48 protein-coding genes (1 of these 48 running past the window's edge) are annotated in these 57,671 nt (G+C 52.8%); 14 read left to right on the top strand and 34 right to left on the bottom strand.

The genetic code is table 11. The annotated features are described in order from the left end of the window. Positions 1-422: 422 nt before the first annotated feature. From B2Z72_RS06265 to B2Z72_RS06305, 9 genes are all read right to left on the bottom strand, one after another. A complete protein-coding gene (locus B2Z72_RS06265) occupies positions 423-1,334 on the bottom strand; it encodes a DUF7281 domain-containing protein (RefSeq protein ID WP_297004386.1) in 912 nt (303 codons plus the stop codon). Then, positions 1,331-4,186 (bottom strand): hypothetical protein, encoded by a 2,856-nt coding sequence (locus tag B2Z72_RS06270; protein ID WP_297004389.1) that lies wholly within the window; start codon positions 4,184-4,186, stop codon positions 1,331-1,333. Before B2Z72_RS06270 ends, B2Z72_RS06265 begins: the two co-directional genes overlap by 4 nt. After that, complete coding sequence (locus B2Z72_RS06275) at positions 4,176-4,769, bottom strand: condensin complex protein MksE (RefSeq protein ID WP_297004392.1); 594 nt, start codon at positions 4,767-4,769, stop codon at positions 4,176-4,178. The genes B2Z72_RS06270 and B2Z72_RS06275 overlap by 11 nt, the downstream gene beginning before the upstream one ends. Continuing rightward, a complete protein-coding gene (locus B2Z72_RS06280) occupies positions 4,766-6,016 on the bottom strand; it encodes a hypothetical protein (protein ID WP_297004395.1) in 1,251 nt (416 codons plus the stop codon). Before B2Z72_RS06280 ends, B2Z72_RS06275 begins: the two co-directional genes overlap by 4 nt. A 478-nt stretch (positions 6,017-6,494) precedes the next feature. Then, complete coding sequence (locus tag B2Z72_RS06285) at positions 6,495-7,433, bottom strand: phosphorothioated DNA-binding restriction endonuclease (protein WP_296983047.1); 939 nt, start codon at positions 7,431-7,433, stop codon at positions 6,495-6,497. A gap of 214 nt (positions 7,434-7,647) precedes the next feature. Then, positions 7,648-8,979: a TRAP transporter large permease gene (locus B2Z72_RS06290; protein WP_296983048.1), complete on the bottom strand. Its 1,332-nt coding sequence runs from the start codon at positions 8,977-8,979 to the stop codon at positions 7,648-7,650. Positions 8,980-8,982: 3 nt separating this feature from the next. Further along, on the bottom strand, positions 8,983-9,510 hold the full coding sequence (locus tag B2Z72_RS06295) for a TRAP transporter small permease (RefSeq protein ID WP_296983049.1): 528 nt from the start codon (positions 9,508-9,510) through the stop codon (positions 8,983-8,985). A 54-nt stretch (positions 9,511-9,564) separates the two neighbouring features. Beyond that, positions 9,565-10,611 carry a C4-dicarboxylate TRAP transporter substrate-binding protein gene (locus B2Z72_RS06300; protein WP_296983050.1) on the bottom strand — a complete coding sequence of 349 codons (1,047 nt, stop codon included), beginning with the start codon at positions 10,609-10,611 and terminating at the stop codon, positions 9,565-9,567. Between the two features lie 297 nt (positions 10,612-10,908). After that, the gene (locus B2Z72_RS06305; protein WP_296983051.1) at positions 10,909-11,673 is read right to left on the bottom strand and encodes a FadR/GntR family transcriptional regulator; all 765 of its coding nucleotides are present in this window, start codon (positions 11,671-11,673) and stop codon (positions 10,909-10,911) included. A gap of 163 nt (positions 11,674-11,836) precedes the next feature. On the opposite strand from B2Z72_RS06305, the gene B2Z72_RS06310 reads away from it, so the two are divergent. Then, positions 11,837-13,024 (top strand): acyl-CoA dehydrogenase, encoded by a 1,188-nt coding sequence (locus tag B2Z72_RS06310; protein ID WP_296983052.1) that lies wholly within the window; start codon positions 11,837-11,839, stop codon positions 13,022-13,024. Positions 13,025-13,079: 55 nt separating this feature from the next. Then, positions 13,080-14,294 (top strand): CaiB/BaiF CoA transferase family protein, encoded by a 1,215-nt coding sequence (locus B2Z72_RS06315; protein WP_296983053.1) that lies wholly within the window; start codon positions 13,080-13,082, stop codon positions 14,292-14,294. Positions 14,295-14,387: 93 nt separating this feature from the next. On the opposite strand, the gene B2Z72_RS06320 is transcribed toward B2Z72_RS06315, so the two are convergent. The 6 genes from B2Z72_RS06320 to B2Z72_RS06345 form a co-directional block, all read right to left on the bottom strand. Further along, a complete protein-coding gene (locus tag B2Z72_RS06320; protein ID WP_296983054.1) occupies positions 14,388-15,791 on the bottom strand; it encodes a hypothetical protein in 1,404 nt (467 codons plus the stop codon). 108 nt (positions 15,792-15,899) lie between these two features. Continuing rightward, positions 15,900-16,700: an IclR family transcriptional regulator gene (locus B2Z72_RS06325; RefSeq protein WP_296983055.1), complete on the bottom strand. Its 801-nt coding sequence runs from the start codon at positions 16,698-16,700 to the stop codon at positions 15,900-15,902. Positions 16,701-16,921: 221 nt separating this feature from the next. After that, complete coding sequence (locus B2Z72_RS06330) at positions 16,922-18,040, bottom strand: acyl-CoA dehydrogenase family protein (RefSeq protein ID WP_296983056.1); 1,119 nt, start codon at positions 18,038-18,040, stop codon at positions 16,922-16,924. A gap of 13 nt (positions 18,041-18,053) precedes the next feature. Continuing rightward, positions 18,054-19,250, bottom strand: coding sequence for an acyl-CoA dehydrogenase family protein (locus B2Z72_RS06335; protein ID WP_296983057.1), 1,197 nt, complete (start codon positions 19,248-19,250; stop codon positions 18,054-18,056). 252 nt (positions 19,251-19,502) lie between these two features. Next, positions 19,503-21,569: a 3-hydroxyacyl-CoA dehydrogenase NAD-binding domain-containing protein gene (locus B2Z72_RS06340; protein ID WP_296983058.1), complete on the bottom strand. Its 2,067-nt coding sequence runs from the start codon at positions 21,567-21,569 to the stop codon at positions 19,503-19,505. Between the two features lie 11 nt (positions 21,570-21,580). Continuing rightward, a complete protein-coding gene (locus tag B2Z72_RS06345; RefSeq protein WP_296983059.1) occupies positions 21,581-22,780 on the bottom strand; it encodes a 3-oxoadipyl-CoA thiolase in 1,200 nt (399 codons plus the stop codon). 285 nt (positions 22,781-23,065) lie between these two features. On the opposite strand from B2Z72_RS06345, the gene B2Z72_RS06350 reads away from it, so the two are divergent. Beyond that, positions 23,066-24,643, top strand: coding sequence for a class I adenylate-forming enzyme family protein (locus B2Z72_RS06350; protein WP_296983060.1), 1,578 nt, complete (start codon positions 23,066-23,068; stop codon positions 24,641-24,643). Positions 24,644-24,694: 51 nt separating this feature from the next. On the opposite strand, the gene B2Z72_RS06355 is transcribed toward B2Z72_RS06350, so the two are convergent. Further along, on the bottom strand, positions 24,695-24,988 hold the full coding sequence (locus tag B2Z72_RS06355; RefSeq protein WP_296983061.1) for a hypothetical protein: 294 nt from the start codon (positions 24,986-24,988) through the stop codon (positions 24,695-24,697). Here B2Z72_RS06355 and B2Z72_RS06360 point away from each other — a divergent pair. Next, positions 24,948-25,352, top strand: coding sequence for a substrate binding domain-containing protein (locus tag B2Z72_RS06360; protein ID WP_296983099.1), 405 nt, complete (start codon positions 24,948-24,950; stop codon positions 25,350-25,352). The two genes, B2Z72_RS06355 and B2Z72_RS06360, sit on opposite strands and share 41 nt — an antisense overlap. A gap of 6 nt (positions 25,353-25,358) precedes the next feature. Here B2Z72_RS06360 and B2Z72_RS06365 read toward each other — a convergent pair whose 3' ends face one another. The 3 genes from B2Z72_RS06365 to B2Z72_RS06375 all read right to left on the bottom strand — a co-directional run bounded on the left by B2Z72_RS06365 (position 25,359) and on the right by B2Z72_RS06375 (position 28,822). After that, complete coding sequence (locus B2Z72_RS06365; RefSeq protein ID WP_296983062.1) at positions 25,359-26,732, bottom strand: hypothetical protein; 1,374 nt, start codon at positions 26,730-26,732, stop codon at positions 25,359-25,361. Then, the gene (locus B2Z72_RS06370; RefSeq protein ID WP_296983063.1) at positions 26,732-28,159 is read right to left on the bottom strand and encodes a rhomboid family intramembrane serine protease; all 1,428 of its coding nucleotides are present in this window, start codon (positions 28,157-28,159) and stop codon (positions 26,732-26,734) included. Before B2Z72_RS06370 ends, B2Z72_RS06365 begins: the two co-directional genes overlap by 1 nt. A gap of 177 nt (positions 28,160-28,336) precedes the next feature. Continuing rightward, a complete protein-coding gene (locus B2Z72_RS06375; RefSeq protein ID WP_296983064.1) occupies positions 28,337-28,822 on the bottom strand; it encodes a FecR domain-containing protein in 486 nt (161 codons plus the stop codon). Positions 28,823-29,137: 315 nt separating this feature from the next. On the opposite strand from B2Z72_RS06375, the gene B2Z72_RS06380 reads away from it, so the two are divergent. Both B2Z72_RS06380 and B2Z72_RS06385 read left to right on the top strand, forming a co-directional pair. Beyond that, positions 29,138-31,216 (top strand): TonB-dependent copper receptor, encoded by a 2,079-nt coding sequence (locus B2Z72_RS06380; RefSeq protein WP_296983065.1) that lies wholly within the window; start codon positions 29,138-29,140, stop codon positions 31,214-31,216. 238 nt (positions 31,217-31,454) lie between these two features. Beyond that, positions 31,455-32,660, top strand: coding sequence for an ABC transporter substrate-binding protein (locus tag B2Z72_RS06385; protein ID WP_297004398.1), 1,206 nt, complete (start codon positions 31,455-31,457; stop codon positions 32,658-32,660). A 71-nt stretch (positions 32,661-32,731) separates the two neighbouring features. Here B2Z72_RS06385 and B2Z72_RS06390 read toward each other — a convergent pair whose 3' ends face one another. The 14 genes from B2Z72_RS06390 to B2Z72_RS06455 form a co-directional block, all read right to left on the bottom strand. Then, positions 32,732-33,271, bottom strand: coding sequence for a GNAT family N-acetyltransferase (locus B2Z72_RS06390; RefSeq protein WP_296983068.1), 540 nt, complete (start codon positions 33,269-33,271; stop codon positions 32,732-32,734). Next, complete coding sequence (locus tag B2Z72_RS06395; protein ID WP_296983069.1) at positions 33,268-33,897, bottom strand: GNAT family N-acetyltransferase; 630 nt, start codon at positions 33,895-33,897, stop codon at positions 33,268-33,270. Before B2Z72_RS06395 ends, B2Z72_RS06390 begins: the two co-directional genes overlap by 4 nt. Positions 33,898-34,107: 210 nt before the next feature. Then, positions 34,108-35,499, bottom strand: a complete 1,392-nt coding sequence (dnaB, locus tag B2Z72_RS06400) for a replicative DNA helicase (protein WP_296983070.1) — start codon at positions 35,497-35,499, stop codon at positions 34,108-34,110. A gap of 148 nt (positions 35,500-35,647) precedes the next feature. Then, positions 35,648-36,097, bottom strand: a complete 450-nt coding sequence (gene rplI, locus B2Z72_RS06405; protein ID WP_296983071.1) for a 50S ribosomal protein L9 — start codon at positions 36,095-36,097, stop codon at positions 35,648-35,650. Positions 36,098-36,124: 27 nt separating this feature from the next. Then, entirely contained in the window at positions 36,125-36,985 is an 861-nt protein-coding gene (locus B2Z72_RS06410) for a hypothetical protein (RefSeq protein ID WP_296983072.1), read from the bottom strand. A gap of 159 nt (positions 36,986-37,144) precedes the next feature. After that, a complete protein-coding gene (rpsR, locus tag B2Z72_RS06415) occupies positions 37,145-37,375 on the bottom strand; it encodes a 30S ribosomal protein S18 (protein WP_225676241.1) in 231 nt (76 codons plus the stop codon). A 14-nt stretch (positions 37,376-37,389) separates the two neighbouring features. Continuing rightward, on the bottom strand, positions 37,390-37,827 hold the full coding sequence (gene rpsF / locus B2Z72_RS06420; protein WP_296983073.1) for a 30S ribosomal protein S6: 438 nt from the start codon (positions 37,825-37,827) through the stop codon (positions 37,390-37,392). A 181-nt stretch (positions 37,828-38,008) separates the two neighbouring features. Next, positions 38,009-38,701: a Fe2+-dependent dioxygenase gene (locus tag B2Z72_RS06425; protein WP_296983074.1), complete on the bottom strand. Its 693-nt coding sequence runs from the start codon at positions 38,699-38,701 to the stop codon at positions 38,009-38,011. Positions 38,702-38,830: 129 nt separating this feature from the next. Beyond that, entirely contained in the window at positions 38,831-41,119 is a 2,289-nt protein-coding gene (locus B2Z72_RS06430; RefSeq protein ID WP_297004400.1) for a catecholate siderophore receptor Fiu, read from the bottom strand. Between the two features lie 454 nt (positions 41,120-41,573). Next, positions 41,574-41,945 carry a hypothetical protein gene (locus tag B2Z72_RS06435; RefSeq protein WP_296983077.1) on the bottom strand — a complete coding sequence of 124 codons (372 nt, stop codon included), beginning with the start codon at positions 41,943-41,945 and terminating at the stop codon, positions 41,574-41,576. Next, a complete protein-coding gene (locus tag B2Z72_RS06440; RefSeq protein WP_296983078.1) occupies positions 41,942-42,289 on the bottom strand; it encodes a Bor family protein in 348 nt (115 codons plus the stop codon). Before B2Z72_RS06440 ends, B2Z72_RS06435 begins: the two co-directional genes overlap by 4 nt. Before the next feature lie 180 nt (positions 42,290-42,469). Beyond that, a complete protein-coding gene (locus B2Z72_RS06445) occupies positions 42,470-43,846 on the bottom strand; it encodes an ATP-binding protein (protein ID WP_296983079.1) in 1,377 nt (458 codons plus the stop codon). Between the two features lie 2 nt (positions 43,847-43,848). Beyond that, positions 43,849-44,517 (bottom strand): response regulator transcription factor, encoded by a 669-nt coding sequence (locus tag B2Z72_RS06450; RefSeq protein ID WP_296983080.1) that lies wholly within the window; start codon positions 44,515-44,517, stop codon positions 43,849-43,851. Beyond that, entirely contained in the window at positions 44,514-45,113 is a 600-nt protein-coding gene (locus B2Z72_RS06455) for a hypothetical protein (protein WP_296983081.1), read from the bottom strand. The genes B2Z72_RS06450 and B2Z72_RS06455 overlap by 4 nt, the downstream gene beginning before the upstream one ends. Positions 45,114-45,324: 211 nt before the next feature. Here B2Z72_RS06455 and B2Z72_RS06460 point away from each other — a divergent pair, with 211 nt between their 5' ends. From B2Z72_RS06460 to B2Z72_RS06475, 4 genes are all read left to right on the top strand, one after another. Beyond that, the gene (locus tag B2Z72_RS06460) at positions 45,325-45,528 is read left to right on the top strand and encodes a hypothetical protein (RefSeq protein ID WP_296983082.1); all 204 of its coding nucleotides are present in this window, start codon (positions 45,325-45,327) and stop codon (positions 45,526-45,528) included. Between the two features lie 120 nt (positions 45,529-45,648). Then, positions 45,649-47,268 carry an NAD(P)/FAD-dependent oxidoreductase gene (locus B2Z72_RS06465; RefSeq protein WP_296983083.1) on the top strand — a complete coding sequence of 540 codons (1,620 nt, stop codon included), beginning with the start codon at positions 45,649-45,651 and terminating at the stop codon, positions 47,266-47,268. Next, positions 47,265-48,041, top strand: a complete 777-nt coding sequence (locus B2Z72_RS06470; protein WP_296983084.1) for a TrmH family RNA methyltransferase — start codon at positions 47,265-47,267, stop codon at positions 48,039-48,041. Before B2Z72_RS06465 ends, B2Z72_RS06470 begins: the two co-directional genes overlap by 4 nt. A 158-nt stretch (positions 48,042-48,199) precedes the next feature. Further along, complete coding sequence (locus B2Z72_RS06475; RefSeq protein ID WP_296983085.1) at positions 48,200-49,582, top strand: leucyl aminopeptidase family protein; 1,383 nt, start codon at positions 48,200-48,202, stop codon at positions 49,580-49,582. A 74-nt stretch (positions 49,583-49,656) separates the two neighbouring features. On the opposite strand, the gene B2Z72_RS06480 is transcribed toward B2Z72_RS06475, so the two are convergent. Continuing rightward, positions 49,657-50,613, bottom strand: coding sequence for a DUF1513 domain-containing protein (locus B2Z72_RS06480; protein ID WP_296983086.1), 957 nt, complete (start codon positions 50,611-50,613; stop codon positions 49,657-49,659). A 623-nt stretch (positions 50,614-51,236) separates the two neighbouring features. On the opposite strand from B2Z72_RS06480, the gene B2Z72_RS06485 reads away from it, so the two are divergent. From B2Z72_RS06485 to B2Z72_RS06500, 4 genes are all read left to right on the top strand, one after another. Continuing rightward, on the top strand, positions 51,237-52,745 hold the full coding sequence (locus B2Z72_RS06485) for an ethanolamine ammonia-lyase reactivating factor EutA (protein ID WP_296983087.1): 1,509 nt from the start codon (positions 51,237-51,239) through the stop codon (positions 52,743-52,745). Between the two features lie 58 nt (positions 52,746-52,803). Next, positions 52,804-55,035 carry an ethanolamine ammonia-lyase subunit EutB gene (gene eutB / locus B2Z72_RS06490; RefSeq protein ID WP_296983088.1) on the top strand — a complete coding sequence of 744 codons (2,232 nt, stop codon included), beginning with the start codon at positions 52,804-52,806 and terminating at the stop codon, positions 55,033-55,035. Between the two features lie 443 nt (positions 55,036-55,478). Next, entirely contained in the window at positions 55,479-56,630 is a 1,152-nt protein-coding gene (yiaY, locus tag B2Z72_RS06495) for an L-threonine dehydrogenase (RefSeq protein WP_296983089.1), read from the top strand. A gap of 183 nt (positions 56,631-56,813) precedes the next feature. Beyond that, positions 56,814-57,671, top strand: partial view of an anion permease gene (locus tag B2Z72_RS06500; RefSeq protein ID WP_296983090.1) — the 5' portion only. It continues 615 nt past the right edge of the window; the window shows 858 of its 1,473 coding nt (coding positions 1-858); the start codon lies at positions 56,814-56,816; its stop codon lies off the right edge, out of view.

Genomic DNA, 57,671 nt, shown 5'->3' on the forward strand with positions numbered 1-57,671 from the left:
AGGTTCGACAAATTGCCGGGAGCAATTTGGTCCGCCGCAGGCGCCCGAAGGGGCGAAGGCAGGACGCCTGAGAGACAATCGTAACGAGCCTGCGAGTGGAGAAAACACCGGAGCCTGCGACGACGGTCATCCTCAGGGCCATCTATAAAAGTCTGTTTCCGAAGCCTCGGATTCAAGTTCAACGCCTGTTGTTCCAAAGATCTCCGTTCCGCCCGATGAGGACGAGACAAATCTGTCTGGAACAGATTTGCGCACAGCCCAGAGGGTGAGTATCAGGACGATACGAACAACCCCTGATAGTTTCGACTCGAAGTGAGCGATACAAAATCTTGGGCAGAATGCTCAAACGAAAACGATCGCCTGAGCTACTACGTATTAGTTAACCACTATACAATACTTAGCGAACCCTTATAACAAGAAGGTCACAACCATATCGCCTCCTGTTCCAAGGCTGCGCCTTCGGTCCTCAAGGCTGTAATCAAGCGGTGAATTTCGGCACCCTGTGCAGTTTGGGAGGGAATGGCTTGGCTTAGATAGCTCACTGCGGCATCAAAGTCGCTTTTGGTATCTCGCCATATGGTATTGCTGCCAAAGGTTTTCAGCTTGGATTGCCAATCAGGCATGAGCCACAAGCTACAGCGATTCCCCAGGCGCTGATGTAAACGGGCATAATTCTGCAACCCTACGCCATCGTAGTCTGGGAAAAGAACGACCTCTGGAACCCGCTCGGACGCACCAAGCCAGTCCAGCAGGTTGTTATTAATCTGCCCGCGATACCAGTGAACTGAGGCTTGGCCGTTATGTGGCAGGCCGATTTTTTGCAGATCTGAGTTTGGCAACCAGTCGAGACGGTCAAATAGCGCCTGGTTTTCCACCAACCACAGGGGCTGAGCGCTACACCAGGTATCACTTGGCTCAACTGCCAACGCCGCTACACCATAACGTGCCGTAGCATCACTGAGATCCAGTTGGCTGTCGGCATCACGCCACATCACTCGCTCACCACAGGCACGCATTAGCAGATAGTACGCCGCATGCCGGTGCCCCCCGCCCTTACTGTTGCGGTAGGCCGCAATATTGGCCGCCCGATTGGGCACGGAATCGGATAGTTCCTCTAGCAAGCCAGGACTGATGGAACGCAGATGCGCTTCAATCACCTGAGGTTGTGAGACCTGATAGGTTATTCCTCGGCCAGATGTCCGGCAGGTAATGGCGTGAGTCTGCTGGATGAATTGATCCAAAGCCTTTCTTTGCGCCGCAGTGAACTGCGACGCAGCGACCTGCCCATCAGCGGCTTTAGCCATACGCTGTAATGCGGCCAATAGCGCTTTCACGAGCCCACTCCAGTCATAGTTCCACCGCTATGCGTTGCCAGAGGCTCCAGAATGTGCCAGCTTTCACGACTGATATGGTTTCGACCTTGATGTTGGCTGATAGGCACGCAATAACGCGCCGTAGTCAGCGGAGAAGGAGAAGCAAATATGAGCGAGAAGCCAAACTCTGCTGCCGTCTCAATGAGACTGGCCTGGTTACGGGTGTCGAGAGCCAGTGCTTCGTCCAGGTAACAGATGGCTTTCACCCGGTGGCGCTTGTCCTGCATAAGGTGCAACATGGCCAGTCCCGTTATGAGCTTGGCCATTAAAACCGTGCCATTGGATGCAGCGCTATCAAGATCGTCAAAGGATTCCGGGGCCTGATCTTTCTTACCAACGACGAAGCTGAGCCGAAAAAGGTCTGCCACTCTCAGCCCCTGCCGTGCGTTGCACTCATCGATCAAACGCTGACGCGCTCTGTCCAGATGTACGTCATCCAATACGTTAGCCTGATTGAACAAGGTAAAGGTTTCACCTGACTCCACTTTTTCAGCAGTATCAATCAGGGTATCAATGGCAGAAACCAGGCTTTCGTCATCTTGAGCTTCAATCCTAAAGACGGTGAGATCCGATAACTGCCGAGCTCCGATGAGCGAGTTAAATTCGCGCATCCTCCTCTTTAAGCTATAAAGTCCGCTACGCAAGTCGCGCAGACTGGCAGTTACATTCACCACTGCACTGCGAGCACGGCGCTCCAGCGCTTCAGCTTCACGTGATAGCTGATGACGAAAATTGATCAATGTATCTATTTCAATTTCGTCGTTCTCGGCATACTGAAATTTGGTCAGGCCTTTGTGATGCAGCTCGCTTAGCAGGCCGGTGATATCGCCTTCCAATCGTAGTAACAGTTGGCATAAGCGCTGGTAATCCGTCAGAGCCTCAGCAAGATTCTCAAGTTGTACCTGTGAGTCACCTAACCACGGCCTATGGGGTTGGTCAGCCAAATAACTAAAGCGTTGATCGGTATCCACACGGCGATTGCGGAGTTCACTGATTTGCTGATGCTTACCATTCAGCGATGACTCGTCCAAGTTTAGCTTAGTCGCCTTTTCATCCAGAGTTTTACTAGCCTGCTCCGACTGAACCAGCAAGTTTTGAATCTCATGCTGCCGTGCTTCACCAGCAATTAAATGAATCTCACGTTCTGGCTGCTGCTGACGCAAGAGAAGTAACTGATCAAACTCTTTAAGGGCTTGTTCTATAGAAGTCAGCTGGCCATACAGATGATCCTTCTTTTCTTTGGCGTTATCCAAAGATTTGGCTGTATCCAACTGCTTAAGGAGATCCCTATGCTGCTCTGTTAATTCACTCTGACGCCGCTGAATTTCCGCAGCACTTTTGACAACATACTGAGGCGTGAGAGATTCAAGACTGAAAGACAGTCCCTCCATTTTCCAGTGATTGGCATCCATTTGTACCAATGCAAAACTTAGCACTTTTGTATCAAGATCAAATTGGTTAGCACCCAGCGTCATCACTTCTCGATTGAACAGGCGGTTTAACACTCCTAATTGATCTTCTGGCAGATCCACACTTAGACGTTGCCAGAGATTATCTGACAAAGTATCTAACTCTCGGGTTAATGCTTCTTGTTCTGACAGGTTGCGCTTTATATCTCGCTCAATTTGGCTGGGTGTACGGCTGCTCACCAGACCAATTTGTGTGGTTATGGCATCATATTGTTTTTTGATTTCCGCTTGCTGTTGTTCCAGCTCCTCCCGGCCCGAGATCAACGCAAATTGCCGTTCCAGCTCGTTTTGGCTCTCCTGATGACTTGCCAGAGACTTCAGCTTTGCAGCCAACTGAGTTTGTTCTGCAATCAATTTCCGATCATTACCCAGCCTGTCTCGCCGTTCATCTTCCAGGAGCTTTTGGGCTTGCGCTATCTCACTGCATTTATCTGTATAGAATTGCTCCCACCCCTCCAGAGCAGCTTCTATGTGGGGACGCACAGCCAGAATTTGGCCCCGCAATTCAAGTCGCTGATCACGGTTTGATTCTAATACATCAATACGCGCTTGCTGATTGTCAGCAATTTGATACTGTTCCCTCTCATCATTAATCTCAGCAAATGCCTTATCCCAAGCCTGCTTAAAATCAATGGCTGAGTCTATCACATCGTGTTTGAAAATTTGTAACAGGTGCTCTTTTACATCCTGTGATTTTAGTTTATCCAATCGTAGAGTACGGGTCAGAACTCGCTGATATGCATCGGAGTCTCGGCCGTTTTCCAAGCGAAATACGGTAAAATCCGGCTCATTTGCAGCGCGTTTAACTCGCCCACCGTAAAGAATATTGGCGAAATCACCCGGGTTATAGGTAAAAACGGATTTTCCGTATTGAGCGAGATGTGCAATTAACTCAGGCTGAGCAACCAATTTTCCGTCATTGGTCCGGAACTCATCGACGTTGAGCTGCCCTTTATAGGCAAAATATTGATAATCGTGGCTGACGCCTTTGCCGACACACCCAAGAACGACCGTCCCTATATTGGGTAGTGTTGCCTCCAGCAAAATATAAGCGCTGTTATTCGGAAAATAGAACTGGCGACTTTTATCCACATCATGAGCACCAAAGTCCATGCGCCGCTTATTAATGATCAGGAGAAATTGCAGTGCATTAATCAGACTGGTTTTGCCGGTATTATTTGGGGCTATGAGGGAAACTGACTCATCCAGCGGCAATTCCGCTCGTGAATATCCGGCACTGCCCAGCAACACCAGTCGCTGAAAACCGGAAAAGTCGAATCGCTGCATGGCCGTATCTACACGCATGGTCTTTGCTTTATCGCTCAAGGCTGTATCAGGATTCATGGACTTCTTCCTTATCGTTATCCAGCACGGAGCCTTCATCGTCCAGACCAAAATCACCATCAATGCTAGTTGCCAGAGCTTCGAAGTGATCAAGGTAGCGGTAAACTGCTGGCAGTAAATAATAAGCACCAGCGTCTTTAGACATGAAGCCAAATCGCTCTGCTGTTTTCGCTATATCCGGAAAGTCATCCAATAAAATCCCTTCCGCCGATAAGACTTCCTTATGCTGGCTGTAAGCTTCATCCAATAGCTCTCGATCAATACGCCAATCCGTAAAGCGACTTAGCGGCTTTCCTGCATCTCCTTGAAACTCAAATATCACCATGAAAAAAAGTGCTAATCGCCGCGTATTCTGATTAGACGATGTACTACTCTCTGTATTATGGAACCAAGCAAAACCACGACTATCGACCCTCAAGTCATACCCCAACGACGAGAATAACGTCTCGTAGGCGTCGCGCTCCTGTTCAAGGTTCGCCCACACCAGCGGATCGGATGCGCGATTGATATGCTCACCATTTTTGCTAAGCCGAGTGAAAATCTCAGCCAAACAACTTAGCTTCTCTACGTTAACTGTTGTCATAAGGCCTCCAGCCTGTGAGGGTGGTGATAAACCCGCAGGCTATTCAGTTCGGTTGCCATTTCTTCAGGTTGCAAGTAGCTGTGCCAGTCCGAAGATCGAACCAGTTCATGGTAGAGCTGTAACACTAATGCATCGGGCAGGTGGCCATAATGTTCACTCAGCCAACTCATCAGGTGATCAACCGGCAATGATCGTTTTAAATGTTCGATCACAGCCGTTTGATCAACCCACTCGTGAAAGTCCAACTGAGCAGACTCATCAGGCTCTGGAAACGGTTCTGCCACAGGCTGATAGTTTTTCGCCTCACTAATGATCGTCAAGACCTCATCACCTACAGAGATCCTGGAAAATCGCTCCTGACGGCAAGAAGGCAATCTCTGCCCCTCAAATTCCAATGGAATAGAACGACGCAGGCCGCGTTTTCTAACCTGACCAAGTAGCTTACTGATCGATGAGGCGAGATTGCTGTGAGCCCGAAGCTCCTCCCTGAGGGGCAATAAGGTATCCGCACACTGCTGAGAAATCGTCCGGCCTATACGCCTTAATTCCTTTGCCTGATAGGACACCTGCCTAATTTGACGCCGATGACTGTAGAGCGCCCCCTGAACACTGAGTTTCTCATAGATCACTTCCAACGCTTCATCGGCACCTTCCAGGTACCGATAAAAGGTTCCATCTGGTCCGGAGTCCATCATTTCATTCATGGGCTCGATGTATTGGTCGTATGCTTCCAGTACCCGACGGTAGCGCCTTGCGAGAGGCATCGCGCTATCAGCAGAACGCGCCTGCTCGGCAATATCCAAAATGGCATCACGATCCTGGTGAAGCTGAAGACTGATTTGCCGGAATAAATCGCCTAGCTGTCGAGCGGACTGACGCAGTTGATCATTATCACCATTGGCCAGAGCTTGGTTAAGGGATTCAGTCGCTGTGCGAATGGCCGCAACCCTTGCCGCCAAAACGGAAGAAAGTCCAAGCTCATGCTCATGGGTTAAGCCGCGAACAAACTCTAGCACCGTAGGGTTAACAACGAGCCCTCCTGAACGGGGAACAAGTTGCAAGAGATCGGCATTGAGCAATGAGCGCAATACTGCACCGGGTTCGCTGTTATCCGGGTCTACTTTACCAACTAAGTGTAGTGCCTGCTCTTCATCCAGCTCTGGATGGTCACGACTGACACGCACCATCACCTCGACCAGCTCCCAGTGCTGGTGCAATTGGTAGACAAGGCTTCGAGGATTAGCCACTAATTAGTCCCCATGGCAATTTGTATTGCTAAATAGTATTCGACAAACGTTATCGAATCCGAACTCGTTTACGCATTCGCACTGAATTGATAAGTTCCAACGCCGTTGCCTGAACATACCGTTCAACCGCATCTTCATCTTTATCTTTATGAAAAGCTCCAGGCCCAATTTTTCTTACAAAGCTGAATACATCGGCTTATACAGCAGGTTTCGGTTCAGCAATTTAATTACTCTCACGAACACTCTATGAACCAACAATAAAATAGCTATCATAGCCAAATTCAGTCACATACCAACCCGATTGTAATAAACCTAACAATAGGCACCATTCGCTAGCAAGCCTTAAGTTCTAGTCAAATCGACGCTCACTCAATCCGTACCAGCTGCGGGCCGCCATTCTGGTGAAGGCCATGCACTACTTCCGCCTATTGGGCGGCCACTAAACTCTGTAATCATAGGAGTAGCCTAAGCCTATATATCAAGCCAACGCCGGCGCTCTGAACACCCCACCCAACTTAGCCTCCCGATGCCAGCGGATGTATTCCGGATTCAGCTGTGGGTAGCCTGGAGCAGGATCGCGTATCAGCTGGCCGTGCATATCCCGGATGCGTTTTAGTGCCACATCGCTGCCGGTAAATTCCTTCGACACGATAATGCGCCTGTCATCAGACAGAGACCAGATCCCACGATCAAACAGGAGGTGAAGGGTCGGCTCCAGTACCAGCCCGTTATCAACAGTATCCGGGCCATTAAAAGCGTGGGCCTGAATATGGGCGGCTTCACAGCCAATGGAGGCTCCGCCACCGATGCGTATTTCAAAACCAGTTACAGCGCAGCAGTAATCGTAAGCTTTCAGTACATCGCGGCGGAAGTCTGCAGATCGCTTACGTTTTTCCAGTATGTCGCTGACGGTATCAGTATTGAAACTACCGGCAGAATCCGGCGGTGGGATGCTCAGTCCACAATCGTCCAGTACTGCTTCATAGGTGGTTGGCAGAAAGTATTCTTCCAGCAGGTACCAGGCGATGGTGAACAGCGCAGAATTATCCTGGGTAAGCCACTGCTGTACGTCTTCACAGAGAGAACCAGAGGTCTGGCGCAGAGATGCGAGAGTCGGAAAGCCACTGGTTTTACGTTGCAGCTCGCGATCGCTCAGTACCTGCCAGAGATCATCCGATTGCAGATACCAATAGGGCAGCTCGGGCTGCGGGCTTCCCTTCGTTGGCGGTGCCCAGTTGCGCAACAGGTTGCGCAGTGGCGCTTCAATATCTGCAAAAGCTACCTGCTTGCTGCCCTTTTGCCAGGCAGCAAGGGCCAACAGAAGTAACAGAGGCTTATGCGGGGCACGCTGGCCAGTGATGGTTGCTGTCTTAAGCTTTTTTATCCGCTCAAGAACCGGGCTGGAGTGATTGTTCATCCTGAAACTCGGGCTCTGGTATCAATCTGATACGTGCTAACAGAGCCGAAGCCCTGCGCGCACGAGTTAGTTATAACCATATCAGAAAACTGTACCAGTGGTTACATCAGGCCAACCGTAACAATTCGCCCTTCCTCCGCCGCTCCCTATAATCCACAAAAAAGCCCGCCAAAGGCGGGCACAGGGAGGGAGCAAACAAGGTTTACTGAGCCAGTCAGAATGAGGTGTTGGGCAGCAGCAGAGAGATGATCGGGAAGGCGATGATTGCTGCCAGTACCAGCAGGTCTGCCAGCAGGAAGCGGGTTACACCCATAAAGATTTCACCCACGGATACCTGGCCGCGGACCACGCTGCCGATCACGAATACGTTCAGTCCGACCGGTGGTGTAATCAGGCTGATTTCCAGCAGTTTCACGATAATCACGCCAAACCAAATCAGGTTCAGGCCGTAGCCTTCCACCATAGGAATCAGAAATGGCAGGGTCAGTACCATAATGCCCAGCGGATCGAGGAACATGCCGAGCACAAAATAGATCACGGCGATCATGATCAGCAACATCCACACTGACAGATCCATGGAGGTAATGGTTTCAGCAATTTCCGGTGCTATCCCGGTCAGGGCGATAAAGCCAACAAAGATTTTGGCACCAGCGGCAATAAAGAAAATAGAGGTTGATTGCAGGCAGGTTTCTTTTACTGAATCGAGAAACTTAGCCATATTCAGCTTTTTCTGTTTAACCCCGACGATCACTGCAATCATGGTGCTGACACCAGCCGCTTCGGTTGCGGTAAAGAAGCCGCTGTAGATACCGCCAATAATAATGAAAAACAGCAGGAGTACCGGCCAGCAATCCAGCGCCACTTTCAGCTTGCTCAGCTGGCTGTCTCCTTCTATTCCCGGCGCTACACCGGGGGAGCTTTTCACCCAGATAAAAATAACCAGAAGGTAGGCAAGCATGGAGATGATGCCGGGCAGAACACCGGCCATAAACAGCTGGTTAATCGATACTTCAGTAAAGATGCCATAAAGGATAAATAACACACTGGGCGGAATCAGCGACCCCAGCGTACCGCCAACCGCAACAGACGCGCTGGCGAGCTTTTTATCGTATTTGGCTTCCAGCATTTCGGGTACGCAGATGCGTCCCATGGCCGATGCACAGGCCATGCTTGAGCCCGAAATGGCAGAGAATCCGCCACAGCCTAATACCGATGCCATGGCCACACCGCCGGGCAATTTCATCAGCCAGACACGCGCTGCTTTATAGATGTCACTGGTCATGCCGGTGTGATAGGCAATATGTCCGAGCAGAATAAACAGCGGGATCATACTCAGATCATAGGAGTGAACCAGATCGTAAGCCGTCCCTGAGATCATGGTCAGCGTTGGTTTCAGTGCGCGCTCAAAATCCATTCCCCGGTTGAGGAAAAAGAGAAAAATAAATGATGACGACACGCCCGCCAGTGTAAATGAAATAGGGACACGCAGGGCGAGCATAACCAGAGCACAGGCAAAGCCAATAAGGCCCAGGGTAATCGGTTCCATCGGTCAAGCCTCCTCTGCTACATCATGGGAGCTGGTACGTTTACTCAGGTATTTTTCATCAGCGCGGATAAAAGCGAGAGCATCATGGAAACAAATAATCAGCAGGCGCAGGTAAAAGAACGCCAGACCAACAAAGAAGAACAGGCGGCCCGGCCATTCCGGTAATTCAAGTTCACCGGAGAAATAAGATCCGCTCGCCAGTGCGTGGCTGAAGGAACCCCAGGATGCCATAACCATTAACAGCATGGGTGCCAGTACAAGCAGAGAGCCAAGCAGCAGAATAAAGAGCTTTACGCGCTTGCCGAACAGGTTAAACAGAAAATCGATCGCGATGTGCTGGTTCGCGCGGGTAACGTAGGCCAGTGGCAGAAAGATACCGCCCATCATCAGCTCACCAACGATGGTTACCACATCCGGCACGCCGGTATTAAACAGGTTGCGCAGAATCACGGTCAGGGTAATCACAGTGCCCAACCCGACGATGCAGAAACCTGCAACATAAAGCAGAAGTTCTTCTGTTTTTTTAAGCATAACGACTCCGAAAAACAGCCCGTTGCCGGGCTGTCATCTTATTATTGTTATCTCTTACTTCTGATCCCAGGGATAACCTGACTCATCGATTTCGGATTTGTATTTGCTCAGCAGAGCCTGATATTTCTTCAGCAGGCGGTCACCGTCCAGGCCGCTTTCGTCAGCCTTGCTGACCCAGTCCTGAACGTATTTTTTACTGTCTTTAATCAGGGTTGCAGTGTCTTCAGCAGCCAGGTCATTGGCTACCATGCCGTTAGCTACCAGCGATTTTTCACCTGCGACATCTGCACTGATCACGTTGCGGCCGTGATGATCGGCAAACGCAGCCGCAACCTCATCCAGCACCTTTTGTTGGGACGCTGTCAGCGACTGGTAAACGTCATTGTTGATGTAAATACCCAGACCGGAGAATACACCCCAGTTGAGTTTGGTGATGTATTTGGAGACTTCATCGTGTTTCAGTGCAGCGGAAGCACTGAGGTATGTCTGTGCGCAATCGATCAGGCCGGTATCCAGCCCCTGAAATACTTTATAAACCGACATATTCACCAGGCCTGCGCCGTGGTCACCCAGTACGTAACCATAGGCACTGATACCACGCAGCTTTATACCTTCAATATCGGCCAGAGTTTTCACTGGCTTGTCTTTACAGATCAGGTTTACGGAACCCACGCTGTAAGCGGTTAACAGACGCAGGTTCTGCTCCGCCAGCTGCTTTTCTACCTGTTCGTCTTTGGCGAAATCATTAACGGCGCGGATGCCGACCCAGGGATCATTGTTTTCGAATGGCACATCACCGATACCTGTGGTGATCAGCTCTTTCGGGAAGTACCCCTGGATAATACTGCCCATGTCGGCAACGCCGTAGCTGATGCCTTCACGCGCCGCTTTCGCTTTAAACAAAGCACCGCCCCACTGAATATCAATCTTCAGATCACCGCCAGAGCGCTCATTCACCTGATCAGCAAACCACTGCACATCCGCTGCGCGGGCGCCGCGGTTGGGAGATGCTTCACCAAAGATCAGGGTTTTTCCAGCGTGTGCAGAGCCGATCACAGAGGCCAGCAGAGCCCCCGTAAGACATTTCTTGATGACGTTCATTGTTATTCTCCGGTTTTTATTATTGTTTCGCTAAGCGAAATGACATACCGCGATAGAGTTATTCCACTCTACATATCGGTTTTGCTTTTCGCAACTTTTTAATTCAGAGGTTTTGTCAACATACTCAGCCAGCCCGGAAACCGGCTTAACAGAGAGGAAGCAACAAGGCTGGCGCCGGAATGCAGGCGTGTAGCCCTGAGTGATACGTCCAGCGGGTGCCGGATCTCTGATTAACATTCACTCAGCGAAACAGACACCCGACCAATTTCTCAGATGCCTTTTTCCACCATCGCTGTCTCAGTCGGAAGAGCCGAGGAAGTACTCTTTCAGCTTGCCCTCGAGCTCGCGGTTAAAGTGTTCCGCCGATGCCATATGGTCAGCCATCAGCCTGCGCGCCTGCTCTGCGTCTTTGGCACGGAATGCCAGCATCAGTTCTTCGTGGTAATGCAGATTGGCGCAGGAGAACTCGCGCTGTTCCGGCAGTGAGGATTTTTTGAAGATCACCAGATCACGGATCATGTCATTGAGAAAGCGCCCCATAAACGACAGCATCGGGCTGTTACAGCGCTGCGCGAGACGGATATGAAATTCCAGCTCGGCAAAGCGTTGCTCAACACGCTCATCGAAGGTTTTCGGAGCATCGTGACCAAGATCCACCAGCCCCTGCAGGTAGGTGAGATCGTCTTCAGTCAGGTTGGGAGTCGCCAGGGCAGCGATCTCAGGCTCGATCAGGGAGCGCAGTGCGTAAACATCCGGACCACTGGGGCGTTCGAAATGGAGGAAGTTGCGCAGCAGCTCACTGGCACGCTCATAAGGAACAGACTCCAGCACCGCGCCACCATTCGGGCCAGTTTTTACTGAAATGAGTCCCTGTACTTCCAGTGATTTGAGTGCTTCACGGACGGTGCCTTTAGAGCAATCGAACTGCTCCATCAGATCACGTTCATTAGGAAGACGGTCACCGGGCTGCTTCTCGTTTACCGCGACCCAGCGCTTGATGGCACTCACTATCTGATCGGAGCGCTTAACCCGCTTTGGCGATGAAAACTCGTTTAACTGCATATCCCTGACCCGTATTTGTAAGGCGAAATAATGTCACACCGCCCGTATAAATGCGAACAACCTAACTATTGTATTTATACGTATAAATACAATAGTATGGATTTTAACCGCTGCTTCAGGGCAATCCGGAGGCAGTAAAAATGGCTAAACACAGGATAATAAGATGAGCTCAACACAGCGTTTTAAATGGGACGATGCCCTGCTTCTCGATCAGCAACTGACCGAAGACGAGCGCCAGATTTCTGATTCCGCCCGCGCTTTCAGCCAACAGGTACTGCAGCCAAAAGTACTGGAAGGCTACCGTAACGAATCTTTCGACCGTGACATCATGAGTCAGATGGGTGAAATGGGTATGCTCGGTGCGACTGTTGCTGAGCAGTACGGCGGTGCCGGCCTGAGCCATGTTGCCTACGGTCTGATTGCCCGTGAAGTTGAACGCGTTGACTCCGGCTACCGCTCTGCCATGAGTGTGCAGTCCTCTCTGGTGATGTATCCGATTGAAGCTTATGGCTCAGAAGAGCAGAAGCAGAAGTATCTGCCGAAGCTGGCCAGTGGCGAAATGGTTGGTTGTTTTGGTCTGACTGAGCCTGACCATGGCTCTGATCCGGGTTCGATGATCACCCGTGCGAAAAAAGTGGATGGCGGTTATCTGCTGAGTGGCCAGAAGATGTGGATCACCAACAGCCCGATCGCGGACATCGCTGTGGTCTGGGCCAAATCCGAAGCCCACGATAACAAAATCAAAGGCTTTATCGTTGAGCGTGGCACCAAAGGCTTCTCCACACCTAAGATCGAAGGCAAGCTCAGCCTGCGCGCTTCCGTCACCGGTGAAATCGTTCTGGATGAAGCGTTTGTACCGGAAGAAAACCTGCTGCCGGAAGCCAGCGGTTTGTCCGGCCCGTTTGGTTGTCTGAACAAAGCCCGCTTCGGTATTGCCTGGGGTGTATTGGGCGCCGCGGAATTCTGCTGGCACGCTGCCCGTCAGTACACTCTGGACCGCAAACAGTTTGGCCGCCCGCTGGCCGCCACTCAGCTGGTTCAGCTGAAACTGGCCAATATGCAGACTGAAATCACTCTGGGCCTACAGGCCGCTCTGCAGGTAGGCCGTCTGATGGATGCCGGCAACTGGGCACCTGAGATGATTTCTCTGATCAAACGCAACAACTGTGGCAAGGCACTGGATATTGCCCGCGTATCCCGCGATATGCACGGTGGTAACGGTATCTCTGATGAGTTTGGTGTGATCCGTCATATGGTGAACCTGGAAACAGTAAACACCTATGAAGGCACTCACGATGTGCACGCCCTGATTCTGGGCCGCGCGCAAACCGACATTCAGGCGTTCTTTTAAGCCCTGATTTCACACCACACTGCCGGGGGATATTCCCCCGGTACGGAGTTGTGCCATGACAAAACCCCTTACCGGTATTCGCGTACTGGATCTTTCGCGCATATTAGCCGGCCCCTGGTGCAGCCAGCATCTGGCCGATATGGGAGCGGAAGTCATTAAAATAGAACACCCGCAACGCGGTGATGATACCCGTGGCTGGGGACCTCCCTTTATTGAAGACACCGGCGAATCCGCCTATTTCTTATGCGCTAACCGCGGTAAAAAATCGGTTGCCATCGATATTGCATCCAGCGAAGGTCAGGCCCTGATCCGCAAACTGGCGGCCGAATCGGATGTGGTACTGGAAAACTTCAAAGTCGGTGGGCTGGCAAAATACGGTCTCGATTTCGACAGTCTGAAGCAGGTTAACCCTGACATCATCTATTGCTCAATCACTGGCTTCGGTCAGTCCGGCCCTTACGCGCCACGTACGGGTTACGACTTTCTGATTCAGGGCATGGGCGGGCTGATGGGTATTACCGGCAAAGCAGACAGCGAAGTGGGCGGTGGCCCGGTTAAAACCGGCGTGGCGGTAACCGATTTATTTACCGGCATGTATGCTGCCAGCTCTGTTTTATCCGCGCTGCTGGACCGCGAGCGCAACGGCGCCAAAGCCGTGCATATCGATCTGTCTCTGCTGGATGTGCAGGTGGCCACGCTGGCGAATCAGGCGCTGAATTATCTGACCTCAGGTGTATCCCCGACCCGGCTGGGTAATTCGCATCCGAATATTGTGCCCTACCAGGCATTTGCCACAGCGGATGGTCATATCATTCTGGCGGTCGGCAACGACTCACAGTTTGAGAAATTCTGTGATGTCGCCAATGCCTCTGAATTGCTTGCAAGCGGGCTTTATACCACTAACCGTCAACGCGTTGAGCAACGTGCGCAACTGGTGCCTTTACTGGAAGCGATCGTACGTCAGCAGCCGTCTGAATTCTGGCTCAGTGAGCTGAAAAAGGCCGGTGTACCCTGCGGACCAATCAACAGCATTGAGCAGGTATTTGATGACCCACAGGTTAAGCACCGTGGCACACAACTGACCATGGAGCGTGGGCAGGCCAGCAGCATTGATCTGGTATCTAATCCGGTGCGCATGAACGAGCAGGCAATGAATGCCGATTCAGCGCCACCTCAGTTGGGCGAACATACCCGTGATGTTCTGTCTGAGTTGTTGCATGAAGATCCGCAGACGCTGGATGCGCTGCGCGATAAAGGTGTGATCCGTTAAACAGCTGCGCGCTTCCGCACGGGAGCGCGTTCGCTTTTCTCTTTTTCTGCTTTTCTCTTTTTCTTGTTCTGCTTAAACCAGATTCCCCCGGGGTCAGGTTCGCAGAATGTAATCCAGAGCAAAAACCCACACAGCCAGAACAACAAATGCCACACAGTTGTAGAGCAAATTCCAGCGATAGGTAATCTCGCGCGGATTTGTGCCGGTAGTGCTGCTGATCAGCAGAGCGGTAATCATCACAGGGGACGAATTCATCGCCAGACTCCAGCCGGCCATCAGACCCAGAGCCAGCACCTGTGGCTGCAGACCAAACGATTCAGCCGGTGTCAGCGCCGCTGCAATAATTGCTGCACTGGCAATCGGGTTAATGCCAAACTGAGCCAACAGGATAATCACACTGCCGGCCACCAACGCCAGAATCCAGCCAGATAACTGCAGAAAATTCACGCTGTCGACAATCACATCATGGGGCAGTAATTCCGCCATAATCACACCAAAAATACTGGCGGCTCCAAGAATCGCAATTTCTGAACGGGTTGCGGTCGCTTCTACCGGAAACTGCTGACGCAGAATCTGCAAAGACGACGTCAGCGCTTTACGGCTGCGTCCGGCCGGATTTTCCAACAGCAGCCAGGCCAGGCCAATCACCGGACTAGCGACCACAATCGACAGTGGCAGATTGGCGCTCGTACTCCTCTCGATCAACACCGCCAGAGAGAAAAAGCTGATCACAATCAGCAGAAATTTTACTGCCGGCAGCCAGCTTAGCTGCGGCCCGGAATACTGTGCCGACGGCGGCGCCTGACGCGGATTAGTCGTGTAATCCAGAAACCAGCCTAACAACAGCAACAGCCCGGCCGTCAGCAGACCCAGTGGCAGCAGAGAGAACCAGTCCAGCCCCGGAATCGTTGCCAGCATAACGGCCATCGTAATAGAGAAAGGCGATGCCAGCGGCACCAGCGAGAAACCGCGCATAATAGCCAGGTTCATACGACGGCGGCGTATTGCCTGCACGTGCTCAAGTCCGCCAGCGGATTGCAGTGTATTGCCCCTGGCCACCATTTCGCCAAGCAGGTGCACTACGCCAAAATTAATAATGGTGCCGAACAGATAGCTGGCAAAAGAAATAATGCCGTAGCGTCTCAACGGCGGCTGATGTACCACCAGCTGCCCACACTGGCGCACGATATGGGAATGCACCGCCGCCACACGCAGGAAGGCCAGCGCCAGCAGAAACGTCGCAAAATAAATCGCCCGGGACAACGCGCTTTCCAGAGTGGCCAGAGGATCAGAACTTAAACCAAGGAACAGCAGAGAGACGCCGGCTACGCCCATCAGGATTCGTCCGGCGTTATTGATTTTGGGCCATTGCAGAAACAGAAACACCACCAGTGACGATGTTGCTACAACCAGCCCGGCCAACTCACCGAAGAAGCGGTGATATAAGGTAAATACGATGGTAATTGCGACACATGCTGCAGAGATATTTTTAACCATATTAAGACTTCTCTGTTTCAGCCTGTGCCAGCTGAAGAATTTACAGGGTGCAGATAAAGGCCGCTCAGAAGGGGATATAAAGCGCCCCTTATCTGCAAAAACCGCTGCTCAGACGCCGGCGCCCATGATGTCCCGGCCAAGGTGAATCAGCTGCGGAGCCAGAACATTTTCCAGATTTTCCTTACTGAACATGTAGGAAGGACCACCACAACTGAGGCAGACGATTTTGTCATCCCGCAGTTTCAGCGGCACCGCCACAGCATTCACGTTACGATCCCATGCGGCATAGGCCGAGGTGTAGCCTTTTTCATTGTATTCGGCGATGGACGCATCAATATCGGCTTTAATTGCCGGCCATTCCTGCTCGCTGTATTTTTTCTGCAGATGCTGCATAAAAAATTCACGCTCTTCTGCAGTCACCATGGCAAGAAAACCACGACCGATTGCACTGGTCGCCATCGGCAGGCGCGAGCCAACTTCTACCCGCAAAGACTGCGCATCATCACTGCGGCTGTAAGACACAAAGATCATCGACAGACGCTCACGGGTGGCCAGACCAACCGATACCTGGGCACGCTTGGCCATGGCATCCATATAAGGTTTAGCCACCTGACGCACCTGCAGCTGCGATGTGTAAGCACTGCCCAGCGCCAGTACACCGGAATCCAGCTGGTATTTCTCCAGGCTGGGGGAATACGTCAGATAGCCCAGTTTGGTCAGGGTGTAGGTCAGACGCGATACCGTCGGCTTTGGTAAGCCAGTAATCGAAGCAATGTCCTGGTTGCCCAACAGACCACCCTTCTGGCCAAAAGCACGCAGGATTTCCAAGCCTCGGGCTAATGCCTCGACAAACTTCCGGTCTTTCTCGTCTTTGGACTTACTTTCCGGATAATCAAAAAAATCCTGCATAGTTATCAGCCATCTTCAGGGGGTGATTCAGAAACTCAGACGCCAGTGTCTGCGTACAGCCAACACAATAGAACCGCTGGCATCAGGCAATAGCAAAACGGAGTTCCATTATACAACCTGTACGTTTTGATTATAACCACCACCTGAATACAGATAGGGCAACGGGCACACGTTGCCCTATCTGCGTCTGTCGCTTTTCAAGCCCCCGAAAGAGCCGCAGCTCAGCTGCTGATCAGCGCGTTCAGATGCCAGTCACGGCTTCCCATCTGAGTATTCAGGCTGGTCAGGCGCTTAAAGTAGTGGCCAACATCCAGCTCGTCGGAAATCCCCATGCCGCCGTGAAGCTGCACCGCTGACTGACCAACTAGGCGGCCGGCATTACCGATTTTCACTTTCAGCATGGACGCCGCGCGCTTTGCTTCTCCTGCATTGGTCGGCTCAAGCACAGAATAGTAGAGCATGGAACGCGACATTTCTTTTTCAATAAACATATCAGCAAGTCGGTGCTGGATGACCTGGAAGCTGCCAATTGCGCGGTCAAACTGCTTGCGGGTTTTGACGTACTCGTTGGTTTTTTCCAGCAGAGTTTCCATAACACCGACGGCTTCCGCCGACAGGGCGACAATCCCTTCTGCCAGTGTTTCCTCTACCGCGTCTGCAGCAAGATTAAACTGTCCGAGCACGGCGTCCGCGTCGACGTACAGCTGCTCAATGGTCAGGTTCGAAGCGGAACTGCCATCGTTGGCTTTATAATCTTTGCGGGTCAGGCCTGCGCTGTCAGTGGGTACAACAAATACGCTGATACCGGACTGACCATTATCGGATGTGCGCGCACTGATCAGCAGGAGATCGCTGGCGTTGGCATTCAGCACAAACTGCTTACGGCCATTAATAACGTAACCATTGCCTTCTTTTACGGCTTCAGTGCCAATGGACGAGACACTGCCCGACGCTTCCAGCTCACCATGGGCCAGTGCCACTTTCAGTGTGCCCCCGGCTATTTTGCTCAGCAGTGCGTCTTTCTGCTCACTGCTCCCGGCTTTATTAATCAGGTTGGCGGATAAAATGACGGTCGAGAAAAATGGCTCAACCACCATGCCTTTACCCAGCTTCTCCTGCAGCACAATGGCATCCTGAATGGTGCCACCAAGGCCGCCGTATTCTTCCGGAACCATCAGTGCCAGCCAGCCCAACTCAGCAAAGGTTTGCCAGTTATGTTCACTGAAACCCAACTCACTGTCAGCCAGTTTGCGACGGGTCTCGAAATCGTATTCGTTAGCGATAAAACGTGATGCGCTGTCCTGCATCATCTGCTGCATATCGTTTAATGAAAAATCCATACCTTTACCTCGTTCAAAGACCCAAAACCTGTTTGGCGATGATGTTCTTCTGAATTTCGTTGGTGCCGCCGTAAATACTGAGCTTACGGTTGTTGTAATATGCCGGCGCTGCTTTTGCTGCGAAGAACGGACCTTCCGGCTCACCAGCAAACCCTTCCTGGTACTGTTCCGGCAGGAATGGCAGACCCTGAACGCCGGCCACTTCCAGCAGCAATTCATCCAGCAGCTGCATAATTTCTGTGCCTTTGATTTTCAGAATGGAGGATTCTGATCCTGGTGCCTTACCGGTCGCAACAGAAGAGAGCACGCGTAATTCGGTAAACTCCAGCGCTTTTAATTCCACTTCTGCTTCAGCAACACGGGACATGAATACGGCGTTGCCGCGCAGGTCAAACGCCTCAGATGACAGGCTGTCGATGCGCTTTTTCAGGCTCGCCAGTTTGCCTTTGGATTCAGCAACCCGGGCAATACCGGTACGCTCATGAGTCAGCAGAACCTTGGCGTAAGTCCAGCCTTTACCTTCTTCACCAATCAGATTATTTGCTGGTACACGAACGTTATCAAAATGCACTTCGTTTACTTCACGGATACCATCAATGGTGATGATCGGCGTAACGGAAATGCCCGGCGTTTTCATGTCGATCAGCAGGAAGCTGATACCTTCCTGTTTGATACCAGTATCTTCGGTACGTACCAGACAGAAAATCCAGTCGGCGTGCTGACCCAAAGTAGTCCAGGTTTTGGTGCCGTTAACGACGTATTCATCACCGTCACGTACCGCTTTGGTTTTCAGTGAGGCCAGATCAGAACCGGAATTTGGTTCGGAATACCCCTGACACCACCACACATTGGAGGCGAGAATATCCGGCAGAAAACGCTGCTTCTGCTCTTCATTGCCGTAGGTATAAATCACCGGGGCAACCATCGACAGACCAAACGGAATCAGACGCGGGGCATTACAGGATGCAACTTCGTTGGCAAAAATATACTTCTGCGCAGCGCTCCAGCCCGTGCCGCCATACTCCACCGGCCAGTTAATACCGGCCCAGCCTTTTTCATGCAGTGCTTTTTGCCAGAGCACGTGATCCTCTTTCGAGAGATAGGTGCCTTTATCCTGTTTTTCTTTAACAGACTGAGGGTATCCGGTACGCAGGAACTCACGCACTTCTTCACGGAAGGCCAGCTCCTCAGCAGAAAAATTCAGATCCATTATCCATCTCCAGTATCCAGTGGATTTGCAAACCAGAATACCACACAGCAGCATTCTGGCAATAAATTTCGGTATCTAATTTCTCTCTGCGAAACACCATAAGAGGCAAAGCAGTGCCTGATACGGCTGTTTCGCTCAAGAAAAGGATCAAACGATGGGAAATATCCCGCGATACAGGTCAGTCAGTGTGACTGCCGGCGCTGCTGCTCAGCCGTATTGGGCTACAGCAGCGCACGCGTTGTTATGCAGAACTTAAGCAACCGATGCTTTATCTGCCGCCCACTGCTGTAACAACTCAGATGGCTGCCAGTAATCGGCATCCAGGGTCTGCTGGTATTCTTTTATTTGTTCCAGCACTTTGTCATAGCCCAGCAGACTGGCGTAAAACATCGGCCCGCCCCGATAAGCCGGGAAGCCATAGCCATTGACGTACACCACATCAATATCACTGGCACGCTGTGCAATACCTTCTTCCAGAATGCGGAAGCCTTCATTAATCAGCGTCAGCATCAACCGGCTGACAATTTCTTCGTCGCTCAGCGTGCGCCGGGTAACACCGAATTTGTCTGCCATCTGGCTGATGATTTCATCCACTTCCGGTGCTGGTTGCTGGCCATGCTCTTTGCTGTAGTTGTAGTAACCCTGACCACTTTTCTGGCCTAAGCGTCCCTGTTCTACCAGCTCATCCGCCACGGCATAGGTTTCCGGCTTACCGCGTAATTCCGGCGGCAGATTTCTGCGTGCGTTGTAGGAAATATCCAGCCCGGCGAGATCGGAAACCGATAACGGCCCCATGGCCATACCGAAGTTTTTAATTGCCTGATCAACCTGCTGAGGCGTGGCCCCCTGTAGCAGACACAATTGCGTTTCACGCACGTACTGACGCAACATGCGATTGCCGATAAAGCCGTAACACACACCGGAAAGAACCGGAATTTTGCGGATTTTTTTCGCCAGTGCCATCACAGTTTTTAATACTGTATCTGTGGTCTGATCACCTTTAATCACTTCCAGCAGCTTCATAATATGAGCCGGACTGAAGAAGTGCAGGCCAATCACATGATCAGGGCGGTTGGTGTATCCGGCGATGATATTAATATCGAGATAAGAGGTATTGGTGGCCAGTATCGCCCCTGGCTTACAGGCCGCGTCCAGTTTACTGAACACATCCTGCTTCACCTCCAGGCTTTCAAATACAGCTTCAATCACCAGATCCACGTCACCGAGATCAGCGTAAGACAGTGTGCCGCTGATACGACTGACGCAATCATCGTAACTTTGCTGAGAAAGACGTTTACCTTCCAGCTGTCGGGTCAGAGTCTGTGTAACCCGCCCGATACCTGCCTGCAGCGCTTCATCATTGCGTTCAACCATAATCACCGGGAAACCGGCCTGCAAAAGGCACACACTGATCCCAGCGCCCATGGTTCCGCCACCGATAACAGCGATGCTGCGTATTTCTTTTGGCTGCACGTCCTCACTGACACCTGCCAGTTTCGGTGACTGTTTTTCAGCAAAGAATTTATGCCGCAGAGCACTGGATTGTGAGGATGCTTTGCACTCGAGAAAAGCTGCCCGCTCATAAGCCAGCCCTTCTGCCAGCGTCGAAACAGCGCTTTTTACAATACAGTCCAGCGCGGTCAGCGGTGAATCCTGGCCACGGAATTTCTTTTTCAGCAGGGCTTTAAAAGGAGCCAGCTCTTCGGCGGATAATTCTGCCGCTTTTGACTCACGCTGTGGTTTACCGGAAGCAGCGGCCAGCGCTTCGGCATAGTTCAGCGCATCTGTCAGCAGATCATCTGCGGCAATTTTATCCACCAGGCCAATATCCAGCGCCTGCGTGGCGTTACGGAATTCGCCCATGGCAGCCATTTTTATACTTTCAGCAATACCAACTAAGCGTGGTAAACGCTGCGTACCACCGGCCCCCGGAATTAATCCCAGCGTAACTTCCGGCAAACCAAGCGTCACAGCGGAATCAGCAATACGATAATCGCAGGCCAGTGCCAGCTCCAGACCACCGCCCAACGCGGTGCCATGCAGACATGCCAGCGTAATTTTGCTGCTGTTTTCCAGCTGTTGCAGTACATCCGGCAGAGACGGTTCCAGTGCGGGTTTATCGAACTCGGAAATATCGGCACCAGCAACGAAGGTACGACCGGCACAGGTCAGCAGGATCACGCGCACATCATCGCCTTCAGCTCTGGTCAGCGCGTCCTGAATACCACTGCGCACAGCCTGTGACAGCGCGTTAACCGGTGGATTGTTGATTTCAATAATGCCCACAGCCCCCTGTGAGCGATAGCTTACAACACTCATAATCAACTCCCTTAAACTCGCTCAATAATGACGGCGATACCCTGACCGATACCGATACACATGCTGACCAGCGCATAGCGGCCACCGGTTTTTTCCAGCTGACGCAGCGCTGTCAGAGCAATACGGCCGCCACTGGCACCCAGTGGGTGGCCTAATGCAATGGCACCGCCATTGGGGTTAAGACGCGGATCATCTGCCTGCAGACCCAGTTCTTTTAAACAGCCAAGTACCTGCGCAGCAAACGCTTCGTTAATTTCAATCACATCCATATCGGCCATCGACAGTCCGGCGCGTTCCAGCGCTTTGCGGCTGGCCGGTACCGGGCCGAGGCCCATCACTGCAGGCTCAACACCGGCAATAGCGGTGGATACAATGCGTGCCCGCGGAGCAATGCCAAAACGCTGCTGCACTGAAGCGTCGCCGATCAGCAATGCAGCGGCACCGTCATTGATGCCGGAGGCATTACCCGCGGTAACAACGCCGCCTTCAAATAACGGGCGTAAAGTCGCCAGCTTATCCAGTCCGGTTTCCGGACGTGGATGCTCGTCGGTATCGATCAGCACGGTTTTATTGCGCCCAACAGTTACTTCCACCGGCAGAATTTCTTCTTTAAAAAAACCGGCTTCATGCGCTTGCAGATATTTCTGCTGGGACGCATAAGCATAAGCATCACAGTCTTCGCGACTCAGTCCGAGTCGGGCGGCAACGTTGTCGGCCGTCTGCGGCATGGAATGATTGCCAAACTCTTCAACAATTTTTTTGTTGGTAAAGCGTGGGCCGATGGTGGTGTCGGCAATAATCTGGCCGCGATCAAATGCCTGTGTGGCTTTGGAAAGCACCATAGGTGCACGGCTCATCGACTCCACACCACCAGCAACAAACAACGAACCTTCTCCACAGCGCACCGCTCTTGAGGTATCAATCAGCGCTGCCAGAGCCGATCCGCATAAGCGGTTCACTGTCAGGCCACCGACTGACACCGGCAGCCCGGCCAGCAGACCAGCAAAACGGGCGACGTTACGACTGTCTTCACCAGCCTGATTGGTACAGCCGGCCACCACATCTTCAATGGCAGCCCCATCAACGCCACTACGCTCACAGACGGCTTTGATCGCCATTGCCAGCAGGTCATCCGGGCGTACTGACGACAAGCCACCGGTAAAACGGCCAAACGGGGTGCGGATACCGTCGTAAATGTAAGACTCGTTCATGTATCACCTATTTCGCTAGTCGGAATATGTTTTCGCATTTAGGTTACATGATTTATTCAAAACTGTGCAACCGCTGTGAATAAATAGCGTCTTACCATAATCCTTACCGATTACTTCAAGCATGAACGGTTAGAAGATGACAGGAATGATTGAAATGTGTCACGTTTAACCCTCATAAGGTACAAAAAATCACACAATCTATGTTTTGCACAGCGGTACATAATTTTGCTAGGATGGCTATTATTATAAAAATGACCAACACAATAAGAACAGGAGTTACGGCAGATGGCTACGGTAGCTGAGAGCATGTCGGAGTTTAAATCCGACGTTGATGTGAACAATCTTCCGGATCGTATCAGTCAGGCGGTACTCAGTCGTGCCAGACGGCAGCCATCCCACCCCTGCCTGGTCGACAGTGAAAGAACGCTTGATTATGCCGGGCTGGTTAGCGCTATCGAAGAATGCAAAACCTTCCTCACCAGTCATCAGGTCGGGCCCGGAGACCGGGTACTGCTGATTGCCGAAAACAGCATCACTCTGGTGGCGTTTATGATGGCCACCAGTGAACTCAATGCCTGGGCAGTGCCAGTCAACTCCCGGCTGACCGATTATGAAATCCGCAACATCGCCGATGACTGTCAGCCCCGGATCATTATTTACACCACGGCCGTTTCAGTAACGGCAGCGCAGCATGCCGATGCGATGAATCACAGCCTGACCACCAGCCTGCCCACTGCCGGCACCTTCCGTCACTCAGACGTACAGACAGACGCAGTAGCTGAACCCGTGTCAGCCGCGGCGGAAGAACAGGTGTTTGCCCTGATTTACACCTCGGGCACAACGGGCAAACCGAAAGGTGTGATGCTGACCCATGGTAACGTTCTTTTTGCTGCAACTCAGTCAGGCAGTATCCGCCACCTGAGTACAGATAGTTTCGTTTATGCCGCGCTCCCTATGTCGCATTCTTTCGGGCTGACATCCTGTGCCCTGGCCACGCTGATTTACGGCGGCTCACTGTATCTGGAGCCAAAGTTTTCAGCAGCTACCTGTCTGCAAACCCTGTTGCAAGGCGGGATCACGCTCTTTATGGGTGTTCCGCCCATGTACAACTCGCTTATTGATGAAATAAAACGTCAGGGCGTCAATATCAGTGAGCTGAAACTAACCTACCTGTTTATTGGTGGCGCCTCACTGGATATGGAAACCAAGCGTTATATCGAAGGCGTGTTTGGCATGCCGCTGCACAATGGCTATGGATTAACTGAAACCAGTCCGACCGTCGCTGCACTGCCTTATTACGTGCAGCTGAATAATTTATCCTGCGGGCCAGCGATTCCCGGTATTGAAGTGAAGTTAATTGATCCTGATGGCAACGAAATTCACGACGGAGAAATCGGCGAATTATGGACCCGCGGGCCTCACGTGATGAAGGGTTATTACAATAAACCAGAACTGACAGCTCAGGTTTTGCAGGATGATGGCTGGTTAAATACTCAGGATCTCGCCCGTATGGATGAGAACAAAAATCTGTTTATTGTTGGCCGCACCAAAGAGCTGATTATCCGCTCAGGTTTTAATGTATACCCTGCAGAAGTCGAAGCTGCGATTAACGAACACGATTCTGTGCTGCAGTCTGCCGTGGTTGGGGTAAAAAGCGATAACAACGAATCTGTTGTGGCATTTGTGCAACTGTCAGAAGGACTGTATGCCAGCGATGAAGAACTGCGCGAATTCTGCAAAGAAAGATTATCGCCTTATAAAGTACCATCAACCTTTGTCTTTCTGGATACGCTGCCCGCCAGCGGTACCGGCAAGATTCTGAAAGCCAGTCTGTCGAAAATGGCTCAGGAAGCGATCAGCTGAAATTCTCTACCTGCGTGCATAAATAAAGCGGCAATTGCCGCTTTATTCTTTTCAGAACACCAGCACCTGTTTCTGGCTGCCTTTGCCTGCCGCCACCACGCCATAGGCGTCACGGGCGCTGTCGATGGTCCAGCTGCAGTGATCCTGAGGCTTAAGCACGCCGCTGTCGAAGCCGCTGCGCAGTTCATTAAGAATCGCGGCGATGTCGGTTCCGCTGAGCTTCATGGTATCCACACCGATCAGTTGCAGTTGCTGATGATAAAAATCCAGCAGGTTAAAACTGACCTGCGCTGCGCCGGAATACCTGCAGCGGTACGGTACGCCAACACACCCGCATGAACTCACCAGCCATAACACGCTGAATTTCGCCGATTCAGAAATTGATAAGGAATGGACATTTAAAAAAGATGGCGAGTCGGTGGGCGTAAAACTGCAGGGCAACTTTTTTGCCAACAACGGTAATATTCTGTGCAACGCTGCCGTTGGTGGTTTGGGTATTGTTTATCAGCCGACGTTTCTGGTGCATGAGCACCTGCGCAGCGGGCGCTTAGTGCGCCTGTTTGACGATTGGCAGACCGATGAAATGAAAGCCTATATCGTCTACCCCAACCGCAAATTTCTGCTGCCGAAAGTACGGACCTTTATCGACTTTATCGTGGATTATTTCGGTGACGAACCTTATTGGGACCGGGGGATTATTCAGCGGTAACAGGGATTATTCCTGCTCCGCTGTTGGTTTCAGTGCATCGGCTTTCTTCTGATACTGCGCCACCAGAGCCCGGCATTTGGCCACCTGATCCGGCTTTTTCAGTTCTGTCAGGGCTTCAGCCAGCAACATATAAGAGCGGATGAGCAGCGGCAGATCGGTATATTTTTTGTGCATACCATTGATCATTTTCACGCAGGTTATAAAGTCGCCGGCGTCGAAATAATCCTTTGCCAGCTGGTAGCGGACTTTACCATCTTCCGGAATATACACGGGGAACAGTTGCAGCACCTGTTTATAAATCCGTTTCAGCTCGGTTTTATGGCCCTTTTGATATTTGAGGTGGATATAGTCATCCACCATCTGAGCCAGCAGATCGCGGCGTGCTGCCTGCAAAACAAACTCGAACCAGCTGTCGTACATCACAACATCCTGGTTATGTTTACTCAGATAATTCTGATACAGGCTGATGACCTTATCGTAATCGCCTTCTTTAACTGCTACATCGATATGGGCTTTCACCAGTTCTGATTCTGTCCGTGGCGGTGGCATGTTATCCAGCCGTTCACGGGCATAAAAACCCAGCGGTTCCTGATACTGAAACACCACATAGCCCATCATGTGAAAAATAACGACCATGTAATAGTTGGAAATGATCGACTGCAGAATCATGGTCACCAGGCTCAGTTCAGAACTGACCAGATACGACAGCACGCTGACTGACGATGCCATCAGAAATATAAAGCCAATCAGAATGCCATAGGGCATCCCCACCGCGGAAATAATGCGCATAACCGCCGGCGGTGCAGCCGAACGCAGTACGCTGTCGGTCAGAGCAAAGTTGATTAAAAAGGCGGGAATACTGAGCAGCACGAACATGCCCAGCAGGCCGGTAAAGCCGGGGCCGACGAATTGCGATAGCAGGCCGCCACCAATGCCCAGCAGCAACAGCAGGCCAATCATCTTCAGGATCAGAATAATGCCGCCTTCGTAAGCATCTGAAATATCCGGCGGCACCATATTGCCGTTGGCGGTTTCTTCCAGACAGCGGAAGCTGTACTTAATAAAAATGCCGGTAGAAATAAGCGCGGCCACCAGACCAACCAGCGGCACAAAGGATAACAGACTGCTCAGCACCGCCACGGTAATGATTAACCCCAGGGTGGAGCCATTCAGCGGATAGCGGAACATAGCCTTCAGATGATGCCAGAAAGGTTCGGCTGTGTAGGCGGAGCCCAGGCTGGCCAGTTCGGCCCCACAGTTAAAACAACGGCGCTTGTCGTTGTAAACGGTTTCATTGGTGCAGGTATCGCAGGTGTGAGTGTCACACTCTGAGCAGTACCAGCTGGCTGCGGTTAATGGGTGGTATTTACAGTATTCCATTAGGATTCCGCCATCTCTTCTGCCTGCTGCAGGTACATCTTATGTTTTTCCTGCTGATTCAGACGGGCGCAGGCACGGGCCAGGGCATCGGCCAGTTTGATCAGTACTGCTTTGCCTTCGCCACGGTCCTGCAGCACCTGATAAATTTTTTCTGCGCTGCTGATCTTATCCAGACGACTGAAATTACGCGCAGCATGCAGTAGTGCGCGGCTGCTGATAAAGGCCGGCTGTTTGGCAGCATCCAGCCAGATTTTTTCCTGTTCTTTTATTTCACCGTCGGTGAGATCTTTTTCCAGCAGCATGCGGTTAACGCTTTCCTGCCAGGCTTCGCCGCGATTAATTTTCAGCAGGTTATGGCGCAATAGCAGCAGGTCGAAATGTTCGCCGTATTCTTCGATGGCGGATTCAATCAGCCGGCTGGCACTGTCAAAGCGATATTTTTCTAATGCGCTGTAAATCTGCGCCATGGTTTCCCGGTAAGGGTCCACCTCGTCATCGGACTCTTCCAGATAGTCGGTATTCAGTACCGAAGGTTTGACTGCCACGGTCAGGCCGATCAGCACCGCACCGGCGACAAAGCCACCCGCGTGGGCCATAAAAGCCACGTTGCTTTCGGTATCAGAGAAATAGCTGTACAGCTCTTTGCCGATATAGATCGGCAGAATAATCAGCGCCGGGGCACGGAAGTAACCGACGATGACGTAAAACCAATAAAAGAACTGAATTTTCTTCCAGCGGTAAAGCACCAGATACATGGCCATTACCGCCGAAATCGCACCGGAGGCGCCGACTAACGGCGTATCCGACTGAATATTAATCAGCGAGTGAGTCAGACCGGCAGCAACACCACCAATCAGATAAAAAGCGAGAAAGGCGATATGGCCAATGGCCGCCTCCACCACAAAGCCACAGATCATCAGAAACACCATATTGCCCAGCAGGTGCATAAAGCCACCGTGCAGAAACTGATGTATCAGCAGATCAGGGATGGACAGATCGTTGGGCTGCAAACCAAAACGCAGGTAACTGATGGAGGCAATCTGTTCGCGGATTTCGCTGCGCCCTTCCAGCCAGCGGTTGTATTCCTCCCAATAAAACAGATTAGGGCCATTCTCGAACAGATAATCGTTAAAGCGGCGGTCCCGTAACAGCGTTGCGACGACGCTGAAGTATTCTTCTTCCGAGTACTCCTGTCTCAGATTCTGAAGTTTTTCTGTCTTCTGTTGTGATGTCAGATATTCCTGATAAATCGGCCATTCCTGTTCCAGAAAGTCCTGATGTATATAGGACTCAACCGCATCATAGAAACGATCATCATCACCGGCCTGATAAAGAAAAAAGACCAGAATATTGAGAACAATAATGGCGACCAGTGCGACCGGAGCGTTATTCCAGTCCAGTCGGCGTTCGGCGGGGAGAATAATCACAACCGCGGACTTCCCTGTGCTTCAGATAATGTCTGATGATAAGCGTCACAGAGAAGCGCGACAAGCTGACAAACCGGGTAATAACGCCCGGTCAGTCAGCCTTAAGAATGAAAGTGTTCTGCTGCAAAGTACTTACGCAAACACGGACGGGCTATTCCGGACCGTTATTCCGAACCGTTATTCCGAACCATTGTTAAGCACCACAGTAGCACCGGCCAGCAGCGTCTGAACCTTACCCTGGGACTGCGCACGCACTTCACCTTCGATGATGTGCAGAAGAACAGACTCACTGTTCAGGCGCACGCTGAAAGCGCTGACCCCCGCATTGACCCGTAATGTACCGGCCTGCACCCAGAATGGACGGCTGTCGGGCACAACGATAAAGGTGGCTTCTCCGTTAGTAATCTGTACCCGGCGCTGCTCGTCGCTGTAGCGCACCGCAACGGCAGAGCTTTCTGCCATGCGCACTTCGGAACCGTCATCCAGTTTCAGCGTTTCCGCCTCATCTTCCGGTGAGGCGTAACTGGTCACTGCTCCGGCCTGATCGTTATTGGCCGGTGCAATAAAAAAGAATACCGCTGCCGGTATCGCTATCAGCAGAACAATAGCGACCAGCAGAGAAGGATTAACACTCTGGGATGGCATAGATTGAACATCAGACATAGCAGACCTCCTGTCACGTCAGATACGCACCAGTCCCGGTATCGGGGATTCCGTACCGGGAATTCAGTACCGGAGTCACCTGCCGGAGTGGTGCAGGGATAGATGCCGGGAATGGGGTTATCCTCTGCCCGCGTGACAATTGCATTAACTTAGCAAGCAGAATAATCCATTGGCATGAGACCTTTTGCCAGATTGTAATTAATGCTGCTGGTCAATCCTGCGACACCCTGCCACATTCGCGCTGTTGGCATCCTTATTTATGCTCCGCACCAAGAAAAAAATGAATACTTATAACGAAATAATAAGGATAACCCTATGCGCCACGCCCCCCTGGCCACGGCAGTGATTACTGCCTGTATCACCTCCCCCGTTTTCGCTGCAGAGAATATTGAAACAAGAGCAGAAGAACGCTCAGAAGAACGTGCCCAGCAGCGCAGTGCGCAGCGTCTTTCTCCAGTCGTGATTACCGCGCCCCAGACCGCGTCAGTACTGACGGTAAGCACCGACCCGAAAGCCCCGCGCCAGCCGGTACCAGCTCATGATGGTGCCGATCTGCTGAAGAATATTCCGGGCTTTTCTGTGATCCGCAAAGGCGGTACCGATGGCGACCCGGTATTCCGCGGTATGGCGGCCTCGCGCCTGGGCATTCTGCTGGACGGCGAAACCATTATGGGTGGCTGCGGCATGCGCATGGACCCGCCAACGGCCTATGTGTATCCGGAAGCCTATGATGAGGTCGTGATGCTGAAAGGCCCGCAGACCGTCAAATACGGCCCGGGCAACAGTGCTGGCGTGGTGATGTTTGAACGTGCTGAGCCAGATTTCAGCAGCACTCCCGTGCAGGCGGACGCCAGCCTGCTGTTCGGCAGCGCTGAGCGCAACGACCAGATGGCCCAGGTTCTGGCCGGAGGCAAAACTGGCTATGTGTCCGTCAATGGTACCCGGGCGGATGCCAACGATTATGAAGACGGCGATGGCAACAAGGTGCACTCCGCCTATACCCGCTGGAGCAGCAACGCCGCCATCGGCTGGACACCATCAGCGGATACCCGCATTGAACTGAGCGGTGCCGTCAGTGACGGTGAAGCGCGCTACGGCGACCGTGCCATGGACGGTGTGGCCTTTGAACGCTCAAACATCGGCCTGAGTGCAGAGCAGAACAATGTCTCGCCTCTGATCAGCAAGATCGAAGGCCGCATTTACCGCAACTATGTCGATCACGTGATGGATAACTTCAGCCTGCGCTCTGTCAACGGCATGAAGATGGTTTCCAACCCGGACCGCGACACCAAAGGCGCCGCCCTGAGTATGGACCTGACACCAGCCGACAGCACTCAGGTTGCTGTCGGTGTCGATACTCAGCGCAACGAACATTCACTGCGTGCGGCCTCGGCCATGGCAATGGGCGGTATGGAACCTGCCGACCCGGATTATGAAGACGTGGCGCGGGAAAGCGATATGCGCTTTGAAACCTGGGGCATCTGGACCGAACTGGATCAGCAGCTGACTGACCACAGCAGCCTGCACGCCGGCCTGCGTCTGAACCGCGATTACGCCAAAGACCTGCGCGAAAGCCGCGACAGCTATGGTGAAACCAGTGACGACACCTTAAAGAATGCCTTTATCCGCTACGAGCAGCAGCTCAGTCAGGCCAATACCGTGTATGCGGGTGTGGGCCACAGCGAACGTGGCGCCGACTACTGGGAGCGCACCAAGAGCCCGGCAGCTACCGGCATGGGCAGCATGAACAGTGGTTCTGCCAGTAGCTTTGATCTGAACCCGGAAAAAACCACACAGCTGGATCTGGGGATACTGCATCACAACGGTGACGTCAGTGCTTCATTATCTGCATTTTATGCGAAGCATAAGGATTACATCCTGATCGAATCGCTGTCGATGTTTGCATCCGATGCGCGCAATATCGACGCCACCACTTACGGTGCTGAAGCGGATGCCAGCTGGGACATCAGCAGCCACTGGAACACCACCAGTACGCTTGCCTGGGTACACGGCGACAATAATGATGACCACAGCGCACTGGGACAGATCCCACCGTTGGAGCTGCGTTTTGGGGTGAATTACCAGCTCAATAACTGGTCGGCGGGCGCCCTGTGGCGTGTGGTCGCTGAGCAGAACCGCGTCGCCATTGGCACAGGTAATGTGGTCGGACAGGACATAAGCAAAAGCGCGGGCTTTAATGTCTTCTCGCTTAATACCGGCTATCGCGCAGGTGATCATCTGACGGTGACGGCCGGTATTGATAACCTGTTTGATGTCACCTACGCCGAGCATATTTCCCGCAGCGGCGCCAATATTACCGGCTACGAACAGACAGAACGCATTAACGAACCCGGCCGCACTTACTGGCTGAAACTGCAGTGGGCGCTGCATTAATCTGCCCCTGGCCATTGGCAGCGCAGATCTGACACGGATCTGCGCAAGGTTACTGACGCCAGAAAAAAGACGCCGGTAATCTGCCACTCCAGCCCGCATACGTGTGTTATTTCTCAGTCTTTACAAAATAATAGGCACAGACATTTGTCTGTTTTTTTATTATCCAATACAGTGAGGAATGACCGCACACTACTACAATTAACAGGCGGTCGTATTGTGATGCACACTTAGCAGCCTGATGATAAAAAATATATTTGCCACTCTGTTACTGACCTTCGCCCTGAGCGCTGCTGCCCCGACGCTGGCAGCGGAAAATATTCAGGCGCAAAATACTGCCGCGGAAAGCAGTCACCTCACGCATGTTGTGCTGTTTGTACCCGCAGATCAGGGGTTCCCTTTCTGGGATAAACTGGCCGCCATCAGTACGCTGGCTGCCGATGCTTTCGATATTGATCTGGAAGTAATTTATGGTCTGAATAATCGTTTCCTGAATATTCAGGCGGCTCAGAGCGTCAGCCAAAGAACTGAAAATAAACCCGATTATGTCCTGCTGAATGTTTACCTGAACAGCGCCAAAAGCGCGATGACGGCTCTGAATAATCAGGGTATTTCTTTCATTACCATCAATGCCGATGTTGAGCCATCAGAGCGCCCTAAAGTTGGCTATCCTCAGGGCCGCTTTACTGGCTGGCTGGCCAGCGTAATGCCGGATGATGTAACCGCCGGTTATCTCAGCGCCGATTATCTGATCGATCAGGCACGACAGCAGAATTTGTTTGCCAGCGATGGGCTGCTGCATATTGCGGGTCTGAGCGGCGGCCGCGACACGCTGCCCAGCCAACAAAGAGAGCGCGGACTGAGAAGCGTCCTCAGTGAACAAGCGGATACCACGCTGAAACAAATGGCCTACGCCGATTGGGAACAGGAAAGAGCCAGCTATCTGACGTCCGCCCTGCTGCAACGCCATCCGCAGGTGAAAGCAATCTGGGCCGCCAGCGATATGATGGCCCTCGGAGCTGCCAGTGCGATACGCAATCGGGGACTGCAGCCGGGCAAAGATATTCTGCTGGCCGGCACGGACTGGACCGCCGAAGGTATGCAGGCAATCCGCAGTGGTGAACTGCTGGCATCATCCGGCGGCCATTTTCTTGATGTTGTGCTGGCTCTGGCGATTATTTACGACAATGAACATGGCGTAAAAATCGCAGCAGAAAAGGCCGACATTCTGCGTCCGATGAATCTGTTAACCAAAGACAATATCGACCTTTACTGGCCGGTATTAAATGAAGACGGCTGGCAGAATCTCAACTTTCTCAACCTGAGCCGTTTTTACAACAAAGATCTGCAGGAGTATCCACAGGATACCTTTGGTCTGATGGATTTATTACTGCAGGAACAGCCAGGTAAAACAGCCGTGTCTGACGACAGCAAACCGGCAGAATAAAAATTAGTATCAGGCCGCAGAATTCTGCGACCTGATACTAACAGGCGTGAGGGATGAGGAGTGCCGGAAAATCAGGCGCTGCGATCGGAAGACAGCAGACTCCACACCGCCATATTTACGCTTTCACCTTCGTATTCCACCTGAGCCGGCAAAACACCTTCAAAGGTAAAACCGAGATTTTTCAGCAGCTGTTCGTGCTTGTCGCTGCCTTCACGTAAACGCATTTCCAGGCGGTGCAGGTTCAGCTCATCGAAAATAAAGTTGGCTATGGCCGGGAAGATTTCCTGCAGTTCCGGTAATTCCACCGCCGCAGATAATTCCCATTGCAGCTGTGCCGATAACTGCATCCAGTTAATTTTCTGAATACCGATACGCGCAACCAGCTGCTTATCGTACATGCCCTCGACCAGCCAGAACGCCGCTTCACGGGTTTCAAAACGCATGGCCATACGGCGCAGTTCATCCAGCGCCTGGGCGGAGACCGACATCGCCAGTCGCGGCAGATGATCGACCTGCTCCTGCACGCTCATCAGGGCATACAGCGCATCGCCATCCTGATCAGTTACGGGTAAACGCAGGCTGAAGTTACCGGCTGAAAAATTCCAGTTCATGCAGCACCTCCGCCATTTTTATCCGCAAACGATTTATCCAGATTCTGCCCGGGATTATCCTGCTCACCCAAACGGCCAGGCACGGGTTTAGCCACATCCAGTAATTTATGAAACTGCACCACATCGGCGAAGGTTTCTGTACCGGTACGCCAGCCATCACGCAGTGTAGCGCACAGGCTGAAGCCGCAGTCCTGCAGCAGGGTTTTAAGCGCTTCATCCTGACCGGCAATCCACTGATAACCGAAATTACGCAGATGGTATTTGCCCGACATAAATTCCAGACAGGTATTCAGTGCCGCCGCGCGGTGTTCTGCGGACAGCTGTGGCAGACCATCGACACGTAACATTGTGCGCAGCTGCGAAGGCTGCCAATCGTAGGCGCTGACCATACCCTGCACTTCGTAGTTATCGTCACTGCCCACTTCCAGCAACCACATCATGCCGCGCTGTGTCGCCGCCATCTGTACCGACAGATCCACCATGCGGGTCAGGTTATCTTTGTTATCCGGCACGTGCTGGCCAGGAATTTCCGGATGCTGATAAATAGCAAACAACGCATCCACATCGTCGTACGTCATCGGCCGTACGCGGCCACCATCGAAAGGAAGTTCAGGAGTAAAATTCATAAGGTTTCCTGCTTGCTGCCTGCAATCTATCTGCAGACACTTTTAATTCGTTAGACTTTTACGGAGTTTCCCGCCGGATTTAAAGCGTCGGCGAGGCAGTTAGTGCAAGGCAAAAATTCCCGGGGGAGCGGAGTGTATAAATCATACATGAGCATCCCACGGGAATTTTTAACGCCGCAATAACAACGCAGCCAGCTTTAAACCAGCGGCCTAATACTCGTCGTCGGATGAGTCATACCCATGCGCAAGATTTTCAAAGCGCGTGTACTTACCAATAAACGCCAGCCGGTCGGTACCAATCGGACCGTTCCGGTGCTTACCGGTAATCAGTTCCGCCACGCCTTTATCCGGGCTGTCTTCGTTATACACTTCGTCGCGGTAAATAAACTGAATAATATCCGCGTCCTGCTCGATCGCACCGGATTCCCGCAGGTCGGAGTTAACCGGACGTTTGTTCGGCCGTTGTTCCAGCGAGCGGTTCAGCTGCGACAGGGCAATTAACGGGCAGTTAAATTCTTTGGCGATGACTTTCAGCGTACGCGAGATCTCGGAGATCTCCTGAGTACGGCCTTCGCTCTTACCGGTCACCCGCATCAGCTGCAGGTAGTCGACCATAATCAGTGCCAGATCGTTATTGTTCTCGCGATACACTTTACGCGCCCGGGCACGCATTTCCTGCGGCGTCAGCGCCGGGGTATCGTCGATATACAAGGGCAGATCTTTCAGCATGTTGACTGCCGCAGACAGCTTCGGCCAGTCTTCGTCCACCAATTTACCGGAACGGATACGGGTCTGGTCGATTTTGCCGATGGACGACAGCATACGCATAACGATGGATTCCGACGGCATCTCCAGACTGAACACCAGACACGGCCGTTTGGTGGCTAGCAGAGCATTTTCCACCACGTTCATGGCGTAGGTCGTTTTACCCATGGACGGACGTGCCGCAACAATCACCAGGTCGGCTTTCTGCAGACCGGAAGTACGGTTATCAATCTCATTGAAACCTGTGGTCAGACCAGACAGGCCATCGGGCTGATTGAACAGCTCATCAAGCTGCTCCAGGGTATTCTTCAGAATCGGTGCGACTTTCTGCGGGCCACCTTCTTTGTGACTGCCTTCGGCGATCTGAGCGATGGCTTTTTCCGCATCGGAAATCAGCGTCAGTGAGTTTTCACCGTCCGGCTCGTAGGCGCGGTCCATGATTTCACTGGCGGCTTCGATCAGCGCCCGCTGCTGGGAACGCTCGCGCACAATTTCGGCGTAGGCAGCACAGTTGTCGATGGACGGTGTCATATCCACCAGACGACTCAGATAAGAAGCGCCGCCGGCTTTATCCAGCTGACTGCGTTCCTCCAGCTCTTCCGCCACGGTGACCACGTCGATCGGCTGCTCCTGTTCGACCAGGTGCATAATGGCGCGGAAAATCAGGCGGTGATCGTGACGATAAAAATCGGTATCGAGCAGCAGCTCGGAGACATCTTCCCAGGCCCTGTCGTCCAGCATCAGGGAGCCGAGCACAGACTGTTCAGCTTCGATGGAATGCGGTGGCGTACGCGGGCTGTTACTTTCCGCCTGCCCGTGGTCGTATTCGTCTGTCATGCAGAGATCCGGTAATCAGTCGTCGGTCAAAGCCAATCGGTCAGTGGCTGGCAAATCAGGGTAGCCAGCAACAAAAAAGGCACTATCAGCGAGCCGCTAATAGTGCCTCATTCTGTGCGCATCTGCCAGTTTGGCAGCGCAACAACGCTTAGGCTTCAGCTACAACCAGCAGCTTCAGAACAGCGTTTACTTCCGGATGCAGGTGGATAGCGATATCGAATTCACCAACATTACGGATTGGGCCTTCTGGCAGACGAACTTCTGCTTTTTCCACAGCAACGCCAGCTTCTGTTACCAGATCAGCGATGTCGCGGTTACCCAGAGAACCGAACAGTTTACCTTCTTCACCGGCTTTAACGGCAACAGACAGTTCGATTTCTTCGATTTTCTCTTTACGGCTTTCTGCATCAGCCAGTTTCGCAGCAGACTGTGCTTCCAGTTCTGCACGACGTGCTTCGAACTGTTCAACGTTTGCTTTGGTAGCTGGAACTGCTTTGCCTTTAGGGAACAGGAAGTTACGGGCATAACCAGGACGCACGTTAACGGTATCGCCCAGTGCACCCAGGTTTTCAACTTTTTCTAACAGAATAATTTGCATGTTTGATTCCTCATTACAGGGCGGTGGTTACTGGCCACCAGCCGTGTCTTTTAGTCGCGCGCGGAAGTTAATAAAACTGTCCAGCAACGCTACGAAAATTAGTAATGTGTACATGTAAGGCCCGAATAAAAAGAGCGCTAAATAAATCAGCACCATCCATGTCGGACTGGCGCGCAACTTAGTCACGACACCATGGAACAAAGCCAGACCTGCCAACAACAGAGGCACCGTTAATACCGGTGTCACTCCTGCCAGTTCCGGCTGCAGCTGTCCGGCTGCCAGACTGACCAGCGTAGCGGGCAGGCTGAAAGCCAGGGGCAGACGCAGCTGTTTAAATTCCTGGCCAAAACCGCCCGGATTAAACATTACCGCCTGCCAGTAGCGTCCCAGTAACAGACACAAAATTATGACCAGCGAATGGAGAGCCGCAAGGCCTCCGGCGATCATCGGGCCCACCAGCGGAGTCAGATAACTCAGAAATTCCGGGTCATCTTTATAAGTCTCCGTCAGGGTCTGTTCAATGGCCTGCTGCACCACGGGCAAAATGTCCGATAACACAACCGGCAACAGCAGATACAGAGCTATCCCGATGCCTGCGCTCAACAGCACCGCCAGATCGAGGCGGATGGTATTGCGCAGAACGATTGCACAGGCGCTGGCGCCCAGAGCAACCACCAGTGGCGTGGGGTCTCCCATACCTGCCCAGACAAATGCCGGAAGCAGAGACCAGAGAACCACCTGACCACCATCACGAAGTCCCTGACGCAGCAGTACCAGTGCCTGAATGGCTGCACCCAGCCAGAAAAGCAGAGGAATGGCTAAACAGGCACCGGCAGCAATAATTGCGTTGCGGCGACTGTCCATAGCCCAGCGGGCCAGAGCTTTCATGTTAAATCTTCTTTCTTACTGAATAGCGAAACCGGGCGTTGGCGAGGCCGTCAGTGCAAGGCAAAACTTCCTGAGGGCGCGCAGTGTATAAGTTATACATGAGCATCCCGAAGGAAGTTTTAACGCCGCAATGACAACGCAGGCAGCCCGGAATCAAACTCAGTTGTCGTGCTGGTCGGTATACGGCAGCAGAGCAATATAGCGCGCACGCTTGATTGCTGTAGACAGCTGACGCTGATACTTAGCACGGGTACCAGTGATACGGCTTGGTACGATTTTGCCAGTTTCAGTGATGTAGCCTTTCAGGGTGTCCAGATCTTTGTAATCGATCTCTTTCACGCCTTCAGCGGTGAAACGGCAGAACTTACGACGACGGAAAAAACGTGCCATGGATGTGTCCTCTCTTACTCAGCGTTATCTTCAGCAGATTCTTCTGCTTCATCTTCGTTTTCATCATCATCAGATTCAGCAGCTTCTGCTTCTGCACGCTCAGCGCGCTCCTGACGACGACGATCTTCACGGCTTTCAGCTGCTTTGATCGGAGACATTTCAGTCACAGCTTCATCACGACGAATAACCATGTTACGCAGAACTGCGTCGTTGTAACGGAAGTTAGAAGTCAGCTCGTCCAGAACTTCCTGAGTACATTCAACGTTCATCAGGATGTAGTGAGCTTTGTGGACGTCGTTGATCGGGTATGCCAGGTGACGGCGGCCCCAGTCTTCGAAGCGGTGGATTTTACCGTTGGAACCTTCGATGGCTGCGGTGTAACGCTCAACCATTGCAGGTACCTGTTCGCTTTGATCTGGGTGAACCAGAAAAACGATTTCGTAGTGACGCATTGTCAGCTCCTTATGGGTTATAGCCTTCCGGCCCATCCGGTAAGGCAAGGAGTCCGTTTTTCGCCGGCAGACTGTGTTCACAGCGACTGCGGCCAAACTACGGATAAAAAGGAGCGCGGAGTCTACCAGATGGTGGGTAGCGGTTCAATATATAACCAACCGCACTTGTGCCTGCTCCTGATCAGGTCTCTGACCAGTCACGCAGCAGGTTGTGATAGACGCCGGTCAGCTGCAGTACGGCGGCATTATCGCCGCCGGTTTCGCGCAGACGGGTAATGGCGGTATCCATCTCGAACAGCGCACGGCGCTGGCCTTCGCTGCGCACCATGCTCTGAATCCACAGGAAGGATGCCAGCCGCGCACCCTGAGTGACCGGGCGCACCTCGTGCAGACTGGACGACGGATAGAGAATGGCGTCACCGGCCGGCAGTTTCACCAGATGCTCGCCATAGGTATCGGCCACCACCAGCTCGCCGCCTTCGTATTCTTCCGGTTCAGCAAAGAACAGGGTACAGGACAGGTCGGAACGCAGAGTCTGCGACTGGCCGTTGAGATCGGTATATTGCATCACCGAGCCATCAACGTGCATGCCGTAGGTTTCGCCCCCGGCGTAGCGGTTGAAACGCGGCGGAATAATACGCAGCGGCAGAGCCGCAGCAAAGAACAGCGGATGCTGCTGCAGTGCCGCGGTTACCCGCTGACCAAGATGTGCTTTCAGTTCGGAACTGTCCGCCAGTTGCTGATTACGCTTTACCTGCGCGCCCTGCACGCCCACGGTTTCGCGGCCATCCACCCAATCCTGTGAGGATTCCAGCAGGCGACGGATATCGGCGGTCTCTTCTTTACTCAGCACCTGGGGAATATGCAGCATCATAGCGGTATCTCTCTTACGTTATATAGTGCGTTGCCGACGTTAAGGTAACGCTTCGGCCATGGGTTACATTCAACGACGAATGCGGGCTGTTGCCCGCATCGTCATTTCCCCGTTTTATCCGTCTGCGGATCAGAACTGCCAGTTCAGAGCCAGCATGGCGGAGCGTGGTGCGCCCGGGGTATAGCGGTAGCCACTCTTGTTGATCGAAGCGATGTACTCACGATCAAACAGGTTGTAGACGTTCAGCTGCAGGCCGAGATCAGAGCTGATGTCGTAGCCGGCCATCAGGTCCACCACGGTGTAACCTGCGGTTTCTTCCGGCGTGCCGACAGAACCATCGGTGCCACGCTTAAGACCATCTACATAGCGTAAACCGCCACCAATGGTCAGTGCTGAGAACTGATAGCTGGTCCAGCTGGTGAACGCCTTCTCCGGGTTATAGGTCAGGTTGTCGCTGCCATCCTGCGCATCGGCAGAACCTTCTTCTACCGTGGCTTTCATGGTGGTGAAACCAGCGCTGATATCCCAGTTGTCTGTGATGGCGCCAACCGCGCTCAGCTCGATACCCTGTACGCGCTTTTCACCGTTCTGATGGTAAGTGCCATCGGATTCATCCTGCTCAACTTCGTTGCTGACTTTGGTACGGTACACAGCCGCGGTCAACAGCAGACGGTCATCAGCGGTGGTCCACTTGGCACCGATTTCTGTGGTGCGGGATTCCTGCGGATCATAATCTGAATTGTCCGCGCTACGCTCGCTGTTGCTCAGCTGCATATTGCTGCCACCCGGTGGCTGCTGCGCCAGGGCGTAATTCACATAGGTATTCAGACCATTGCTGAAGCGGTACATGGCACCCAGTTTCCAGCTGAACAGGTTGCCGTCGGTATCGGCATCCACCGATGGCAGCACGGTGCCTTCCGGCGCACCGGCACAATCCGGACCACGACGGCCGCCACACACAGCGGTACTTTCAAATTCCGTGCGGTAAGTGTCGTAACGCACACCACCGGATAGCAGCCAGCTTTCGCCGATTTCTACCGTATCAAACAGGTACACGGCTTTGGTGGTGGTTTTACCTTCAGAACCGGCACCGGTGCGGGTCAGAGTAATGTCAGCACTGTCGTCCGGGTTATACAGATTTACGTCATCCGCCGCGCCGGTGACACCGTCGGTTTCCAGCTTCTCCCGGGTCAGTTCCAGACCGGCAGACAGCGTGTGCTTCACATCGCCGGTGTACAGGCTGGTCACCAGAGCAGTCTGGTTGGTGACGATGGTGTTGGTCTGATCTTTGGTGTTCACCAGACGACTGATTTCCCATTCATCGAGGTTATCCAGTGTTGCCGGATCGCCACTGGCGGTGGTGAACGAGCGGGACATAAACGCACTCAGCGCGTATTCCTGATCGGTTTTACCCCAGCGCGTCACGTTGCGCAGCAGGGTATCACCGGAGAAGTTGTGCTCCACGATCACGGTCGCCATATCCATATCGACATCGTCGTGATCGTCGTGGGTACCGTAGAAGTTTTCACTGTCGACTTTCGGTGCATCATCCCATTCCGGCACGCTTTCATCCGGGCTGGAATAGCCGGACAGACCCACCGTCGGCACATGGCCGTCGGGGATATTGCGCTGCTGAACATGCTGATAGTTCAGGTATACACGGGTGTCGGTGTCCAGACCAAACGCCACCGACGGAGCAATACCCCAGCGCTTGTTTTCGATTTCATCACGACCGGCAACGCCGCTCTTCTGCACCATCAGGTTCAGACGTGCTGCGCTGTTGTCGCCCATGGCCTGGTTAGCGTCCAGCGTGGCACGTTTCTGCTCATCCGTGCCCACTGACACAGTGCCGCCCAGAGCGCTGCCGAGGAACGCCTGTTTGGTCATCAGGTTAATGGAACCACTTGGCGAGGTACGGCCGTAGTCACTGCCGGCTGCGCCTTTTACCACTTCAATCTGTTCGGTGTTGAAGGTATCGCGTGATACGGAACCCATATCACGAACGCCGTCCACATAAATAGAGCCTGAACTGTCGAAGCCACGCATACGCACGGCATCACCTGTGGTGGAGTTACCGTTCTCCCCTGCATAAAAAGTACCCACACCCGGGCTGTTACGCAGCGCATCGGTCAGGGTTGCAGCCTGTTGATCGTGCAGCAGTCCGGCACCAATAATCTGCATGGTCTGTGGTGTGTCTTTAACCGGTGCAGTGAATTTGGTTGACAGGCTGTCGGCCTTGTAACCCGGTTTCTGACTGGCTTCGACAGAAACTTTAGATAACTCGGCAACGTCTGCATCGTCCGCTGCATGTACAGCGGGAGCGAGCAGACCCGCCATCAGTGTTCCGCCCAGACCGATACTGTTGGCCAGACCAATGCTGTGAGCGACAGGGCGCTTACGCGATTCAATGTGAGCCATGCTGAATAAACCTTATGTCAGTTAACGTTATGCGTTGTCATTATTCGTCAAGGACTGTAATGAGAATCTATATCATTTAGTTTTGCAACATAAAATTCGTACGGTTATTCCAGAATGATGGCCAAATCAGCACCTGAATTCAGATAAAATTGTTATATTTCAATAGCTTAAGATAAACCACCAAAAGAGAATAATTCTTATTTATTTTTTATAAGACGCTGACAGTTCGCGCAGTATCAACGAATTCAGAGACGGGGTTGGGGTTAAAGGTGGGGTTAAAGAAGGCTGAACGATCAGCTAAACGGGTAGCTGCACGAAGGCCGAACGGGATGGGATTAAAAGGTCAGAGGAGCAGAAACCAACGACAGACTCAGGCCCTGGCGCTGCCAGCCGATGACAGCGCGGCTGACAGTCCACTGAAAGCGCAACTGACAGCGCAACGGGCCTGAAAACGTTATTCAGCGCAGACGGTGGTGACCGTCCAGGGGGTCCACAGGCTTACCGCATCCAATACCGGTACCACGGCGCCCACTCCGGCCGCCACGGTCAGAGCAGTAATGCCGTTGTAGACGCTGTACTGCACTTTCACTTCCTGCCATGGTTTGCCACGACAGGTGCGGTACAGGTTCTTCGGCTGCGAGACTTCGATCATGCCGTCGAGGGTACCGTGATGCCACTGGCTTTTGCCTTCCGTGGTTTGCCGCTCGTCACTGAGGTCATGGGTAAAGCGGATGGTGCCACAGCCGGATAACGTAATGGCTAACAGCGTGACAGAAAATAATGAGCAGCGCAGACGTCGCCGGGACTGCCATGGGTTCACTTTCATACCTCCTCCTGCAGCATTTCCTGCCTGTTTTCACCGATAACGCCGCCCTGGGGAGCTGGCAATGCGTAGGGTGACAGAAATACCGCGTCCTGCTTTTCACACCAGACTTTGGCGGTGCGCGGCGTGTAAATAAACAGCGTGAACAGTGACTGCAGCCAGTCCGATAAACTGGTCACGGCCTGCATCTGCATCACCCGGCGCTGGCCGCAGACTTCACTGGTATTCACTGTGTGGTCACCGAAAATCGCCAGAATATAAAAGGCTTTGCTGTCCTGATAATCCGGCGGTGAGGTATCTTTTTCACCACCATAAGGGCGCACGGTGACGCTGGAACAGGCGGCCAACAAACAGCTGCACAGACACAGCATCAATAATGAGGCTGCGCTTTTTTTATGGCTGCCCGTACAGCTTTTTCCAGTGCGGCCGCTGTTGTTATTTCTGACCAGCCGCTTAATCCGGTTTTTCATTTTTATTTATCCCCTTATCTCTCGTTCCCTGAACATCCGGCAGCTGACTGCGCGCAGTCAAAGCGCCGGATCGTCCGCTCGCAGCGACGGAAAACTCACACAAAAACAGGCTCCGCCCAATGTGGATTCCCTGACCTGCATGCGGCCCTGATACTGAGCCACCAGCTCACTGACCAGTGCCAGACCAATGCCCTGCCCGGGCAGCAGACTGTCGAGGCGCACCCCGCGCTGTAAAATCCGCTCGCGCTGATCTTCTGCTACACCGCTGCCATTGTCTTCCACCAGCAGTTGCCATTCATCAGCATTCTGCTGCGTACTGACCCGTACCCGGCCATGACCATATTTGCAGGCGTTGTCGATCAGATTACCGGCGATTTCCAGCAGGTCCTGCTCATCACCAAAAAAAATCACATCACCGATGGCCTGATCAATGACGAGCGCATCTGCGGCGTACACTTTTTTCATTGCCGAGCACAGCGGTGTAATGACATCCGCTATCCGGTTCTGGCGAATACTCAGCGACGATGACTGACTGGTTGCCCGCTGCAACTGATAACGGATGCGTTCATTCATGATGTCCGTCTGCGCGCGTATTTCCTGCAGCATTTGTGAACCGGTTTCCGCTTTGCTTTCTGTTAAACCCGCTTCGCCTTCTGTTAACCCCCGGATTACTGCCAGCGGGGTTTTCAGGCTGTGGGATAAATCCGCCAGCTGATTACGGTAGCGTTCGCGCTGCGCCTGCTCATTTTTTAACAGTAAATTCAGGTTATTGGTCAGCGGCGTCAGCTCCATTGGATAGCGGCCACTGATGTGGTCCAGCTGCCCCTGATGAATCTGATTCAGCTGACGGGCAACGCGTTTGAGCGGTACCAGCCCCCAGTGCAATACCAGCCCCTGAATTATTAACAGCAGGCAACCAAAGCCAAGCAATACCGCCATCAGCGTATTACGGTATTCGTGCAACTGTTGCTGCAACGGCTGTAACGTCTGCGCCAGGGTCAGGGTGTATTGATCCTGTTCTTTATTGCCCCAGCGAATACCCGCGCGCAACAACAGAAAATCCTCACCGTTCAGCGCTGCAAACGAGTAGCGTTGTTCTCCGGCACTCACCATCAGCGTCTGCGGTAAGGGCATACTTTCGGCCGAGTGCGAGGTCCACAAGGTCTGATTGCGGTAGTCACTGAGCATCGCCAGCAATCCCGAATCCGCTGTATTAAAACGTCCTTCGGGTAAATATTCGGGTAACTGAATCTGGCCCATCACGCGGTCGGCACTGCCCAGCAATGAATAGCTGTAAATGCGCAGGGTTTCTTTTACGCCCTGTACCTGTGCTGCATAAAACGACCGGTACAGCCAGGTGCCAACGCCGGACATGAGCAATGTCAGCATCAGCAAAGAAATCAGCAGTATCCGGTTGCGCAGCGAATTGAACATAGTCAGTCCATTACAAACTGATAACCGCGTCCGCGCAGCGTGCGGATCGGCGCATAACCATCGGCTGCCGCCAGCTTTTTACGCAGACGTCCCATCAGAACTTCAATTACATTGGAGTCGCGTTCAAAATCCTGCGCGTAGAGATAATCCGTTAATGTGGTTTTACCCACCACCTGCTGTGGATGACGGATCAGGTAATCGAGAATTTTAAACTCATAGGCCGTGAGCTCCATTTGCCGGCCATCCAGACTGGCGGTCTGCGTATCGGTATCCAGTGCCAGCGGCCCGTGGGCGATCACACTGGAATGGCCGGTGGTGCGGCGCAGCAGGGCTTTGGCCCGGGCCTGTAATTCTTCCATATGAAATGGCTTTTCCAGGTAATCATCACCACCGGCTTCCAGTCCTTCCACCCGGGATTTCCAGCCGCCACGGGCGGTCAGAATTAACAGCGGATACTGACAGCCATCGCTGCGTAACCGCCGGATGACTTCAATACCATCCATGTGCGGCAGACCAAGATCGATAATCGCCAGATCGTAGGGATATTCGGATGCCTGAAAATACCCATCACGGCCATCCTGTGCCTGATCCACCTGCCAGCCACAGGCTTCCAGTCCCCGGGTGATCTGCTCGCGGATCGGCCGTTCGTCTTCCACAATTAATATTCTCATGGTGTGGTTTCCTTTCCTTCGTTTTGCGGGCTTTTGCTCGTGGTATTCTTTTTATCTTCTTTCTGCGGGTTATCGCTGGCCGCAGGCTCATCATCCAACAGCGCTGCAGACTCATCATCCAACAGCGCTGCAGACTCATCATCCGGCAGTGCCACAGGCTCATCATCCAGTAGTGTGCCGTCGAGGGCGTTAACGTAAAACTGCTGAATACTGCCCTGCTCACTGAGCAACCGGACCTTGTAAGCCGGCGGCTCAGTGGCCATGTATTCCACCTTCAGTACCTGCCCGCTCTCCAGCAGCAGAATCAGACGGCCGGCTTCCTGCGGACTGATCAGCCCCGCAGGCGGAGGCTGAGTATTGAAGTCCGTCAGCGCACGGTCGCTGGCAGGTAGCGCGTCTTCCTGCTGGATATTTTTCTCCACCCAGCGATTAAAAGGCGTCATCAGACCTTCCACCCACTCAGTGCGCGGATTCAGGTTTTTCTCTACCCAACCGGATTCACCCTCGTCTTCTGCAGCATCAGCACGCACCTCCACTGCCCGTATACAGGCAACGGATAATAGTGCGCTCATCAGCAACAGACGGATTCTTTTCACGGGTATTTCACCTACGGATGTTTCCTTTCTTCACGGATAATACTAACGGGTAAACCTGAACCTTGACTGAACCATACAAAATGCCGTTTTCTTAGGGCACCAGCCGGAATCTGTGGATTACTGAAGCGCCTGATTCAGATAACGTTCAGCCAGCTCTGGCAATATGCAGCTAATTGATTTGCTAATTCAACCTTACGACAGGGAATCGGATATGCCACAGCAACAATCCAGACAAGAGTCAGAAAACGCAGCAACTGAACAGACCACTGACACACCTCAGCGTCCGTTAAAAACCGTTGAGACAGTGGATGCCGATGCCGTCTATGCACACAACAGGAAGAGTATGGATTTTATCAGCGCGTTAACAGAGGTGAGCCACAAGCACAGTCACCAGCGCCCGAAAACAAAAGAATAAATCAATCTGCTGCAATAAATGCCAGTTCATAACGGCATCAGAAAGGGCGACTGATGCCGCCCGACACGCTACAATAACGGTTTTTAACCTTTGCCGGACAACTCCCGGCCAGGAACCGTTATGATCCGTATTAATCAGCTCTCCCTGCCCCTTGATCACCCCGAATCTGCTCTGCGTGACGCCATTGTTGAGCGTCTGCAGATCAAAGATGCCGACCTGCTGAATTTCACTGTCTTCAAACGCAGCTACGACGCGCGCAAAAAGAACAGCGAAATCAAATTTATCTACATCATTGATGCTAATGTAAATAACGAACCCGGCGTACTGGCACGCTTCGCAAACGATCAGCAGATCCGCACCGCACCGGACACGGATTACCATCCGGTGGGCCATGCTCCGCAAGGTTTATCCGAACGCCCTGTGGTTATTGGTTTTGGCCCGTGCGGTTTATTCGCAGCGCTGATTCTGGCCCAGGCCGGTTTTAAACCTATTGTGCTGGAGCGCGGTAAAGAAGTACGCGCGCGCACCAAAGACACCTGGGCGTTATGGCGTAAAAAGCAGCTGAGCACAGAATCCAATGTGCAGTTCGGTGAAGGCGGTGCCGGTTTATTCTCCGACGGTAAGCTCTACAGCCAGATCAAAGATCCGAAATTCTTCGGCCGTAAAGTGATGGCGGAATTCGTCAAGGCCGGTGCGCCGGAAGAAATCATGTACGTCAGCAAACCGCACATCGGCACCTTTCGTCTGACCGGCGTGGTATCCACCATGCGCGAAGAGATCAAACGCCTGGGCGGTGAAGTGCGCTTTGAAAGCAAGGTCAGCGAATTTATTCTCAACAACGGCCAGACCGAAGGTGTGGTGCTGGCCAATGGCGAAAAAATCATGAGCCGCCACGTGGTACTGGCGCTGGGTCACAGCTCCCGTGACACCTTCCGCGCTCTGTATAAACAGGGCGTGCACGTAGAAGCCAAACCGTTCGCCATCGGTTTCCGCGTGGAGCATCCGCAATCACAGATTGATAAAGCCCGTCTGGGTAAATACGCCGGTCATCCGGAGCTGGGGGCGGCAGACTACAAGCTCACTTATCAGGCGAAAAACGGCCGCCCTGTGTATTCCTTCTGTATGTGCCCCGGCGGTACCGTGGTGGCGGCAACGTCAGAAGAAGGCCGCGTGGTGACCAATGGTATGTCGCAGTATTCGCGCAACGAGCGCAATGCCAACGCCGCTATTGTGGTGGGTATTGAGCCGGAAAAAGATTATCCGGGCAGCCCGCTGGCCGGTATCGAACTGCAGGAAAAACTGGAAGAAAAAGCCTTTGAACTGGGTGGTTCGGATTACAACGCACCGGCGCAGCTGGTCGGCGATTTTATCCGCGGCAAACCCTCCAGCGAATTCGGTCAGGTCGAACCTTCTTACAAGCCGGGCATTAAACTGGGCGACCTGCATCAGGCGCTGCCGGAATATGCCATCCGTGCAATTCAGGAAGCACTGCCGGAATTCGGTAAACAGATTAAAGGCTTTGACCGTAATGATGCCATTTTAACCGGTATTGAAACCCGTACCTCATCGCCGGTGCGCATTACCCGCGACCGTGACACTCTGCAGAGCCTGAACACCAAAGGTCTGTACCCGGCCGGTGAAGGTGCCGGTTACGCCGGCGGTATTCTGTCTGCCGGTGTTGATGGCATTAAAGTCGCAGAAGCTGTGATCACCGATATGCTGTCAGGACTGAACGCATGAAAGTCGATGAGGTAAAAAAACTGCAGCAGAAAAAATACCGTAACGAATTGCGGCATTTTTTGCTGGAAGGCGAGCATCTGATTCTGGAACTGCATAAAGCGGCTTTTCATCCGACCAATGCGCAGACGCATCTGCGTGCCTCTGAACTGTTTATTACCGAAGAATACAGCCGTTGGGTTGATGAACAGCTGGGCGATCACTACCGCGTCACCCTGGTCGGCAAAAAAGCCATGAGTCAGATGTCGGACACAAAATCGCCACAGGGCATTATTGCTGCCGTGCCGTTTGCGCCGCAGGATTTTCAGAATAACACTGGTAATGTACCCCGTAACAACGGCCAGAAAGAACGTGCCGTGTATCTGCATGAAGTACAGGACCCGGGCAACCTCGGTACTATTTTGCGCACCCTCGGCTGGTTTGGTGGCTTGCGCTGCCTGCTGAGCCCGGGCAGCGTTGATCCGTACAATCCGAAAGTCGTGCGCTCCAGCATGGGAGCCATTTTTCATGTGGCGTTTGAGCAGGATATCGATATCAATGCATTGCCTGAGCGTTACCAATCCATCGCCTGTCTCGATATGCAGGGCGACGCCCTGAGCAGTGACGGGATAAAAAAACACGACTGTTTTGTCTTTGGTAACGAAGCCCGCGGAGTACCGCATGAACAGCTGCAGGGGCTGAATGTCACCGCCTATACCATTCCCGGTAACGGCGCCATTGAATCCCTGAATCTGGCTTCCGCGGTTAATATGTGTGTGTACGAGTTGCAGCGCTGAAAGCCTGAAAACAGGGTGTTTTAATTTCAGCGCCTGTGGTTTAGCCCGTCCCGGTGTATATTGCAGGTATCTGTCGGAAAAGGTTATTTTGCCACCAGTCCGGTAAATAACCACCGCGTTTCTCTATACTGGAAGCACTACTGAAATCAGGAGATCTCATGTCTGCCGTCCTCGTTCCGCTGAAGCAAGCTTCAGAATCCCCCGCTACCGCGCTGACCGTCCTTGAATCCGCAAACTACAGCAACTGGCTGGAGCAGCAACCACCCCTGACGCAGAACTGGATCAAAGCCAGCGGCTATCAGGGTAAAGGTATTCAGTTATTACCGGACAGTGAGGGTGAACTGACTCAGGCGCTGTTCGTGTGCGACAGCCTCGATGATATGTTCGCCTGTGGCGAACTGGCCAACGCTCTGCCGGCCGGCGATTACACCATTGCCAATGACGCTGCAGCAGAACATCTGCTGAATATCGCCTTTGGCTGGGGTGTCGGCGCTTACCGTTTTGAGCGCTACCTGAAACCGGGTAAAGAGCAGGCGCGCCTGTTGCTGGAAGATGAAAGTATTCTTGTCCAGGCGGAGATGCTGGTCGAAGCCACCAAGCGGGTGCGCGATCTGATTAATACGCCCGCCGCCGATATGATGCCGGAAAACCTCGCCGCAGCGGTGGAAGCCATGGCGCAGGAATTTAACGCCGATTTCAAACAGATCATCGGTGATGATCTGCTGAGCGAAAATTATCCTATGGTGCATGCCGTTGGCCGCGCCAGTGTGCACGCACCGCGCCTGCTTGATCTGCGCTGGGGCGATGAATCCCACCCGAAAGTGACCCTGGTCGGTAAAGGCGTGTGTTTTGACAGCGGCGGTATGGATATCAAACCTTCCGCCGCCATGCGCTGGATGAAAAAAGACATGGGCGGCTCAGCCCACACCATTGGCCTCGCTTACCTGATTATGGCGCAGCAGTTACCGGTACGTTTACGTCTGCTGATTCCTGCTGTGGAGAATGCCGTCAGCGGTAATGCTTTCCGCCCGGGAGATGTGCTGAATACACGCAAAGGCACCACGGTCGAGATCGACAACACCGACGCCGAAGGCCGTCTGGTACTGTGTGATGCCCTGACTGAAGCCGTCAGCGAAAACCCGGAACTGGTGGTTGATTACGCCACCCTGACCGGTGCCGCCCGGGTCGCCTTAGGCACCGAACTGCCGGGCTTCTTCACCAATCAGCTGCAACTGTCATCAGACCTGATGCAGGTTGGTCAGAAAGTTTCGGACCCGGTGTGGAATCTGCCGCTGCATCAGCCGTACAAAGACTTCCTGAAAAGTGATATCGCCGATATGACCAACTGCGCAGCGACACCTTTCGGTGGTGCCATTACCGCAGCTCTGTATCTGGAGCACTTTGTGGAAGAAACCCCCTGGGTACACTTTGATGTCATGGCGTGGAACAACCGCAAACTCAGCGGCCGTCCGGTGGGCGGTGAAGCCATGGGCATGCGCGCGGTATTTGAATACCTGAGCAATCGTTTTGGCGATGCCTGAGTAAGGCAGCGATAACGGGCACAAAAAACCGGGATTATCCCGGTTTTTTATGCGTGCCCTGAGGCGATATGAAGTTAAATCATAGCCATATTAATCAGATGTGAGCCGGTAATAAATGAAGCTGACACTGCAACCTGGGGCTCCATTTTCAGGGTATCCAGATTCAGCGCCGCAATATCTGCCTGACGCCCACAACTGACCCAGACACACTGACGATCTTCCGACAGAGCAACACCGCGTACATTTTCGGTTAGCAGATGGCCGCGGTATTCGAGTTTACTCATGGACCATAAGGTCAGCATACCCGGTGTTGGGTGAGTGACAATAAACAGATCTCGTTCAGGTACAACTTCTATGCTCAATGATTCCCCAAGCATATTGTTCACCACGGCTGCCGGCTCTTTCATTGGCTGCAGATCGCCACTGCCGGTGAAGACACTGACGGCCCCCCGGTAACGCTGGTCCAGCCCCAGTCTTGGCGCCGAAACGACCACTGCCCTGTGATCCGCCAACGGAAACAGATGGCCCGTGTTAAAGGCAGGATCAGGCATTTCTGCCTGCTCCAGTAATTTCTGTGTTTTTACGTCGATATAACACAGGGATCCGGCCACACCGCTGCTTCTGGTTCCACCGCCATTGGTAACCATCAATACCGAATCATTTTCAATCAAACGGCACTCATGTGGGTTATCGCCATAAGTCGGAAAATCGCCCAGATACGCCAGGGTTTTCGGATCGCGAATACCAATTGCCCCCTTACCATCCGGCGAAGTCTCCGTCGAAAACAGATACTGATCGTCGCGGCTACAGGCACCATGACCATAGAACTGACGCTGCTTAACCGGAGGAATAGTCTGCACCACTTCCATAGCGTCCAGATCAAGCAGGGCAGCGCCATTACCGATTTTTTCAAAACTGTACACCAGCGTTTTACGTCTGGGCGAGAAGGCAAAACCGTGGGGAAAGAAATCTGTCTTAATGGTCTGAATACTGTCTTTATGAGGATTCACCACAGACAGCACATACTCCATTGGCGACTCAAGGGAACGCTTAAAACGACCTCCCCCCCAGCAGCAGATCTGTACTGCGGGTTCGGGCCTGAACTGACATTGGCAACAGCGCAGCGGAAGCAAGTAATGCCGAACGCTTCAGAAACAAGCGCCGGCGGATATCCGCCAGGGAAGTATTTTTCACAGACCATCCTTAACTTTAAAACCTGAAACGATTGTCCGGCATCGTCGGGCGATGCTCAACACCTGCTCTTGTCAGAGGTCAACGAGTCTGACGGAAAGAGCGGGCAACTGTCTGATTCAGGGATAAAAACGCCTCAGCGGACCGCGCCACAGCAACATCTGCTTCCCTATGGTATTGATCGAATCTGATCCTGCCCTGTTTTGATTCCTGTGCTGCCTTCCTTTCTGGCAGCACAAGCGGCGCCCCCGGGCTTTGCACTGCCTGGGGGCGCTGTTCACAACGTCCGGTTTCACCAAAAACCAACGAGAAATCAGCCGCTTATCTATCTTCAGCTATCTAACCCTTACAAAAAGACACTGAGCCTGGACTCAGCATGGCGCACATCTTGAATATTCTCTTCAGGAATTTTTATTTCAGATTTGGGTACCAAATTCTCCAACCGATAGCCATGACAGACTCAATGACAGATACAGCCAGCGCAGCGCCAGTACAGGAGAACACAATTCGGCAGGAGAACACCCACCCGCAGGATACCCTGCGTCTGCTCGGTCTGGATTTTGGCTCCACCACCAGCAGCATGATGTTGGCGGAAGTGCGCGTTGGCCGCCACAGTCTGGATGGTCGCATGGGCTTCAGCGAACCGCGTATGCTGCTGCAGAGTGAGCCGGTATTTACGCCCTTTACCATGGCCGAGCTGCTCGACGAATCGCGCATTAACGCGCTGCTGGATGAATGGCTGAGCGCCGCTGACTGGCGTTCAGACGCAGCTCCTGGTCAGCCAGACATACAGGTGGCCGGTGCTGCCCTGATTACTGGTCTGGCCGCGCGCAGTGAAAATGTGCAGCTGCTGACGGATATGATCAGTCGCCGTCTGGGCAACAGTCTGATTGCAACCGCCGACGACCCCGGACTCGAATCCTGGCTGGCGTTTATGGGCAGCTGCGCCACATTAAGCCGCCACCACAGCACGCGGGCACTGATCAATCTGGATATCGGCGGCGGTACAACGAATCCGGCTCAGGGATTAAACGGGCAGGTATTTGACTGTGGCTGCTTTTATATCGGTGCCCGCCATCTGACCTTTGTGCCGGGCACCTATACGCTGCTGTCATTTTCCTCATTCGGCTCATTACTGCTGCAATATCTCGGTTGTGAAAAACAACCGGGCGACACGCTGAACACAGATGAAGTAGACGCCGTAGTGAATTTTTACGTCACCGCGCTGGAATTTATTGCCCTTGGCGATATGAGTTTTTTTCAGCGCTCGCCGTTGCATAAAAGCTTATTACAGATGCCTTTTACACCAGCGGCCAATGCCGGCACCCACCCTCTGATAACGTTTTCCGGCGGTGTCGGTGAAATTATTTACCAACATGAACGTACCGGTGAGTGGCCAGCGCAGACCTGCTACGGTGATCTTGGTGTGGTTCTGGCACAGGGAATTATCGCCTCGCCTTTGCTGGCCGCCGATTTACGGCACCAACCGGAGCACGCGGGGCGTGCCACCGTCATGGGGCTCACACTGCACAGCTGTGATGTGTCCGGCAGCAGCCTCTATCTGTCTGACCCCGGACGTCTGCCGCTCAATGATCTGCCAATCATTTCCCGTTTGCCGGCCAACACAGAAGCGGATGGCTGGCACCGTGCTGTCCGCCTGGCGATGAGCTCGGTCAGCGGCGCCTGCATCAGTATCGAAGACAGCCGGGATATCCTGCCGCAAGGGATCAAAACCCTGGCACACACGATCCGCAACGCTCTGGATGAAGCCCGCTATCCGCTGACTCAGCCGCTGGTTTTATTAATGGATTCGAATCTGGGCAAGGCTCTTGGTCAGTACATTACCGACTGGGGAAAAGAAAATCGCTGCCTGTACGTGATCGACGAAGTACCGCTGCGCGATGCCCGCTTCGTGCAGATAGGAAAGCCATATCAGCATATCGTGCCGGTGTCTTTTTTCGGCATGAATTAACCATGAATACGACCCGATAACGCATAAACATAAATCAGACATTCGCAGGGAGATCGGTATGAAAGCGCTCAGCCCCATCAGTGACATCGCACTGCCCGTGGTTACCACGGCAGCGGACTCCGCTATTGAATTACGCACCAGCGACTTACTCACTATCGAACTAATGGGCGCAAGCTACCCGTTCCGCAATTTAAAGCACCTGCTCGGTGCCGCCGATATCAGCAAAGCAGGTGAACGTATTGCGGGCCTTGCCGCGACGGATGAAGTTGAACGCGAAGCTGCACGTAAACTGCTTTCCGGTCTGACCCTGCAGCAGCTGTACGATATGCCATTAACAGACAACCGTGGCCGGATCGACGACATCATGCGCGTTAATTACGATATCGATCCGGAGAAATTTTCATCCATAAAAGACCTGACACTGGGCCAGTTAAAAAACCACCTGCTGGCCAGCAAAGGCGACGAAATCCGTGCCATGGGCAGAGCCATGACTGGCGTTATGGTCTCGGCGCTGACCAAACTGCTGGACGTACACGAGTTAATTCTGCTGGCCAAACGCCTGAAAAAAGGCGCCTCGGCCAAAGCCCGTACCCGGGTCGGTTTAAGCGGCACCCTGTCATCGCGGCTGCAGCCCAATCATCCTACCGATAATTTATCCGGCATCACCATGCTGGCCTACACCGGATTATCCATGGGCGCCGGCGATGCCCTGCTGGGATTAAACCCGGCCATTGATACCGTCGAGAACATCAGTGCCACCCTGCATCACCTGGATAAAATCCGCCGTGATACCGGAGCGCCAACCCAGATCTGCGTGCTGTCACATATTAAAACGCAGCTCGCCTGCTTAGAGCAGGGGGCTCCGGTTGAGATTATGTTCCAGAGCCTGGCAGGTACAGAGCGCACATTAACCGAAGAATTCGACGTAACCGTAGAGCTGCTCGACCACGCCTACAACACCATGCGCGAACACGGTCCGCTGCAGGCAGAAGGCGCAGAAAATATGATGTACTTCGAAACGGGCCAGGGCAGCGAGCTGACGTACAACAAACACGACGGCATCGACATGACCACCTGCGAGGCGCTGTGTTACGGCCTGGCGCGCCGCTATTCGCCGTTTATGGTGAATAACGTCACCGGCTTTATTGGCCCGGAAACCCACGTCGATAACTTTGAAATGACCTACTCCTGTCTGCAGGATCATTTCATGGGAAAAATGATGGGACTGCCGATGGGCATGGCGCCCTGTTTTACCCTGCATTCACAGATCACTGCCGAAGGTCAGCAGATGGCAACCGAGCTGCTGACCGCCGCCGGCGCCAATTTCTTTATGGATGTATATCTCGGCAACGACCGCATGCTGGCGTATTTCGATACCAGCGGCCATGACGATCAGACCATGCGCGAAACCTATGAACTGGAACCCGCGCCGGAATATCTCCAATGGGCGCTGTCGCGTGGTATTTTTCAGCGTGATGATGAAGGCCTGATTCAACGCGGTCCGAACTGGGGCAAACCGCAGCAGTTCTGCCAGTCAGAGCTGGATTATCAACGCCTGCTGGAATCCGTTCCTGCCGCCTACGGTTTTGATAACGCCGGACCGCGCCCAACCGATGAGGTCACGCGCACACTGCGCTCTAACCAGGCGATCGCGCGGGAAGCCATTTATGCCGATCTCGACCGTGAATTATTATCCGCCATCGGGCCGCAACGCTGGCTGGCAACAGAGGCCAGCGATAAGCATGAACATCTCAGCAATCCGGAACTGGGCTCGCATTTAAGTGCCGACAGTCTGGCATCACTGCAGAACGAAAACACCGATGTGCAAATTGTGATCTCCGACGGCCTGAGTGCCGAAGCTGTCCATCACAATATTCCTCTGCTGATTCCGGTCCTCAATGACGGTCTGGCCAGTCGCGACTACAAAACCGGCATGACCACGGTCGTCCCTTACGGCCGGGTCAAGCTGTGTGAACCCATTGGTGAAGCGCTGAATACCCGGCTGGTGATTCTGCTGATTGGTGAGCGCCCCGGAGGGGACGCCCAGGCGTCGCGCAGTCTGTCGGCGTATTTTGCCTATCAGGTATCCGCTGCAGATAAAACAGAAGCTGCGGCTTTCAGCGGCAACGCCGATATCCGCTGGGAATACACGGTCATTTCTAATATTTACAGCGGTGGCCTGCCGCCGCTGGAAGCCGGAGCTGTTATTGCAGAAAAAGCCATGCAGATTCTCAGCTTCGGTGCCGCCGGTAACCGTCTTGAAGCAAAACTGAAACAATCTGCGGCGTAAAAAATCCGCAAGCTGTAACCCCGCGTGACAACATCCGTGTTGCGCGGGGCTTTTCTTTTCCCGCTGTTTTTCTGCAGCTATTCAGGCTGTCATCATCCTGTCAGATTTTGATCGCCATTGTCGTTTTATGCCTATGCGTACTGTTTATAATTGTGCGAACCAATGGTCAGGCCATTACGTGTTATTACCAATACCCCTTAAACTGTCTTGCTCAAATTACGCAACAATAAAAAAATATTTACGATTATTTGCAAAATAATCTGCCTGCACACAATCAGTCGTTTAAAACCTTGCCGCACATCAAGAGGTACAGGTACCTTCCGGCGCTACTTTAGCCATGTCCGGTTTGGCAATCTTCTGTCTGACAATGCTCCGTTTATCTGTGCTCTGTCTAACGATGCCTGACGAGGACATTCATTCTGATTTTCATGGAGAACCCTCACATGGCTGCAAGTACTTTTTATATTCCGGCAATTAACCTGATGGGCAGCGGCTGCCTGAAAGACGCGGCAACCGCTGTTGAATCCTACGGCTGGAAAAAAGCACTGATTGTGACAGATGCGCCACTGGTCAAACTTGGCGTCGTAGGTCAGGTCGCAGAACTGCTGTCCAAGCATGGGGTGACCTCTGTTGTTTATGATGAAGTTAAACCGAACCCGAATGTCACCAACGTTGAACACGGCCTGAAAGTGTTGAAAGAAAATGAGTGTGACTTTGTTATTTCTCTCGGTGGTGGTTCACCCCACGACTGTGCCAAAGCCATTGCTCTGGTCGCCACTAACGGTGGTGCAATTACCGATTATGAAGGTGTCGATCAATCGGCCAAGCCTCAGCTGCCTCTGGTTGCCATTAACACCACCGCCGGTACCGCCAGTGAGATGACGCGTTTCTGCATCATCACCGATGACAGCCGTCACGTGAAAATGGCCATCGTTGATAAGCACACCACGCCAGTGCTGTCGGTTAATGACTCTGACCTGATGCTGGGTATGCCACCGTCACTGACTGCGGCTACCGGTATGGATGCACTGACCCACGCTATTGAAGCCTACGTATCCACCGCAGCAACGCCGATCACCGATGCCTGTGCGCTGCAGGCCGTGACCCTGATCAGCAACAACCTGCGCACCGCGGTAAAAGAAGGCAGCAATGCCGAAGCGCGCGAGAAAATGGCTTATGCCGAATTTCTTGCCGGTATGGCGTTCAACAATGCTTCTCTGGGTTACGTGCACGCCATGGCGCACCAGCTGGGCGGTTTTTACGATCTGCCACACGGTGTCTGTAACGCCATTCTGCTGCCTCATGTACAGACTTTTAATGCACAGGTTGCAGCAGAGCGCCTGGGCGATGTGGCCAAAGCTATGGGTTGTGATGTGGCGGGTAAATCTGCTGACGACGCAGCGGCCGTCTGCATCGACGCTATCCGCACTCTGGCAGCCGATGTTGATATTCCGGCCGGTGTTGCTCAGCTGGGTATGAAGGAAGAAGACATCCCGACTCTGGCAGAAAACGCCATGAAAGATGCCTGTGGTGTAACCAACCCGATCCAGCCAACCTTTGAACAGGTGTGCGAAATCTTCAAAAGCGCTATGTAATGCGCAACCAATGCGTGTAACAGGCAGATACACATATAAAAAGGCGCGCATTATGCGCGCTTTTTTAAATGTGGAAGAAAGACATGTTAATGGTGCTTTTGAATACACGACCAGAGCACCCGAACGACCGAAAAATAAACTGGCCGGAACTGTGCTCAGATACAGAGGCTGTAAGGAGTACTCATGCAACACCACAGTGGTGATTTTAAATTAATTCCGGCGCTTGTCAGTCTCGCCATCACTCTGATGATCTGGTTCGTTATTCCGGTACCGGAAGGCGTATCAGCCTCAGCCTGGCATTTGCTGGCACTGTTCGTAGGTACCATCGCCGCCATTATTGGTAAAGTCATGCCGATTGGTGCTGTGGCCATGGTAGCGATTACAGCGGTTGCTATTACCGGCGTAACCAATGACAGTCCGAAAGGCGCCATCGCCGATGCCCTCAGTGGTTTTTCCAATTCACTGATTTGGCTGATCGGTATTGCCATTATGATTTCCCGTGGTCTGATTAAAACCGGCCTCGGTAACCGTGTGGGCTATCACTTTATTGCCTGGTTCGGTAACCGTACGTTAGGGGTTGGCTATGCACTGGCTTTATCCGAACTGGTTCTGGCACCAGTGACTCCAAGCAACACCGCCCGTGGTGGCGGCATTATTCACCCGATTATGAAATCCATTGCCGGCAGTTTTGGCTCCACACCGGAAGAAGGCACACAGAAAAAAATCGGCCATTATCTGGCACTGGTAAATTACCACAGCAATCCGATTACCTCGGCGATGTTTATTACCGCCACTGCACCCAACCCTCTGGTAGTTAAGCTGATTGCCGATGCCACCGGGCTGGATATCAGCATCAGCTGGGGCACCTGGGCACTGGCGGCGTTACTCCCGGGTCTGGTGTGTATTGCCCTGATGCCGCTGATTATTTACATGGTTTATCGCCCGGAAATTACCAAAACCCCGGATGCCCGCAGTTTTGCCCATGAACAGCTGAACGGCATGGGGCCGATGAATTACGGCGAAAAAGTAATGATCGGCGTA

This window comes from Thalassolituus sp. UBA6592, from assembly GCF_002433655.1.
In the GTDB taxonomy this organism is placed as follows: Bacteria; Pseudomonadota; Gammaproteobacteria; order Pseudomonadales; family Oceanobacteraceae; genus Venatoribacter.

What these genes read in the sequence shown, in the direction of transcription:
- B2Z72_RS06295 (WP_296983049.1), bottom strand. Translation starts at nt 9,510, where the DNA reads ATGCTTAAAAAAACAGAAGAACTTCTGCTTTATGTTGCAGGTTTCTGC.
- B2Z72_RS06385 (WP_297004398.1), top strand. Translation starts at nt 31,455, where the DNA reads ATGATAAAAAATATATTTGCCACTCTGTTACTGACCTTCGCCCTGAGC.
- B2Z72_RS06390 (WP_296983068.1), bottom strand. Translation starts at nt 33,271, where the DNA reads ATGAACTGGAATTTTTCAGCCGGTAACTTCAGCCTGCGTTTACCCGTA.
- B2Z72_RS06435 (WP_296983077.1), bottom strand. Translation starts at nt 41,945, where the DNA reads ATGAAAGTGAACCCATGGCAGTCCCGGCGACGTCTGCGCTGCTCATTA.
- B2Z72_RS06310 (WP_296983052.1), top strand. Translation starts at nt 11,837, where the DNA reads ATGAGCTCAACACAGCGTTTTAAATGGGACGATGCCCTGCTTCTCGAT.
- B2Z72_RS06380 (WP_296983065.1), top strand. Translation starts at nt 29,138, where the DNA reads ATGCGCCACGCCCCCCTGGCCACGGCAGTGATTACTGCCTGTATCACC.
- B2Z72_RS06460 (WP_296983082.1), top strand. Translation starts at nt 45,325, where the DNA reads ATGCCACAGCAACAATCCAGACAAGAGTCAGAAAACGCAGCAACTGAA.
- B2Z72_RS06470 (WP_296983084.1), top strand. Translation starts at nt 47,265, where the DNA reads ATGAAAGTCGATGAGGTAAAAAAACTGCAGCAGAAAAAATACCGTAAC.
- B2Z72_RS06465 (WP_296983083.1), top strand. Translation starts at nt 45,649, where the DNA reads ATGATCCGTATTAATCAGCTCTCCCTGCCCCTTGATCACCCCGAATCT.
- B2Z72_RS06410 (WP_296983072.1), bottom strand. Translation starts at nt 36,985, where the DNA reads ATGAAAGCTCTGGCCCGCTGGGCTATGGACAGTCGCCGCAACGCAATT.
- yiaY (WP_296983089.1), top strand. Translation starts at nt 55,479, where the DNA reads ATGGCTGCAAGTACTTTTTATATTCCGGCAATTAACCTGATGGGCAGC.
- B2Z72_RS06445 (WP_296983079.1), bottom strand. Translation starts at nt 43,846, where the DNA reads ATGTTCAATTCGCTGCGCAACCGGATACTGCTGATTTCTTTGCTGATG.
- B2Z72_RS06425 (WP_296983074.1), bottom strand. Translation starts at nt 38,701, where the DNA reads ATGATGCTGCATATTCCCCAGGTGCTGAGTAAAGAAGAGACCGCCGAT.
- B2Z72_RS06480 (WP_296983086.1), bottom strand. Translation starts at nt 50,613, where the DNA reads ATGGAGTATGTGCTGTCTGTGGTGAATCCTCATAAAGACAGTATTCAG.
- B2Z72_RS06485 (WP_296983087.1), top strand. Translation starts at nt 51,237, where the DNA reads ATGACAGATACAGCCAGCGCAGCGCCAGTACAGGAGAACACAATTCGG.
- B2Z72_RS06270 (WP_297004389.1), bottom strand. Translation starts at nt 4,186, where the DNA reads ATGAATCCTGATACAGCCTTGAGCGATAAAGCAAAGACCATGCGTGTA.
- B2Z72_RS06395 (WP_296983069.1), bottom strand. Translation starts at nt 33,897, where the DNA reads ATGAATTTTACTCCTGAACTTCCTTTCGATGGTGGCCGCGTACGGCCG.
- rplI (WP_296983071.1), bottom strand. Translation starts at nt 36,097, where the DNA reads ATGCAAATTATTCTGTTAGAAAAAGTTGAAAACCTGGGTGCACTGGGC.
- B2Z72_RS06300 (WP_296983050.1), bottom strand. Translation starts at nt 10,611, where the DNA reads ATGAACGTCATCAAGAAATGTCTTACGGGGGCTCTGCTGGCCTCTGTG.
- B2Z72_RS06450 (WP_296983080.1), bottom strand. Translation starts at nt 44,517, where the DNA reads ATGAGAATATTAATTGTGGAAGACGAACGGCCGATCCGCGAGCAGATC.
- eutB (WP_296983088.1), top strand. Translation starts at nt 52,804, where the DNA reads ATGAAAGCGCTCAGCCCCATCAGTGACATCGCACTGCCCGTGGTTACC.
- B2Z72_RS06275 (WP_297004392.1), bottom strand. Translation starts at nt 4,769, where the DNA reads ATGACAACAGTTAACGTAGAGAAGCTAAGTTGTTTGGCTGAGATTTTC.
- B2Z72_RS06350 (WP_296983060.1), top strand. Translation starts at nt 23,066, where the DNA reads ATGGCTACGGTAGCTGAGAGCATGTCGGAGTTTAAATCCGACGTTGAT.
- B2Z72_RS06290 (WP_296983048.1), bottom strand. Translation starts at nt 8,979, where the DNA reads ATGGAACCGATTACCCTGGGCCTTATTGGCTTTGCCTGTGCTCTGGTT.
- B2Z72_RS06430 (WP_297004400.1), bottom strand. Translation starts at nt 41,119, where the DNA reads ATGGCTCACATTGAATCGCGTAAGCGCCCTGTCGCTCACAGCATTGGT.
- B2Z72_RS06365 (WP_296983062.1), bottom strand. Translation starts at nt 26,732, where the DNA reads ATGGAATACTGTAAATACCACCCATTAACCGCAGCCAGCTGGTACTGC.
- B2Z72_RS06345 (WP_296983059.1), bottom strand. Translation starts at nt 22,780, where the DNA reads ATGAACGAGTCTTACATTTACGACGGTATCCGCACCCCGTTTGGCCGT.
- B2Z72_RS06325 (WP_296983055.1), bottom strand. Translation starts at nt 16,700, where the DNA reads ATGCAGGATTTTTTTGATTATCCGGAAAGTAAGTCCAAAGACGAGAAA.
- B2Z72_RS06475 (WP_296983085.1), top strand. Translation starts at nt 48,200, where the DNA reads ATGTCTGCCGTCCTCGTTCCGCTGAAGCAAGCTTCAGAATCCCCCGCT.
- B2Z72_RS06330 (WP_296983056.1), bottom strand. Translation starts at nt 18,040, where the DNA reads ATGGATTTTTCATTAAACGATATGCAGCAGATGATGCAGGACAGCGCA.
- B2Z72_RS06320 (WP_296983054.1), bottom strand. Translation starts at nt 15,791, where the DNA reads ATGGTTAAAAATATCTCTGCAGCATGTGTCGCAATTACCATCGTATTT.
- B2Z72_RS06340 (WP_296983058.1), bottom strand. Translation starts at nt 21,569, where the DNA reads ATGAGTGTTGTAAGCTATCGCTCACAGGGGGCTGTGGGCATTATTGAA.
- B2Z72_RS06305 (WP_296983051.1), bottom strand. Translation starts at nt 11,673, where the DNA reads ATGCAGTTAAACGAGTTTTCATCGCCAAAGCGGGTTAAGCGCTCCGAT.
- B2Z72_RS06335 (WP_296983057.1), bottom strand. Translation starts at nt 19,250, where the DNA reads ATGGATCTGAATTTTTCTGCTGAGGAGCTGGCCTTCCGTGAAGAAGTG.
- dnaB (WP_296983070.1), bottom strand. Translation starts at nt 35,499, where the DNA reads ATGACAGACGAATACGACCACGGGCAGGCGGAAAGTAACAGCCCGCGT.
- rpsR (WP_225676241.1), bottom strand. Translation starts at nt 37,375, where the DNA reads ATGGCACGTTTTTTCCGTCGTCGTAAGTTCTGCCGTTTCACCGCTGAA.
- rpsF (WP_296983073.1), bottom strand. Translation starts at nt 37,827, where the DNA reads ATGCGTCACTACGAAATCGTTTTTCTGGTTCACCCAGATCAAAGCGAA.
- B2Z72_RS06285 (WP_296983047.1), bottom strand. Translation starts at nt 7,433, where the DNA reads ATGAACAATCACTCCAGCCCGGTTCTTGAGCGGATAAAAAAGCTTAAG.
- B2Z72_RS06315 (WP_296983053.1), top strand. Translation starts at nt 13,080, where the DNA reads ATGACAAAACCCCTTACCGGTATTCGCGTACTGGATCTTTCGCGCATA.
- B2Z72_RS06375 (WP_296983064.1), bottom strand. Translation starts at nt 28,822, where the DNA reads ATGTCTGATGTTCAATCTATGCCATCCCAGAGTGTTAATCCTTCTCTG.